Source organism: Arthrobacter sp. NA-172, assembly GCF_043952055.1.
In the GTDB taxonomy this organism is placed as follows: Bacteria; Actinomycetota; Actinomycetes; order Actinomycetales; family Micrococcaceae; genus Arthrobacter.
On record NZ_JBINOT010000001.1, the window covers coordinates 2,233,558 to 2,291,228 of the forward strand.

General features: G+C 63.0%; 47 protein-coding genes and 11 pseudogenes (2 of these 58 only partly in view). 33 read left to right on the top strand and 25 right to left on the bottom strand.

The features are described 5' to 3' along the window. The 4 genes from ACF0H6_RS11045 to ACF0H6_RS11060 all read left to right on the top strand — a co-directional run. A protein-coding gene (locus tag ACF0H6_RS11045; RefSeq protein ID WP_395249934.1) for a permease crosses the window boundary here: on the top strand, positions 1 to 762 show its 3' portion. The gene continues 291 nt to the left of window position 1, outside the view; the window shows 762 of its 1,053 coding nt (coding positions 292–1,053); the start codon falls outside the window, past its left edge; its stop codon occupies positions 760 to 762. A 7-nt stretch (positions 763 to 769) separates the two neighbouring features. Then, positions 770 to 1,504 (top strand): TIGR03943 family putative permease subunit, encoded by a 735-nt coding sequence (locus ACF0H6_RS11050; protein WP_395249637.1) that lies wholly within the window; start codon positions 770 to 772, stop codon positions 1,502 to 1,504. After that, positions 1,494 to 2,750, top strand: a complete 1,257-nt coding sequence (locus ACF0H6_RS11055) for a hypothetical protein (RefSeq protein WP_395249638.1) — start codon at positions 1,494 to 1,496, stop codon at positions 2,748 to 2,750. The genes ACF0H6_RS11050 and ACF0H6_RS11055 overlap by 11 nt, the downstream gene beginning before the upstream one ends. Positions 2,751 to 2,874: 124 nt before the next feature. Next, on the top strand, positions 2,875 to 4,029 hold the full coding sequence (locus ACF0H6_RS11060) for a hypothetical protein (protein ID WP_395249639.1): 1,155 nt from the start codon (positions 2,875 to 2,877) through the stop codon (positions 4,027 to 4,029). Positions 4,030 to 4,193: 164 nt separating this feature from the next. Here ACF0H6_RS11060 and ACF0H6_RS11065 read toward each other — a convergent pair. Next, positions 4,194 to 5,238 (bottom strand): annotated as a pseudogene (locus ACF0H6_RS11065) (LacI family DNA-binding transcriptional regulator). A gap of 297 nt (positions 5,239 to 5,535) precedes the next feature. On the opposite strand from ACF0H6_RS11065, the gene ACF0H6_RS11070 reads away from it, so the two are divergent. The 7 genes and pseudogenes from ACF0H6_RS11070 (at position 5,536) to ACF0H6_RS11100 (ending at position 12,783) form a co-directional block, all read left to right on the top strand. Then, the gene (locus ACF0H6_RS11070) at positions 5,536 to 6,798 is read left to right on the top strand and encodes an ABC transporter substrate-binding protein (protein WP_395249640.1); all 1,263 of its coding nucleotides are present in this window, start codon (positions 5,536 to 5,538) and stop codon (positions 6,796 to 6,798) included. A 59-nt stretch (positions 6,799 to 6,857) separates the two neighbouring features. After that, positions 6,858 to 7,759: pseudogene (locus ACF0H6_RS11075) on the top strand (carbohydrate ABC transporter permease). Next, positions 7,759 to 8,683, top strand: a pseudogene (locus ACF0H6_RS11080) (carbohydrate ABC transporter permease). The pseudogenes ACF0H6_RS11075 and ACF0H6_RS11080 overlap by 1 nt, the downstream one beginning before the upstream one ends. A gap of 34 nt (positions 8,684 to 8,717) precedes the next feature. After that, positions 8,718 to 9,912: pseudogene (locus ACF0H6_RS11085) on the top strand (Gfo/Idh/MocA family protein). Positions 9,913 to 9,924: 12 nt separating this feature from the next. Further along, a complete protein-coding gene (locus tag ACF0H6_RS11090; RefSeq protein ID WP_395249641.1) occupies positions 9,925 to 10,929 on the top strand; it encodes a sugar phosphate isomerase/epimerase family protein in 1,005 nt (334 codons plus the stop codon). 47 nt (positions 10,930 to 10,976) lie between these two features. After that, positions 10,977 to 11,675, top strand: coding sequence for a ThuA domain-containing protein (locus ACF0H6_RS11095; protein ID WP_395249642.1), 699 nt, complete (start codon positions 10,977 to 10,979; stop codon positions 11,673 to 11,675). Further along, positions 11,660 to 12,783 (top strand): annotated as a pseudogene (locus tag ACF0H6_RS11100) (Gfo/Idh/MocA family protein). Before ACF0H6_RS11095 ends, ACF0H6_RS11100 begins: the two are co-directional and overlap by 16 nt. Here ACF0H6_RS11100 and ACF0H6_RS11105 read toward each other — a convergent pair. Both ACF0H6_RS11105 and ACF0H6_RS11110 read right to left on the bottom strand, forming a co-directional pair. After that, entirely contained in the window at positions 12,765 to 13,979 is a 1,215-nt protein-coding gene (locus ACF0H6_RS11105; protein ID WP_395249643.1) for an ROK family protein, read from the bottom strand. The pseudogene ACF0H6_RS11100 and the gene ACF0H6_RS11105 overlap by 19 nt on opposite strands. 156 nt (positions 13,980 to 14,135) lie before the next feature. Then, on the bottom strand, positions 14,136 to 14,465 hold the full coding sequence (locus tag ACF0H6_RS11110) for a hypothetical protein (RefSeq protein ID WP_395249644.1): 330 nt from the start codon (positions 14,463 to 14,465) through the stop codon (positions 14,136 to 14,138). An 88-nt stretch (positions 14,466 to 14,553) separates the two neighbouring features. Between ACF0H6_RS11110 and ACF0H6_RS11115 the strand changes: the two genes are divergently transcribed. Next, positions 14,554 to 14,814: a type II toxin-antitoxin system Phd/YefM family antitoxin gene (locus ACF0H6_RS11115; RefSeq protein WP_395249645.1), complete on the top strand. Its 261-nt coding sequence runs from the start codon at positions 14,554 to 14,556 to the stop codon at positions 14,812 to 14,814. Next, complete coding sequence (locus ACF0H6_RS11120; protein ID WP_395249646.1) at positions 14,811 to 15,080, top strand: type II toxin-antitoxin system RelE/ParE family toxin; 270 nt, start codon at positions 14,811 to 14,813, stop codon at positions 15,078 to 15,080. The genes ACF0H6_RS11115 and ACF0H6_RS11120 overlap by 4 nt, the downstream gene beginning before the upstream one ends. Positions 15,081 to 15,128: 48 nt before the next feature. Here ACF0H6_RS11120 and ACF0H6_RS11125 read toward each other — a convergent pair whose 3' ends face one another. The 4 genes and pseudogenes from ACF0H6_RS11125 to xylA form a co-directional block, all read right to left on the bottom strand. Continuing rightward, positions 15,129 to 15,752, bottom strand: a complete 624-nt coding sequence (locus tag ACF0H6_RS11125; RefSeq protein ID WP_395249935.1) for a Gfo/Idh/MocA family protein — start codon at positions 15,750 to 15,752, stop codon at positions 15,129 to 15,131. Positions 15,753 to 15,809: 57 nt separating this feature from the next. Then, a pseudogene (locus ACF0H6_RS11130) lies at positions 15,810 to 15,956 on the bottom strand (Gfo/Idh/MocA family protein); the annotation flags it as partial. Between the two features lie 233 nt (positions 15,957 to 16,189). Continuing rightward, positions 16,190 to 17,693, bottom strand: a pseudogene (xylB, locus tag ACF0H6_RS11135) (xylulokinase). A 19-nt stretch (positions 17,694 to 17,712) separates the two neighbouring features. Further along, positions 17,713 to 18,904 (bottom strand): annotated as a pseudogene (gene xylA, locus ACF0H6_RS11140) (xylose isomerase). A 202-nt stretch (positions 18,905 to 19,106) separates the two neighbouring features. Here xylA and ACF0H6_RS11145 point away from each other — a divergent pair. Genes ACF0H6_RS11145 through ACF0H6_RS11160 form a run of 4 tightly spaced genes read left to right on the top strand, consistent with a single transcriptional unit; the run spans position 19,107 to position 22,564 of the window. Further along, positions 19,107 to 20,381 (top strand): FAD-binding protein, encoded by a 1,275-nt coding sequence (locus tag ACF0H6_RS11145; protein WP_395249647.1) that lies wholly within the window; start codon positions 19,107 to 19,109, stop codon positions 20,379 to 20,381. A 26-nt stretch (positions 20,382 to 20,407) separates the two neighbouring features. Continuing rightward, positions 20,408 to 21,619 carry an ROK family protein gene (locus ACF0H6_RS11150; protein WP_395249648.1) on the top strand — a complete coding sequence of 404 codons (1,212 nt, stop codon included), beginning with the start codon at positions 20,408 to 20,410 and terminating at the stop codon, positions 21,617 to 21,619. Between the two features lie 25 nt (positions 21,620 to 21,644). Further along, positions 21,645 to 21,872, top strand: coding sequence for a hypothetical protein (locus ACF0H6_RS11155; RefSeq protein ID WP_395249649.1), 228 nt, complete (start codon positions 21,645 to 21,647; stop codon positions 21,870 to 21,872). Beyond that, positions 21,827 to 22,564: an aldose epimerase gene (locus ACF0H6_RS11160; RefSeq protein ID WP_395249650.1), complete on the top strand. Its 738-nt coding sequence runs from the start codon at positions 21,827 to 21,829 to the stop codon at positions 22,562 to 22,564. Before ACF0H6_RS11155 ends, ACF0H6_RS11160 begins: the two co-directional genes overlap by 46 nt. Positions 22,565 to 22,655: 91 nt before the next feature. Here ACF0H6_RS11160 and ACF0H6_RS11165 read toward each other — a convergent pair whose 3' ends face one another. The 3 genes from ACF0H6_RS11165 to ACF0H6_RS11175 all read right to left on the bottom strand — a co-directional run bounded on the left by ACF0H6_RS11165 (position 22,656) and on the right by ACF0H6_RS11175 (position 25,302). Continuing rightward, entirely contained in the window at positions 22,656 to 23,843 is a 1,188-nt protein-coding gene (locus ACF0H6_RS11165) for a 4-hydroxybenzoate 3-monooxygenase (RefSeq protein ID WP_395249651.1), read from the bottom strand. Between the two features lie 112 nt (positions 23,844 to 23,955). Continuing rightward, entirely contained in the window at positions 23,956 to 24,708 is a 753-nt protein-coding gene (locus ACF0H6_RS11170) for an IclR family transcriptional regulator (RefSeq protein WP_395249652.1), read from the bottom strand. Positions 24,709 to 24,762: 54 nt separating this feature from the next. Further along, positions 24,763 to 25,302, bottom strand: coding sequence for a hypothetical protein (locus ACF0H6_RS11175; RefSeq protein ID WP_395249653.1), 540 nt, complete (start codon positions 25,300 to 25,302; stop codon positions 24,763 to 24,765). A 120-nt stretch (positions 25,303 to 25,422) separates the two neighbouring features. Between ACF0H6_RS11175 and ACF0H6_RS11180 the strand changes: the two genes are divergently transcribed. Then, positions 25,423 to 26,748: a transposase family protein gene (locus ACF0H6_RS11180; RefSeq protein WP_395249654.1), complete on the top strand. Its 1,326-nt coding sequence runs from the start codon at positions 25,423 to 25,425 to the stop codon at positions 26,746 to 26,748. Between the two features lie 91 nt (positions 26,749 to 26,839). On the opposite strand, the pseudogene ACF0H6_RS11185 reads toward ACF0H6_RS11180, so the two are convergent. The 3 genes and pseudogenes from ACF0H6_RS11185 to ACF0H6_RS11195 form a co-directional block, all read right to left on the bottom strand. Continuing rightward, positions 26,840 to 27,586, bottom strand: a pseudogene (locus ACF0H6_RS11185) (GAF and ANTAR domain-containing protein); the annotation flags it as partial. Positions 27,587 to 27,694: 108 nt separating this feature from the next. Then, on the bottom strand, positions 27,695 to 28,756 hold the full coding sequence (locus ACF0H6_RS11190; RefSeq protein ID WP_395249655.1) for an FUSC family protein: 1,062 nt from the start codon (positions 28,754 to 28,756) through the stop codon (positions 27,695 to 27,697). Positions 28,757 to 28,952: 196 nt separating this feature from the next. Next, positions 28,953 to 30,455, bottom strand: a complete 1,503-nt coding sequence (locus tag ACF0H6_RS11195) for a PucR family transcriptional regulator (protein WP_395249656.1) — start codon at positions 30,453 to 30,455, stop codon at positions 28,953 to 28,955. A gap of 175 nt (positions 30,456 to 30,630) precedes the next feature. On the opposite strand from ACF0H6_RS11195, the gene speB reads away from it, so the two are divergent. The 8 genes from speB to ACF0H6_RS11235 all read left to right on the top strand — a co-directional run bounded on the left by speB (position 30,631) and on the right by ACF0H6_RS11235 (position 37,799). Next, a complete protein-coding gene (speB, locus tag ACF0H6_RS11200; RefSeq protein WP_395249657.1) occupies positions 30,631 to 31,635 on the top strand; it encodes an agmatinase in 1,005 nt (334 codons plus the stop codon). Continuing rightward, positions 31,632 to 32,408 (top strand): cytosine permease, encoded by a 777-nt coding sequence (locus tag ACF0H6_RS11205; RefSeq protein WP_395249658.1) that lies wholly within the window; start codon positions 31,632 to 31,634, stop codon positions 32,406 to 32,408. The genes speB and ACF0H6_RS11205 overlap by 4 nt, the downstream gene beginning before the upstream one ends. Next, positions 32,330 to 33,088 carry a cytosine permease gene (locus tag ACF0H6_RS11210; RefSeq protein WP_395249936.1) on the top strand — a complete coding sequence of 253 codons (759 nt, stop codon included), beginning with the start codon at positions 32,330 to 32,332 and terminating at the stop codon, positions 33,086 to 33,088. Before ACF0H6_RS11205 ends, ACF0H6_RS11210 begins: the two co-directional genes overlap by 79 nt. 12 nt (positions 33,089 to 33,100) lie before the next feature. Further along, positions 33,101 to 34,621, top strand: a complete 1,521-nt coding sequence (locus ACF0H6_RS11215) for an aldehyde dehydrogenase family protein (protein WP_395249659.1) — start codon at positions 33,101 to 33,103, stop codon at positions 34,619 to 34,621. A gap of 28 nt (positions 34,622 to 34,649) precedes the next feature. Beyond that, positions 34,650 to 35,945, top strand: a complete 1,296-nt coding sequence (locus ACF0H6_RS11220) for a D-arabinono-1,4-lactone oxidase (RefSeq protein ID WP_395249660.1) — start codon at positions 34,650 to 34,652, stop codon at positions 35,943 to 35,945. A gap of 99 nt (positions 35,946 to 36,044) precedes the next feature. Further along, positions 36,045 to 36,476, top strand: a complete 432-nt coding sequence (gene mscL, locus ACF0H6_RS11225) for a large conductance mechanosensitive channel protein MscL (RefSeq protein ID WP_395249661.1) — start codon at positions 36,045 to 36,047, stop codon at positions 36,474 to 36,476. 116 nt (positions 36,477 to 36,592) lie between these two features. Beyond that, a complete protein-coding gene (locus ACF0H6_RS11230) occupies positions 36,593 to 37,456 on the top strand; it encodes an amino acid-binding protein (protein WP_395249662.1) in 864 nt (287 codons plus the stop codon). Between the two features lie 34 nt (positions 37,457 to 37,490). Then, positions 37,491 to 37,799 (top strand): hypothetical protein, encoded by a 309-nt coding sequence (locus ACF0H6_RS11235; protein ID WP_395249663.1) that lies wholly within the window; start codon positions 37,491 to 37,493, stop codon positions 37,797 to 37,799. A 346-nt stretch (positions 37,800 to 38,145) separates the two neighbouring features. Here ACF0H6_RS11235 and ACF0H6_RS11240 read toward each other — a convergent pair whose 3' ends face one another. Together ACF0H6_RS11240 and ACF0H6_RS11245 are read right to left on the bottom strand one after the other, a co-directional pair. Beyond that, entirely contained in the window at positions 38,146 to 38,349 is a 204-nt protein-coding gene (locus ACF0H6_RS11240; protein WP_395249664.1) for a cold-shock protein, read from the bottom strand. 327 nt (positions 38,350 to 38,676) lie between these two features. Continuing rightward, positions 38,677 to 39,735 (bottom strand): iron ABC transporter substrate-binding protein, encoded by a 1,059-nt coding sequence (locus tag ACF0H6_RS11245; RefSeq protein ID WP_395249665.1) that lies wholly within the window; start codon positions 39,733 to 39,735, stop codon positions 38,677 to 38,679. Positions 39,736 to 40,102: 367 nt separating this feature from the next. Between ACF0H6_RS11245 and ACF0H6_RS11250 the strand changes: the two genes are divergently transcribed. Both ACF0H6_RS11250 and ACF0H6_RS11255 read left to right on the top strand, forming a co-directional pair. Then, positions 40,103 to 40,768 carry a hypothetical protein gene (locus ACF0H6_RS11250; RefSeq protein WP_395249666.1) on the top strand — a complete coding sequence of 222 codons (666 nt, stop codon included), beginning with the start codon at positions 40,103 to 40,105 and terminating at the stop codon, positions 40,766 to 40,768. A gap of 174 nt (positions 40,769 to 40,942) precedes the next feature. After that, entirely contained in the window at positions 40,943 to 41,377 is a 435-nt protein-coding gene (locus tag ACF0H6_RS11255; RefSeq protein WP_395249667.1) for an SRPBCC family protein, read from the top strand. Positions 41,378 to 41,380: 3 nt separating this feature from the next. Here the strand turns inward: ACF0H6_RS11255 and ACF0H6_RS11260 are convergent. The 10 genes and pseudogenes from ACF0H6_RS11260 to ACF0H6_RS11305 form a co-directional block, all read right to left on the bottom strand. Next, a pseudogene (locus tag ACF0H6_RS11260) lies at positions 41,381 to 42,755 on the bottom strand (NAD(P)(+) transhydrogenase (Re/Si-specific) subunit beta). Beyond that, complete coding sequence (locus ACF0H6_RS11265; protein WP_395249668.1) at positions 42,752 to 43,108, bottom strand: NAD(P) transhydrogenase subunit alpha; 357 nt, start codon at positions 43,106 to 43,108, stop codon at positions 42,752 to 42,754. Before ACF0H6_RS11265 ends, ACF0H6_RS11260 begins: the two are co-directional and overlap by 4 nt. Next, positions 43,108 to 44,325 carry a Re/Si-specific NAD(P)(+) transhydrogenase subunit alpha gene (locus ACF0H6_RS11270; protein ID WP_395249669.1) on the bottom strand — a complete coding sequence of 406 codons (1,218 nt, stop codon included), beginning with the start codon at positions 44,323 to 44,325 and terminating at the stop codon, positions 43,108 to 43,110. The genes ACF0H6_RS11265 and ACF0H6_RS11270 overlap by 1 nt, the downstream gene beginning before the upstream one ends. Positions 44,326 to 44,540: 215 nt before the next feature. After that, positions 44,541 to 46,487, bottom strand: a complete 1,947-nt coding sequence (locus ACF0H6_RS11275) for an alpha-amylase family glycosyl hydrolase (RefSeq protein ID WP_395249670.1) — start codon at positions 46,485 to 46,487, stop codon at positions 44,541 to 44,543. An 84-nt stretch (positions 46,488 to 46,571) separates the two neighbouring features. Further along, positions 46,572 to 47,947: pseudogene (locus ACF0H6_RS11280) on the bottom strand (MFS transporter). 68 nt (positions 47,948 to 48,015) lie between these two features. Next, a complete protein-coding gene (locus ACF0H6_RS11285) occupies positions 48,016 to 49,497 on the bottom strand; it encodes an FGGY-family carbohydrate kinase (protein ID WP_395249671.1) in 1,482 nt (493 codons plus the stop codon). 3 nt (positions 49,498 to 49,500) lie between these two features. Further along, positions 49,501 to 50,334 carry a class I fructose-bisphosphate aldolase gene (locus ACF0H6_RS11290; RefSeq protein WP_395249672.1) on the bottom strand — a complete coding sequence of 278 codons (834 nt, stop codon included), beginning with the start codon at positions 50,332 to 50,334 and terminating at the stop codon, positions 49,501 to 49,503. An 82-nt stretch (positions 50,335 to 50,416) separates the two neighbouring features. Next, on the bottom strand, positions 50,417 to 51,460 hold the full coding sequence (locus tag ACF0H6_RS11295; protein WP_395249673.1) for an alcohol dehydrogenase catalytic domain-containing protein: 1,044 nt from the start codon (positions 51,458 to 51,460) through the stop codon (positions 50,417 to 50,419). A gap of 86 nt (positions 51,461 to 51,546) precedes the next feature. Next, positions 51,547 to 51,684 carry a hypothetical protein gene (locus ACF0H6_RS11300; RefSeq protein ID WP_395249674.1) on the bottom strand — a complete coding sequence of 46 codons (138 nt, stop codon included), beginning with the start codon at positions 51,682 to 51,684 and terminating at the stop codon, positions 51,547 to 51,549. Next, positions 51,681 to 52,367, bottom strand: a complete 687-nt coding sequence (locus ACF0H6_RS11305; RefSeq protein ID WP_395249675.1) for a DeoR/GlpR family DNA-binding transcription regulator — start codon at positions 52,365 to 52,367, stop codon at positions 51,681 to 51,683. The genes ACF0H6_RS11300 and ACF0H6_RS11305 overlap by 4 nt, the downstream gene beginning before the upstream one ends. A gap of 296 nt (positions 52,368 to 52,663) precedes the next feature. Here ACF0H6_RS11305 and ACF0H6_RS11310 point away from each other — a divergent pair, with 296 nt between their 5' ends. From ACF0H6_RS11310 to ACF0H6_RS11330, 5 genes are all read left to right on the top strand, one after another. Then, positions 52,664 to 53,818 (top strand): MFS transporter, encoded by a 1,155-nt coding sequence (locus tag ACF0H6_RS11310; RefSeq protein ID WP_395249676.1) that lies wholly within the window; start codon positions 52,664 to 52,666, stop codon positions 53,816 to 53,818. Further along, positions 53,790 to 54,053 (top strand): hypothetical protein, encoded by a 264-nt coding sequence (locus tag ACF0H6_RS11315; protein WP_395249677.1) that lies wholly within the window; start codon positions 53,790 to 53,792, stop codon positions 54,051 to 54,053. The genes ACF0H6_RS11310 and ACF0H6_RS11315 overlap by 29 nt, the downstream gene beginning before the upstream one ends. A 274-nt stretch (positions 54,054 to 54,327) precedes the next feature. Further along, complete coding sequence (locus ACF0H6_RS11320) at positions 54,328 to 55,779, top strand: ATP-binding cassette domain-containing protein (protein ID WP_395249678.1); 1,452 nt, start codon at positions 54,328 to 54,330, stop codon at positions 55,777 to 55,779. Between the two features lie 113 nt (positions 55,780 to 55,892). Further along, positions 55,893 to 56,909, top strand: a complete 1,017-nt coding sequence (locus ACF0H6_RS11325; protein ID WP_395249679.1) for an ABC transporter permease — start codon at positions 55,893 to 55,895, stop codon at positions 56,907 to 56,909. Positions 56,910 to 56,919: 10 nt separating this feature from the next. Further along, positions 56,920 to 57,671, top strand: partial view of a substrate-binding domain-containing protein gene (locus tag ACF0H6_RS11330; RefSeq protein WP_395249680.1) — the 5' portion only. It continues 262 nt past the right edge of the window; 752 of the gene's 1,014 nt are visible here — the first part of the coding sequence; it begins with the start codon at positions 56,920 to 56,922; its stop codon lies off the right edge, out of view.

A 57,671-nucleotide genomic window follows, 5' to 3' on the forward strand; every position in this document is an offset into this window, starting at 1 on the left:
CGTCGCCTGCCCCGGAGTCCGCTGTTGCGACGGCTGTTGCTCTCGCTCCTGGGCATGCTGCTGCCCGTGTGTGAATGCGGGAACGTTCCCCTGGCCCGTGGGCTGGTGGTTAAGGGGCTCACGGTTGCGGACTCGATGACCTTCCTTTTCGCAGCGCCCATCCTGAACCCCATAACCATCGTCACCACGGCGCAGGCATTTGGCTGGGACAGCAGCATCCTGGTCTCGCGCATCCTGGGCGGTTTTTTCATCGCAAATCTTGTCGGTTGGATCTACAGCCGGCACCCGCGCCCCCAGGATCTGCTGACCGCCCGGTTCCAGGAGACTTGTACATTGGCAGACCATCATGCCGGCGCTGCCGGGCGGGTCAGGCGAAGCGTGCAGATGTTCTCGCAGGAGACGCGCGCAATGATGCCTGCCTTGTTTATTGGCGCAGGCATGGCTGGGCTGATCCAGGTGGCGGTTTCACGCGAAGTGCTGGTGGCCCTAGGCAGCAACCCCGTGTGGTCTGTGTTGGCGTTGATGCTGTTGGCGTTCGTCGTGGCCATCTGCTCGAACGTTGACGCATTCTTCATCCTCTCGTTCGGCGCGACTTTCATGCCGGGAGGCATCGTGGCCTTCCTCGTTTTCGGGCCGATGATCGACGTAAAAATGCTCGCCCTGATGCGCACCACTTTCAGCGCCAAGACCCTTCTGCAGCTCAGCTTGCTGGTGGCGCTTTGCGCGGCGGTACTCGGATTGGCGGTCAATTATGTTCATTAGGCGGCTCGTGTGCCGTTGGCAGGGCGTGGTTCTCAGCCTTATCGGCCTCACTGCAACCATCTGGCTCGGCATGACGGGTCAGCTCGCCCTGTATATCCATCCGCGGTATTTCGTGTTCACGATGATCATGGCCGTGATCGCCGCTGTGCTCGCATTAGCGGCCTTCGCCTTGGCTCCCACCGCCCAGGAGGAGCACGATCACGACGACGGCCGAAGCCGATGGGGCTGGTTGTGGCCGATCGGAAGCATGTTGACCATCGCCGCCGCCGTCGTCGCCTTGCTGATCCTGCCGCCGTCGACCCTTACAACTGCAACTGTCGCCCAGCGGGACCTCAACGGCTCGGCGTCCGCCCTCACGCTTAAAGCGCCCGCCCTTCCCAGCAAAGGCGACTACTCTTCCTTCACGGTGAGGGACTGGGCATCATTGCTTCGGTCCGGCGCCGGGCAGGACTTTTTCGCAGACAAGACTGCCAAGATCACCGGGTTCATCACCCCGGACAAGACTGATCCCAATGTTTTCTTCATCGCCCGTTTTGTGGTGACATGCTGTGCTGTCGACGCCCAACCGATCGGCGTTCCCGTCTATCACCCTGGGTGGCAAAACGAGTACAAAACCGACAGCTGGGTCACGGTCACCAGTACCTTCCGCGCCAACCCGAACGCAGCCAGTCGCGAGACAATCGTGCTGATACCGGATTCCATCACTCCCACCACACAGCCGGCGCAGCCCTATGTCTACTAAGCGGGCCCCTTCGTCTGCAAAGCGGAACGCCGCCATTGCCGCAGCGGCTGCACTCTTGGCCAGGCGCCGTTTCATTCGGCGCCTCTACGGCACCATAACGATCCTCGCGTTGCTTGCCGGCGCGCTTACCGCCGCGAACCTTGCGAAGCTGCCGCACCCCAACTCGATTTCGGCCCTGCCCCGTTCGTCAGCCGCAGCGGACTTCGCGCTGTACACCTTGCAGCGCGACACCGGCAAAGACAACGCGGGGGTAAAGAAACCGGACACCATTCGCGGCACAAGCCTCTCCGCCGCCGATCAGGGCGTCGTCATTGTCAGCGCGCCCCGCATTCAGGAGTATGCCGTTCTCCCGTCCGCCCTCGCGGTTGTCACGCTCAATGACGACAACACCAGCTCGTTGGAACTGGTCCCCCTCAACGGCGGATCCCCGACGCTGGTTCCATTGCCGAGCCTGGGAACGGTAGCGAACCTCAATGTGGCCGGATCCAAACACCTGATCGGTTTCACCTTTACAGGATCGTCCGCCAACGATAAGAACTGGAAAACGCTGTTCGTGTACGACGTTGACACACCCTCCACGGCTCCGCGGGCAGTCCAGGGAATCAACGGCACGGTCTCCGCTGCGGACTGGCGCTTTGTCCCCGGCACGGCAACGGTGATAGCGCAAACCGAGGATCGCTCCATGTTCCTGATAGACACGCTGAGCGACGGTAAAGTGTCTCCCCTGGGCACGCATGCCGGGATCCTCGGCTTCGTTCCCGGCACGAATGAACTCGCGGTGAGCGATCCTGGGCTCAAAGTGGGCATAGACCCGCCACGGTATTTCACCATCAATCTCGCGACCGGTGCGCTGTCGTCGCTGGCCCTCCCCGGCATTATCGCGCCCGATTCGACCCAGGGCGCCACCACGTCCGCCGGCCAGCCTGTGATCCTCGACAGTTCCGGCAAATACGCCCAGGTCGTGAGAAGGTACGACGCCGGCAAGGAGGCTTCCGTCGTCACCCTCACCGCCAAGAACGGCACACACATGATCTTCCAGCCGGACCCGGCTTGGTCGCGACTCCTGGATGTCTGCGTCTCCCCGGCCAGCGACTACCTCTCGGTCGAAACAGCAGCCCCACAATACGCCGGGGACCAATACCCTGTCCGCCCAGAGCCGTCCCCTATGCGAACCGACCTCGTGGACCTGAAAACAGGAGCTGTCCTAAAAACTGTTCCTGGATTTCTTCCCAACTGGTGCGGCTGAAAGCTCCACACCCCAGCGCTCTTGACAAGATCCGAGGGGGCCATGAATGATACGAGCCTCACCAGCTTTGTCCCCCCTTTTGGACAATGGCTGAATCGGTGCACGGCATTGTCGAAGGAACCTCTTGGCTGTAATCGTTTGGGCGGCTTTCACAGTCGGGATGGTTGGGTTGCTCCTGACCTGGATGAGCGTGATCGGAACGCTGATCGTGCCGCGCCCGCTCCGCAGTTCCCTTTCGCGGGTGACCGGCCTGGCCACGATAAAGGTCTTTCTTGTCATCACAAAACACGTCACCTCGTACGAAGTGCGGGATCGGATCCTTGCCTGGCAGTCTCCGATGTCGCTATTCGTCCGTCTGCTTGTATGGGTGATCCTGTTCGATTTCTCGTTCAGCCTCCTGCTCCTTCCCTTCGTCGACGGTGACATCTGGCAAGCCGCCACCGAAGCGGGCTCTGCGATGTTCACCCTCGGCTACGCTGCACCGTCGAATGTCGGCAACACGATATTGGTCTACGTTGCCGCGTATACCGGCTTGATTGTCATCGCTTTGCAAATTGGTTACCTGCCAACGCTGTATGCGGCCTTCAACAGACGTGAAGCTGAGGTAACCCTTCTGGTATCGCGAGCAGGCTCACCCGCATGGGGACCGGAGCTTCTGGTGCGCACACGGTTTGGTATGGCCGCTCAAACGAGTACAAGCGAGCTAAGCGAGCTCTACCGCACGTGGGAGCGTTGGGCCGCTGACGTGGCCGAGTCGCACAGCACGTACCTCACCTTGGTATGGTTTCGTTCGCCCGCGCCGCTATCGAACTGGCTCAACTCGCTCCTTAGCGTGATGGACGCAGCTGCGTTGCAGCTTTCCTTGAGTCCGCGGTCTGCACCGAGCACCAGGGCACGGCTGGTACTTCGGATGGGTTTCACCTGCCTGAATCAAGTGGCGCGGGCCATTCGTATCCCGGTCGACGAAGATCCGGACCCCGATTCACCCATCGCCGTGACGTTCGAAGATTTCCAATCAGCAGTGGAACTCTTACGAGCCGTCGACTACCCGGTGGAGGTGACCGCGGAGCAAGCGTGGCCCCATTTCAGGGGCTGGCGCGTCAACTACGAAAGGGTCGCCTACGGTATCGCCTACGCGATTGACGCCCCGCCATCGATGTGGAGCGGCCCGCGACGTTTCGCGTCCGAGCCGATCTTGCCGCAACGGCCGAAGAACCGTACTGCCAAGGAAGTTAATCCGGACGACCCGCAAATGATGGGCCAGCGGAAGCCACGGTGAAGGTGCCCTTGGCGACTCGGCAAACACGTGCTTGGCGACCGCCATGGCGGACATCGCCTTCGGCCAGCCCGCGCGGTCACCGATCTGTGACTACCAACCAATCCGACACGCTGGACACTGCTTCTTCCAGCTGGCGGGCCGGCGTCGTAACCCAGCCGTCCAAACTAAGGTTGCGGGGCCGGTGGCGCCGTGGATTCGCGGACCACAAGGTGAGTAGCAAGCTCTACCCGCCGCGAGTTCCAGGGCGTCACCCCGCATTTGGCGCAGGACGAATCGCAGGGCCGCGCGACCCATCTCCTGGAGTGGCTGAGATACGGAGGTCAGGGGAGGGACCGATTCCTCCGCTTGGTAGGTTCCGTCGAATCCCACCACGCTGATGTCATCCGGGATGCGGATCTTTTGCCGACGCGCCTCGGCGAGCACGCCCAAGGCGATGCTGTCGCTTGCGGCGAAGATTGCCGTTGGGCGCTCTTCGAGTTGAAGCAGGGTTTTCATTCCGGCCACACCGTTCTCGGAGCGGAAGGGTCCTGACAGGATGTAGCGCTCCTCGACGGGCACTCCTTTCGCCATCAGCGCGGCCATGTAGCCGTGCAGTCGGGCCTGGTTGCACTCGGCAGCTTCCGGTCCACCGATGAAGGCGATCCTGCGGTGCCCTAGATCCAGCAGGTGGGCCGTGGCAGCCTTGCCCCCGGCCCAGTTGCTGGCGCCGACGCTGACCACGTCGCCAGGCGGCGGGTTGAGCGGGTCGATGACGACGATAGGTACCTGCCGCCGTCGAAATGGATCCAACTGGGCCGAACTGAACGCAGAAGTCACCACGATCAGACCGCTGCGGCCTTCGTCGACGATTCGCTGCGCTCGCTGCTCGAGACTCAACCTCGACGCCGATTGCTGGCCGGTGATGTTAAGCAGGACTTCGACGTCGGAGGCGGCCGCGTGCTCCAGCACGCCGTTGAGGACTTCCACTCCATACGCCGAATTCAAGGTGTCGAAGACAACCTCCACAACTGGCGGGCGGCTGGCGATGTTTTTTCGCTGAAGCGGCGATCTATATCCCGTCCGCTCCAGCGCGGTCAGGACTTTGGCACGCGTACCGGCAGCAACATCCTCGCGCCCATTGACGACTTTCGAGACTGTAGGCATCGAGACCCCTGCTTCCCGGGCAATGGCGGCCAATGTCACCTTGGCGGGACGTTCATTGCTGAGCATGGATCCTCAACTCTTTCGAAATATTTCGTTTACACAAGTCTGTGCGGCAAGGCGGGAAGAGTCAACTTTCATTTTGTAAAAGAGTTGAACTTTATGCGGAAATTGCCTTGACGGTGACCTACGCCACAGCTAAATTTGCCTAACGGGCCGAAAAGATTATCGAAACATTTCGAAACTCTAACTGGCGGTTGTTGTCGTTTTGAGCCCTGATAACGACAACAACTGCGAGTCAGTTGGGATAACCGAACCAATAGCCGGGCAATCAGCGTCGAGCCCGGAGGACGAATGGAATTGCAAATGGTAAAACTCACGTTGCGTTCAGCAGCGCTCGCCGTCACTGCTGCGGCCGTATCGATCTCCCTCGCAGCTTGCGGATCCAGCGGACCGGCAAGTTCGGCAGGCAACGCCGACTCGGCTACCATGTGGGGCCTTACGGGCGGTAACCAGCCCGTACTCCAGAAGTCCATCGATGCATGGAACAAAGCCCACCCGGACGAGGCCGTCAAGCTCGACTTCTTCGCGAACGACGCGTACAAGACCAAGGTGCGCACCGCCGTCGGCGCCGGGCAGGGCCCCACATTCATCTACGGCTGGGGCGGCGGAGTGCTGAAGTCCTACGTCGACGCCGGCCAGGTCGCCGACCTCTCACAATTCGTCAAGGACAACCCGGACGTCCAGAGCCGCTACCTACCGTCCGTGCTCAAGAACGGCGTCATCGACGGCAAGACCTACGCGTTGCCAAACAACAACGTGCAGCCGGTAGTCCTCTATGTCAACAGGGACGTCTTCGACAAGATCGGCGCCCAGGCCCCCAAGACATGGGATGAACTCATGGCGCTCGTGCCGAAGTTCAAGGCTGCAGGCATCGCTCCGTTCTCCCTGGGTGGCCAGTCCAAGTGGCCTGACTTGATGTGGCTCGAATACCTGGTGGAGCGCATCGGCGGACCCGAGGTCTTCGCGAACATCGCAGCCAACAAGCCCGGCGCCTGGTCCGACCCCGCCGTGGCCCAAGCACTGACCAAGATCCAGGAACTGGTGGACGCCGGCGGATTCGCCAACGGTTTCTCCTCCATCGCGGCGGACAGCAATGCGGACCAGGCCCTCCTTTACACCGGCAAGGCCGCCATGATCCTGCAGGGTGGTTGGATCTACCAGAGCATGAAGAAGGACGCCGCGGACTTCGTCAAGAACGGCAAGCTGGGATATGTCACTTTCCCCACCGTTTCCGGCGGCAAGGGCGATCCCGCCAACATCGTTGGCAACCCTTCCAACTTCTGGTCGATCTCTTCCAAGGCCACCGATAGCCAGAAGAAGGCAGCGCTCGACTACGTCAAGAGCGGAATGTTCACCGACGCCGACACGCAGACCTTGATCGACTCCGGCGCCGTTCCCGTGACCACGGGCATCGAAAGCAAGCTGGCCGCATCGCCGGACAAGGACTTCCTGAGCTACGTGTACGGGATGGCCAAGAACGCACCGAACTTCACGCTCTCCTGGGACCAGGCCCTCAGCCCTGCCAGGGAGACGCCATGTTGGCGAACCTGGACCAGATCTTCCTGAAGAAGATCAGCCCCGATCAGTTCGTCTCAACCATGAACGCAACGATCGGAAAGTAACCAGTGTCTACCACAACCGGTTCTTCCCGGCGGGTCCTTGAAAAGGGCCCGTCGGGGTGGCTGGCCGCACCAGCCCTCGTCTTTTTCCTCCTCTTCGCCATCATCCCGCTCTTCGGCGTACTCTTCCTCAGCTTCACCGAATGGGACGGGCTGGGCGAAATCAAACTCGACGGTTTGTCGAGCTGGAGCACGGTCCTCACTGATCCCGTCACCGGCAATGCGCTGTGGGTCACCGCGAAGATCATGTTCTTCTCCTTCATCGTCCAGGCTCCCATCAGCCTGCTCCTCGGAGTCTTCACGTCCGCATCCCAGAAATACCGCGCGGCCCTCGCCGTCCTTTACTTCGTGCCGCTGCTGCTTTCCTCTGCCGCCGTCGCCATTGCGTTCAAGGCGCTGCTTGACCCGAACTTCGGCCTGGGCCGGGCCTGGGGCTTCCGTTCCTCGCCCAGGACTGGCTCGGCAACTCGGACCTGGTGCTTTTCGTCGTCGTCTTCGTCATCGCGTGGCAGTTCGTCCCGTTTCACACGCTCATCTACCAAGGCGGCGTACGCCAGATCCCGGCGTCCCTATATGAAGCGGCCCAAATCGATGGCGCCGGGCGCGTCCAGCAGTTCTTCGCCATCACCTTGCCCCAGTTGAAGTACACCATCATCACGTCCTCCACCCTCATGGTGGTCGGCTCACTGGCCTACTTCGACCTCGTCTTCGTCCTCACAGGGGGAGGACCCGGCTACTCCACACGGCTGTTACCGCTGCACATGTACCTGACCGGCTTCAAGGCCAACGACATGGGAGCAGCCAGCGCATTGGGCGTCATCCTCGTGGTGATTGGCCTTGCACTCGCCCTGATCCTGCAAAGACTCGGTGGCAAGAACCGCAACGCAAGCCAATTGGAAGGTGCCTGATGGCTTCCACAACCCAGGTTCCTGCACCGCCGGCAAGGCGCACCGGGCTAAGCAACAAGCAAGGCCACAACCATGGCCAACAAACAAAAAGAGCCAAGGGGCCCGGGAGGTCCCGACGCAACTATCTGGGTGGCCTGGGCGGTTGGCTCTGGCTGGCGATCATCATCGTCCCCATCTACTACGTGGTGGTGACCAGCCTGAAGAACCAAGCCGGGTTCTTCACCTCGAACCCGATGATGCCGCCCACTGAGCCGACCCTCGACAACTACAAGCTGGTCCTGGACAACGACTTCGCCATGTACTTCTTCAACAGCCTGATCGTCACAGTAGGCAGCGTTGTACCGGCGCTTCCTGGTGTCCTTCATGGCCGCTTACGCGATTGTCCGTGGCAAGGGCCGATTCTTGACGTGGACGAACAACACGTTCCTCCTGGGCCTGGCGATTCCATTGCACGCCACGATCATCCCCATCTATTGGATGATCACCAAGGCGCATCTCTATGACACGTTGTTGGCGTTGATCCTCCCCTCCATCGCGTTCGCGATTCCCATTTCCGTGCTCATCCTGAGCAACTTCATGCGCGATGTTCCCAACGAGTTGTTCGAGTCCATGCGGCTCGACGGATGCTCGGACTGGGCGATGATGTGGCGACTCGCGCTGCCCATGACGCGGCCCGCGGTCGTGACCGTGGGCATTTACAACGCGCTCGGAGTCTGGAACGGCTTCTTGTTCCCGCTGATCCTGACCCAGAGCCCGTCAACCCGCGTGCTTCCGCTGTCCTTGTGGACCTTTCAGGGCGAATTCAGCGTGAACATCCCTGCCGTGCTGGCTTCAGTGGTCCTCGCCACCTTGCCGCTGCTGGTCATCTATGTGGTGGCCCGCCGCCAGCTGCTCAGCGGGCTGACCGCTGGATTCAGCAAATAGCCAACACTCTTTTGAAATTCACGAAAGGAACATAATGACTACCGCAAAGCCCTTGCGCGTCGGTATGGTCGGCTACGCGTTCATGGGTGCCGCCCACTCCCACGCCTGGCGGACAGCGCCGCGGTTCTTCGATCTCCCGCTGGACCCCCAGCTCACCGCGCTTTGCGGCCGGAACAACGACGGCGTCCGCGCCGCCGCGGGCAAGCTCGGCTGGGGATCGGTGGAGACTGATTGGCGTCGGCTCCTCGAACGGGACGACATCGACCTGATCGACATCTGCACCCCGGGCAACACACACGCCGAGATCGCGATCGCAGCCCTCGAAGCCGGCAAGCACGTGCTTTGCGAGAAACCCCTCGCCAATTCCGTGGCGGAGGCGGAGCGTATGACCGAAGCCGCCCAGGCCGCAGCTCAACGCGGCGTGTTCTCGATGTGCGGCTTCAGCTACCGCCGCACCCCCGCGTTGGCGCTGGCCAAGCGGATGGTCGAACAGGGCCGCCTGGGAACCATCCGGCACGTGCGTGCACAGTATCTGCAGGACTGGCTCAGCGACGAAAATGCCCCCATGACGTGGCGGCTGGACAAGTCCAAGTCCGGATCGGGCTCCTTGGGTGACATCGGAGCGCACAGCATCGACGCCGCGCAGTGGGTCACCGGGCAGCAGATCACGGGCGTTTCCGCGCTTCCTGGAAACTTTCGTCCACGAGCGACCGTTGGCCGGAGACCTCGTTGGGCTCGGCGGTCATGGCGACGTCGGGGCGGATGCGCCCCGCGGCGCGGTCACCGTGGATGACGCCGCTATTTTCAGCGCAAGGTTCGACGGCGGCACTACTTCAGCGGGCGCCCTCGGGGTGTTCGAAGCGACCCGCCTCGCGCTGGGACGGAAGAACGCCATGCGACTGGAAGTCAACGGCACCAAGGCATCCCTGGCGTTCGATTTCGAAGAGATGAACGTCCTGTCCTTCTACGACGCCGCAGAATCCCCTGACGCCGGATTCCGCCGGATCTTCGTCACCGAACCCGAACACCCGTACGCCGGCAACTGGTGGCCCACCGGGCACGGCCTCGGGTACGAACACGGCTTCACGCACCAAGTGGTAGACCTCGTGACCGCGATCGGGGCAGGCGAGCAGCCCTCGCCGTCGTTCGCCGATGCCTTGCAAGTGCAAAAGGTGCTGGAAGCCGTCGAAAGCAGCGCCGCTGAGTCCAGCCGCTGGCAGAAAGTCTAGGAGGGAACCCCGATGACAAGACCCATCACACTGTTCACCGGCCAATGGGCCGACCTGCCCTTCGAAGAGGTCGCCCGGCTCGCGGGCGAATGGGGCTTCGACGGGTTGGAAATCGCCTGCTGGGGCGATCACCTGGACCCCTACCGCGCTTCCGTGGACGACAGCTATGTCCAGGAACGCCTCGACATCCTTGAGAAGAACGGCCTCAAAGTCTTCGCCATCGCCAACCACCTCACCGGCCAAGCGGTCTGTGACGATCCCATCGATGAACGCCACCGGGACATCCTCTCCGATGAGGTCTGGGGCAATGGTGATCCTGAAGGAGTCCGCCAACGCGCTGCCGAGGCAATGAAGGACACGGCGCGGGCTGCGGCGAGGCTCGGCGTTCGCACGGTGACCGGGTTTACCGGCTCTTCCATCTGGAAGGCCGTGGCCATGTTCCCGCCCGCCTCGGAGTCGATGATCGAGCGCGGCTACCAGGATTTCGCGGACCGCTGGAACCCGATCCTCGACGTGTTCGACGAAGTGGGGGTCCGCTTCGCCCTGGAAGTCCATCCCTCCGAGATCGCCTACGACTACTGGACCGCGAAGCGTGCCCTGGAGTCCGTGGGGCATCGGGAAAGCTTCGGGCTGAACTTCGATCCATCGCATTTCATCTGGCAGGACCTTGATCCGGTGATGTTCCTCCAGGATTTCGCACCGAAGATCTTCCATGTGCACGTGAAGGAATCCATCCGCCAGCTCAATGGCCGCAATGGCCGGCTCGGATCACACCTGCCGTGGGCAGATCCGCGGCGGGGCTGGGACTTCGTCACCGCAGGGCACGGCGACGTGAAGTGGGAGCCGATCTTCCGCACCCTCAATGCCATCGGCTACGAGGGGCCCACGAGCGTCGAGTGGGAGGACGCGGGCATGGACCGGCTCGTGGGGGCGCCGCAATCCTTGGCCATGGTCCGGGAACTCGCCGCGATCGCGCCGCCCATCGCCGCTTTCGACGTCGCTTTCTCAAGCCGCTGATCATTTCGTTTTCGGCTGTCCGGCCGTATTTCTAAGCAAAGGAAACCATGACTGACAAGAAGACCGCCCTGGTGGTCCGTGGCGGCTGGGATGGCCACCAGCCATTCGAAGCCACGGAACTCTTTATCCCGTTCCTCAAGGACAACGGCTATGACGTCCGGGTGGAGGAATCCCCCAAAGTATATGCCGATTCGGCATATATGTCCGGGGTGGACTTGATCGTGCAGTGCATGACCATGTCCACCATCGAGAAGGATGAATTCGAGGGGCTCCGCGCAGCCGTCGAAAACGGCACAGGACTTGCCGGCTGGCACGGCGGCATCGCCGATTCCTACCGGAACAACTCGGACTACCTGCACATGATCGGCGGCCAATTCGCCTGCCACCCGGGCAGACATCCGGACAAACGGATCGGCGAGCAGTCCGACAACTACGTGCCATACACAGTGAACATGCTCCCGGCTGCCGCAAGCCACCCCATCACGCAGGGCATCAGCGACTTCGAGCTGGTCACCGAACAGTACTGGGTGCTCTCGGACGACTACATCGACGTCCTCGCCACAACCACGCAAAAGGTCAGGGACTGGGACCAGTGGAACCGGGAGGTCACCTCCCCCGCCATCTGGACCCGGCAATGGGCCGAAGGCAGGATCTTCGTCTGCACCCCGGGCCACCGCGTGGAAATCCTCCAGGACAGCAACGTCCGCACGATCATTGAAAGGGGCATGCTGTGGGCAAGCCGATAAGAGTTGGAATCATTGGTTGCGGCGCCATTATCGCCCAGTATCTCACCAACTTCCGGAGGCTGGAAGCGATTGACCTGGTAGCCGTCGCCGATCTCGATCCGGCGCGCGCCCAGGCGGTCGCGGATTCTTACGACGGCGTCCGTGCGGTGACCGTCGACGAGCTTCCTGGCGGCAGACGACGTCGAAGTCGTCCTCAACCTCACGATTCCCGCCGCGCATGCGCCGATCGCTTTGAAGGCGATCGCCGCCGGCAAAAGTGTTTATGGGGAGAAGCCGCTCGCTGCGACAACTGCCGAGGCGCGGCAAGTACTCCACGCGGCGCGGGAGGCCGGCGTCGTGGTCGGCTGCGCTCCGGATACGGTGCTCGGCACCGGAATCCAGACCGCACGCAAAGCCATCGACGACGGCCTGATCGGGGCGCCGATCTCGGCCACGGCGACCATGGTGACACCGGGACATGAGCGGTGGCACCCCAACCCGGACTTCTACTACCAGCCCGGCGGCGGACCGCTCGCTGGACATGGGCCCCTACTATGTGAGCGCCCTGGTCACGTTGCTGGGCCCGGTGGTCTCGGTCATTGGAGCCGCAAGCCACACACGGGACACGCGCACCATTGGTTCAGGACCGCGCGAGGGCGACGTGATTCCGGTGACCATCGATTCGCACGTGACCGGGATTCTGGTCCACGCCTCCGGCGCCCTGTCCACCCTTGTGATGAGCTTCGACGCGGTGAAGACCAAGTCGGCCAACATCGAGATCCACGGCGCGGCAGGATCACTGGTGGTCCCCGATCCGAACCACTTCGACGGCGACGTGGAGCTCTTCACGCTCGGCGCCGACTCCTGGCAGACCCTTCCGGTCTCGGCCGGCTATGTCGATTCGGGCCGGGGCTTCGGCATCGCCGACCTCGCGGCGACTCCGGCCGGCGCCGAGCCGCGAGCGGGCGGGCAACTGGCGTTCCACGCGCTGGAGGTCATGGAATCGGTGCTGGCGTCGGCCCATAGTGGCTCAGCGGTGTCGATCGAAAGCACGGTTGCACGGCCGGACCTCGTGGAGCTGACCGCGTTGGCGGCCCCGCTTGCGGAAGTTCAGGGAATCAGCTCGTAGGCCCGGCTCAAAATTCTCCGGACTGAGGTGGCTGCTGCACCCCTGAGGGTTCCCGTCTGCCCCAGTCCGGAGAACGCCACGTTTCCTTGCGGGATCAGTCCAGGTGCGTGGCGGTTCAAGCTCCGGCGCAGCGCGGGGGCGATCCACTCCTCCAGTACGGCGAAATGACCGCCGAGCACCACGGCGGAAATGTTCGCCACCCGCGCCGTGGAGGCCACCGCGATTCCGAGGTAGCGTCCGGCCTGTTCCACCGCTGAAACCGCGCGCTCATCGCCCTCGGCAACGCGGCTGAGCAGCTGGTCCATTTGCTGGGAGGTCGAATCCGGATCTATTCCCGCAGCGGAATATATAGCGTCCTGCCCCGCAAACGTCTCAAGGCAACCGTGGCCGCCGCATGCGCACAACGGACCGTCGGGATGCACCACCACGTGCCCGATCTCACCGGCGTGACCTTGCGGGCCAGCGAAGAGCCGGGACTCTATGACCAGCCCGCCACCGACACCCACTTCGCCGGAAATGTACAGGAAGTCCCGGAACCGTTCGCTTGTGCCGTGATCTGCGCCCTGGCCAAACCAAAGTTCTGCGAGCGCGGCGCTCTTGGCCTCGTTCGCGAGGGAGACTCCGAACGGGGCGTCTGGCAGGATCTTGGGCAACTCTTCGGAGAGCTCGACGTCGGCCCAGCCCAGGTTTGGTGCGGCCACCACCACATTGCGTTCCGTATCCACCAGCCCCGGCACCGTCAATTCCCCGCCAAGAAGTTCGACGCCTGCTGCGATTGCTTCGGTTGCCGCCCGCTGCGCCATGGCGACAAGGAGCGGCAGGATGTCTGCCGGCTTGCTTCCTCGGTTGTGCCGTTCAAGCGTTTCGTGGAAGGTCAGTTCCCCTGCGAAATCCAAGACTCCCACCGCGAGGTAGTCCACATTGATTTCCACGGCCAAGGCGCCGCGGGCCGGATTGAGGACAAGGCCGGTTCCGGGCCGTCCGCGTTCGCCATCGCGGGTGACATATGTTTCCCGCACCAGGCCGGATTCGAGCAAATCGGCGACGATGCTTGAAACGGAAGCCTTCGTCAGACCGCTTTCCGCTGCAAGCTGGGCGCGCGTGGCCCCACCATTCCTCTGAATCCCGGCGAGCACCAGTGCCAGATTCTGCCTGCGGACATCGCCCACCCTCCCGGGCGACGGCGTGGCGGACATGTTTCCTCCAGGATCCTGTTTGACTGCGTGACTTACATCATCATCATTCCGGGATCCGAGATTGCTGGGTATTTGGACCGTGCCGCGCCGTCCGGCACCACTCCTGCGCCGGAACCGGGCGGCCCCGGCGCAGGAGTGCTCACTTAACCGGAGCGGTTAGGTGGTGTTTGCCGGGGCCCAGCCCGCTGGGGACGCCCCCGGAAGCTCGACTGTCGCCGTCGTCCCCGTCTGTACATGCCTCTGCAGGAACTGCTCGGCTGGAGTGACTTCAAAGCCGATCTGACCACGCTGTGCGACCGGCAGTGTGATCGGTGTTCCGAAAACCTTGGGCGTAATAGTCGCGAGGGCTTCCCGCAGGTACGGGAAGAGGGTTATAACAGCGACTTCTTTGGCGAAGAGTTCGACAACGCGCTCCGGGGGAGATCCCCACGGAGATCGATCCCCCGCGGTGCTCCGGACGCACCTCGAGACCCAAGGGAACGGCACAGCATTGAACCAACGGCTTCTGGCGCGCGCGGAAACCGCACGTGTACACAATGGGAACTAAGTACGCTTCGTGTGTACCATGATTGGTATGGAAACCGTGACCAGTGAAGTAAGCACCCGGGAGCTCCGAAACCACCTGGCTGACGTGGTGGGGCGGGTGAGCTACGGCGGAGAGCGCATCGGCGTGACCCGCAACGGCCGCTTGGCCGCCGTCGTGATCAGCGTTGGCGATGCCGAGGCGCTGGAAGCGTACGAGACGGCTCAGGACATCGCCGCAGTCACCGCCTGGGTTGAGGCCGGTCGGCCCTCGCGCCCGGCCGGTGAGCTGAGGAAAGAGCTTGGCATTTGAGGCAGTGGAGCCTGCACACCTCTGCAGACTTCGACAAGACCGCCCGAAAGATCGACCGGGCCGTGCTGCGCCGCGTTTTCACGTACCTGGATGAGGTGTGCACCCTGCTTGACCCGAGGAGCCGGGGGAAGGCGCTAACGGCAAACATGACCGGGTTCTGGCGTTACCGGGTGGGCGATTACCGCGTGATCGTGGAGATTCAGGACGCTCAGCTCGTGATCGTCGCCGTTGCGATGGGGCATCGCTCAGTGGTCTACGGCGACTGACAGCCTTGGGCTCAGTTGTCACTTGCCGAGGTGCTGGCCCCGCCGTCCTTAGTCCCCCGGGTAGCTGATTCCCGCTTGACTGCGTGCTTGATCCAGCAGGGACATGGTGGTCAACGTATCTGCCAACGGCATCGTGGGGCTCTCGAGGAGGCCCTGCTGCAGGCAGCGGATCACTTCGCGCAACTGGTATGTGTACCCACGGCCGACCGGGGCGAAATTCTCCACCCGTTGCTCGGCGGAGCTCGAGGTGATGGTCAGCTCGCTTGGATTGAACAGCGGGGCGTTGCAGCGCAGCATCCCCTTCGCGCCGCATACGGTGGCCGTTTGTGATGTTGCCGCAGTCAACGAGGTCATGGCCTGGACCTGCGCCCCGGAGGAATAGGACAGGGTCAGTGCGGTCTCGGAATCCACTCCGCCATCGGTGAGATGCGCCGTGGCCGTCAACGAGTCCGGGCGTCCTAGGCAAATCAGCGCCCACGTCAGGGGATAAACACCCACGTCCATCAAGGCGCCTCCCCCGTCTTCCCGCCGCCACAACCGGGAATCGGGCCGATCGGGCGCCGGAAATCCGAGGTCAGCTTGCAGCCACCAAATCTCGCCGAGTTCGCCGGATGCGATGATTTCCGCCGCCCGCTGCACGCTGGGCAGGAACCGGGTCCACACTGCCTCCATCAGGAAAAGGCTTCTATCCTTCGCCAGCCGGACCAATTCGGCCGCTTCCCGGCCATTGATGGTCAGCGGTTTCTCGCACAACACGTGCTTCCCGGCTTCGAGGGCTGCCTTCGTCACCGCATAGTGGCTCGTGTGCGGCGTTGCCACGTAGACGACGTCTACCGCAGGATCCTGGAGCAGCCGCTGGTACCCCTGAAGCCCGTCGTCGTCGCCGTAGGCGCTCTGGAAACCGTGCTCGGCGGCAAACGCCTTCGCGTTTTCGCTGGTTCCGGGAACTCACGGACTGCAGGACGGCATCGTGCAGCAGGGCGAGGTCCTGGACGACGGTGGAGGCGATCTGTCCGGTGGAAATGACTCCCCACCGGACGGGATTGCCCGATGCGGGCGCCGGGTCCTGGTTCACGGAATCAAAAAGCGGCGTCTTGACGAGAAGCGGTTCAGTTGCCGGAGTCAACGCGGGCACTGACCTTCCTATAGTTCTGCCCAATCGAGGCATGGAAATCCGGCTCGGGCGTGGCGTCCAGGGCCACGGACCAGTCCGGGCGGTGCTTGGCGAGCGCCCACGCCGCCTGGACGGCCGCGCCACGGGCCACGTATTCACCAGGGCTCGGAACCACCACCGGAAGGTTGAACACCTGGGCTGCAATCCGTTGCACGGCAGGATTCTGCACGGCTCCGCCGATCAGCAACAACCGTTCGGCACAGACGCCCTGGGCGCGCAGGACATCGAGTCCTCCAGCTAGCCCGCACAGCATGCCTTCAATGGCCGCTCGGGCGATATTCGGCCGGGTGGTGGAGGCAATGCTGAGGCCGTGGAAACTAGCCTTCGCGCGGGGCAGGTTAGGAGTCCGCTCCCCTTCGAAATACGGCACCAGCACCACACCTCCCGATCCCGGCTCGGCCTCGAGGGCGAGCCGGGAAAGCCCGTCGTAGTCGACGTCGAGCACGGCCGCGACGGAGCTGAGCACGCGGGCGGCGTTCAACGTCACGGCGATCGGCAGGTACTCCCCGCCGGCGTCCGCGAAGCCCGCCACGGTCCCGCTTGCGTCGTTCCCCGGGGAGGAATCGACGGCGAAAACCGTACCGCTGGTACCCACCGAGACGACGACGTCGCCGGGCTTGGCCCCGAGGCCCAGTGCCGCCGCGGCATTGTCGCCCGCCCCGACACCGAGCACGATTCCGCCTTCGACGCCCTCACTTGCGCCAAGGCCCTCGAAACACGCCGGGTGCACGCGGCCTGCGGTTTCGCCCGGGCCCAGGCACGCGGGGAAGAAGAACGACGCCAGGCGCCGCCGTCGCTGCCCCGCCCGAGGCTTCCCGCGCGTCCTGGCCGAATGCCAGTTTGAACAAGTCCAGATCGTAGCGTCCAGTCAGCGGGCTCCAGTAGCCGGTGCCGCTCGCATCCGAGCGGTCAGTGATGAGTTCGTCCAGGTCCGGCCCCAATGGGCTGGAGCCAGCTGGACCGTAACCGCGCAGACGCCACGTGAGCCAGTCGTGGGGGAGCGCGACGGCGGCCACCCGGGCCATGCTTTGGGGTTCGTGGTCCCTGATCCAGCGGATTTTCGTGATGGTAAACGAGGCCACTGGCACCAGCCCCGTCCGCCGGGCGAAATCCTCTGCTCCTACTTCTGCGGTGAGGTCTTCCGCGGATCCGGCGGAGCGCGTGTCGTTCCACAGCAACGCCGGCCGCACCACATTGCCGTCGCGATCCAGCAGCACCATGCCGTGCTGCTGGCCCGCCACGGACAGTGCACTGACGTCGGCTAGGCCACCGGCGTCGTCGAACGCTTGGGACAGCGCCCGCCACCACTCGTCCGGATGGACTTCCGTTCCATCCGGGTGGCTCGCCCGGCCCGAGCGGATGAGCGCACCGCTTTGGGCGTCCAGGACCACCACTTTGCAGCTTTGAGTAGATGAATCAACCCCGGCAACAAGGTTCAAGGAAGCAGCGGCCACGGGATCAGCGCGCTCCGAGGAGGTGCTCGATGAAGAGCTGCTGGAGCTTCACGAATCCGAAGCCCTTGCCGCCAAAGTAGGCGTCGGCGTCGAAGTCCTCGTAGGCGGACTTGTCCGCACGCAGTGCCTCGTAGCCTTCGCCCGGGTTCAGGGTGGGCTCATTGATTTCAGAGACACGTGAGGCCTGGAGGGCTGCCCTGGACCTCGGGGTCGGCACGGAATGCCTTGGCGCGCTCCTTGAGCAGCAGGTAGGTCTGCATGTTCGCGGCCGCGGAATCCCACACGCCGTCGATGTCCTCGGTGCGGCTGGGCTTGTAGTCGAAGTGGCGCGGGCCCTGGTACGACGGACCGCCGTCGGGACCGCCGTTTTCGAGCAGGTCCACCAAGGAGAATGCGTTCTGCAGGTCGCCGTGGCCGAACACCAGGTCCTGGTCGAACTTGATGCTGCGCTGGCCGTTGAGGTCGATATGGAAGAGCTTGCCCTGGTACAGGGCCTGGGCAATGCCGTGCGTGAAATTCAGGCCGGCCATCTGCTCATGGCCGGTCTCGGGGTTGATGCCCACGAGCTCCGGGCGTTCCAGGGTTTCGATGAAGGCAAGGGCATGCCCCAGAGTGGGGAGCAGGATGTCGCCGCGGGGTTCGTTCGGCTTCGGTTCGATCGCGAAACGGATGTCGTAGCCTCTGTCCGTGACGTAGTCGCCCAGAAGATTCACAGCTTCGCGGTAGCGCTCAAGTGCCCCGCGGATGTCCTTGGCGGCGTCGTACTCGCTACCTTCACGGCCACCCCACATGACGAAAGTTTCGGCGCCCAGTTCGGCGGCGAGATCGATGTTGTCCAGCACTTTGCGCAAGGCGAAGCGGCGGACGCCACGATCGTTGCTCGTGAAACCGCCGTCCTTGAAGACCGGGTGGCTGAACAGGTTGGTGGTGACCATCGGGACGACCATCCCGGTCGCCTTCAACGCGCCCTGCAGCCGGTCGATTTCCCGCCGGCGATCGGCCGCCGAACAACCGAAAGGGAAGAGATCATTGTCGTGGAAAGTGATGCCATAGGCGCCAAGGTCGCTGAGCCGGTTGACCGCTTCCACGGTGTCCAGGGGAGGGCGGGTAGCGGAACCGAATTGGTCCTGGGCCTCCCACCCCACGGTCCAAAGGCCGAACGAGAAGTTGTCTTCACGGGTGGGCTGAATCGTCATTGAATGCTCCGGGGTGGTTGAGGTGAGTTTGTTTCGCTATCCAACTTATTATGAATCTCTGTGATGTCAACCACTTCGAGCCGACAAATTTTCTCATGCGGCCTATGAATATTTTGCAAAGATCTGGCGCTTCCGACATCCACTCGTTATGTTGTTGTGGACAGCAAATAAGGCGACAAGGCCCCGAACGAAGGATTCGACCGTGACTCATCAGCTGGTGGCGGAACGCAACTGGGCAGGAAACTACAGCTACCAGGCGCCGCGGATCGCCCATCCTGCCAGCGTGGGGGAACTCCAAAAGCTCGTGGCTGACGCGGTGAACATCCGGGCATTGGGCTCCCGGCATTCCTTCAACGCCATCGCGGACACAGCCGGCACCCTGGCGGTGCTGGACCGGCTTGAACCGGGCATCAGCGTGGATGCGGGCAATATGACCGTCACGGTGAGCGGTGGCACGCGCTACGGCACACTCGCAGCGGAACTTCAGCGCCAGGGCTTCGCCCTTCACAATCTGGCCTCGCTCCCCCACATTTCGGTAGCAGGAGCTGTCGCTACCGCCACGCACGGCTCCGGCGACGCCAACGGCAACCTCGCAACCGCCGTCGCGGGCCTCGAGCTGGTCACCGCGGACGGAAATATTCTCAGCGTCCGCCGCGGCGAAACGGACTTTGACGGCATGGTGGTGGGACTCGGCGCCCTGGGCATCGTCACCCAGCTGACCCTGGATATCGAGCCGACTTTCGACGTCGCCCAGAATGTCTTCGAAAACCTCAGCTGGGATCTGGTCCTGGAGAACTTCGATCACATAACAACCTCCGCCTACAGCGTCAGCCTCTTCACGGACTGGAGCGGGGAAACTGTGGGCCAGGCGTGGCTCAAGAGGCGCAGCAATGATCCCGCGCCGGGAACGTTCTTCGGCGGAACTGCGGCCACGGAGGCCCGGCATCCCCTTCCCGGAGTGTCCGGCAGCAATTGCACCCAGCAGCTGGGCATTCCCGGGCCATGGTCGGACAGGCTCGCCCACTTCAGGATGGAATTCACTCCGAGCCAGGGCGACGAGCTGCAAAGCGAGTACCTCATTCCCCGTGAACACGCCGTGGACGCACTTCGCACCATGCGCCGGCTGTCCGACGTCGTGACCCCCCTGCTGCTGGTTGGCGAAATCCGCACGGTAGCGGCGGACCAACTCTGGCTGAGCGGGAACTACGGGCGCGACGGCATCGGCCTGCACTTCACCTGGCGTCAGGACCAGCCGGCGGTCGAGGCCATCCTGCCGCTGCTCGAAGCGGAACTGGCCCCGTTCTTGGCCAGGCCGCACTGGGGCAAGGTGTTCGACGCCGGTGCTGCCGCCGCCGCGGCCCTTTATCCGCGCTTCGGCGACTTCATTGCCCTGGCTGATCCGCTTGGATCCGGCCGGAAAGTTCCGCAACGACTTTCTGGACCAGACCGTCTTCGGGAGCTGATATTGTCGCGATGATGCCCTCCCCCACCCGAGCTCCCGCCATGGCCAGCGAACCGGATCCGTCACGACGAAACAACCTGGCACTCCTGACCACCCTGATCCATCACAACGGCGTACTCAGCCGCGCCCAGCTGACCAAACGGACAGGACTGAACCGCTCAACTGTCGGGACGCTAATAGGGCAGCTCGTGGACTTGGAAGTTGTGTACGAGACGGCGCCCTCCGGTGAGGCCCAAGTGGGCAGGCCGAGCCCGGACGTCCATCCCAGGCCGTCCATCGCCGCCCTGGCCGTGAACCCGGAGGTCGACGCGATCACCATCGGCCTCGTCAGCCTCGGGGGGAAGGTCCAGAAAAAGATCCGTTTCGACACCGAGCGGATCCCCACGGCCAAAGAAGCCGTGAACATCGCTGCCGCCGTCATTGCCGGAATGCGGTCCGAGCTCGACACTTCATACCGGGTCACCGGTGTGGGCATTGCAGTACCCGGCCTGGTCAACCGCGACGACGGCGTGGTACGGCATGCCCCGCACCTGGGCTGGCGCAATGCGCCTGTGGCAGCAATGCTCAGCGAGGCCACCGGGTACCGATGCCACGCGGCCAACGACGCATCGCTGGGCGCGGAAGGTGAACTCCTTTTCGGTGCAGGTGCCGGTCAGAAAAACCTCATCTACCTCAATGGAGGCGCCAGCGGGATCGGCGGCGGAATCATCGCCGGCGGATCATTGCTTCGGGGCGCATCCGGCTACGCAGGCGAACTTGGACACACCTTTGTCCGCTCGTCCGGCAAAACCTGCCATTGCGGAGCCACGGGGTGCCTTGAAACCGAAGTCACCCAGTCGTCCCTTTTCGAACTCGCCGGACTGGATGGCGGCGACGCGAGCCAGCTCGAACAAGCTCTTCGCGAGAACAGGAGCAAATCCGTAACTGCGGAAGTGGCACGCCAGCTCGGGTACCTAGGCATAACACTCCGGAATGCAGTGAACACCTTCAACCCGGAAGCGATTGTCCTGGATGGCTTCCTCGGCACCCTGCATTCACTGTCCCCCGGCACACTGGACAACCTGCTCCGGTCCCAAGCAATGGTCGGCCCGGCCGGCCAGGTAAGGATCAATCGGGCTGCCCTCGGCTCGGATCTGATGATGATCGGCGCAGCCGAATTGGCCTTCACCCAGTTCCTCGCCGACCCTGCCGGCGCTTTCCCCGCTCCTTCTCCCGGTCAGGTCGACTATGTCCAATCCAGCGCCCACGCGTAGAACAGCCGCATTCGCACCATCGCCCATGGGCGAGCACTTCGAACTTATGGCCAGCATCGGCGGCCGCGTCCAGCGTGCCGTCGTCACGGAAATCGCCGCCAGCCTGCGGGAGCTCGCCGTCGACGGCGTAGACCTGGTCCAGGACTACCCCTTAACGCACAACCGCCCTGGTGCTCAGGGTGGGTGCTGGTCCCCTGGCCCAACCGGGTGGCGGGAGGCACATGGAACTACGACGGCGTTACCCAGCAGCTGAAAATCACCGAACCTGAGCTCGGCAATGCCTTGCACGGCCTGCTGACTCACTCTCCGTACCGGGTCAGTGCGCGGACCACGGACAGCATCACGCTCGACGCGGGGATCTCGCCGCAGCCGGGGTACCCCTTCGACCTGTCGACGTCGGTCCGCTATCAGCTCGTGAAGGACGGGCTGTGTGTCACCCACCGCCTGGAAAACACCGGCCCCCGATCCGCGCCCGTCGCGCTGGGCGCGCACCCTTTCCTCCGGCTGGGCAGCGTGCCTACGCAAGAACTCACGCTCTACATCAACGCCGATACCCACATCGAGGTGGACGAACGCCTGAACCCAAGCGGCATCACCACGGATGTCGGCGGAACCGATAACGATTTCCGCGCGGGCAGGCTGGTGGGCTCCGTCAACCTCGACGACGCCTGGGGCGACGTCCGCCGCGAGGACAACGGAGGCTCCGTGCATTACCTTGAGGCGCCCGACGGCAGCCAAGCGCAACTATTCATGGATGCCTCCTTCGGCTATGTCCAGGCCTTCACCACCACGGACTTCGCCACCGACGGCGGCACGGTGACCGCCGTCGCGGTTGAACCCATGACAGCCCCGGCTGACGCCTTCAACAGCGGCGAGGGGCTTCGCTGGCTGGAACCCGGCAAGGTCTGGGAAGCCAGCTGGGGGATTCGGTACTGGCAGCCGTAAGCTGCAACGCCGTCGGGATCTCCCTGCCTTGCGGACTATTCACCACCGCGCCCCACGCTGAACCGTCCGCAAGACGAGGAAAACGCGAGACTTACTTCCCCGCCGGCCAGCCCGTGTACGACTCAGCCAGGTAAGCCCGGGCGTTCCGGGAGGAGACCACGGAGTGGAGTTCGCCGAGTTGGCGTGCGCGGCTAAAGTCGTCTGCGGCTGGAGCAGTGTGCAGCATGGAGGTCATCCAGTAGGAGAAATGCTGGGCCTTCCAGACGCGTTCCAAGGCACGGTCGCTGTAAGTGTCGAGCAAGTCTGTGGTCCCCTTCGAGTAGAAGGATTCCAGGCCTTCGAAAAGTACCCTCACGTCGTGGAAAGCCAGGTTCAGCCCCTTGGCGCCGGTCGGCGGGACGGTGTGCGCAGCGTCGCCGGCCAGGAAGAGGTTTCCGTAGCGCATCGGTGTATGGACGAAGCTGCGGAAGGGCAGGACCATCTTTTCGAGAACCGGCCCCTCCTTGAGCTCGAAGCCGTTTCCGTTGACGCGCTTGCGGAATTCGGACCAGATGCGTTCATCGTCCCAATCGGCCACGTTTTCCTTCGGGTCGCACTGGAAGTACATGCGCTGCACATCCTCCGTGCGCTGGCTGATCAGGGCAAAGCCGTTCCCGGAGTTGGCATAGATCAGCTCATCCGAGCTACGAGGGGCCTGGGCGAGAATGCCGAACCAAGCGAAGGGGTATTCGTGGAAGTACCACTTACGGTTGGCCTCCGGGATCTGGAAACGGCAGTGGCTGCGCGAACCGTCGGCGCCCACCAGGAAGTCCGCCTGGATCTCGAACTCTTGGCCTTCGGCGTCGGTGAAACAGACTTTCGGCTTGCCCTCGAGATCGCGGATGGTGGTGTCCGTGACGCTGTAGCGGACGTCGCCGCCGTCGTCCTCGCGGCGTGCAGCGAGATCGAGGAACACCTCGGTCTGTGGGTAAAGCCAAACTGATTCGCCCACGAGTTCTTTGAAATCGATCCGGTGGCTTTCCCCGTTGAACCGCAGCTCGATGCCGTCGTGCCTGTCGCCGTCGCGGAGCACGCGATCGGAAACGCCGCTGTCCACGAGCAGGTTCACGGAGCCGTGTTCCAAGATGCCCGCACGGACCGTTTCGGCGATCTGCTGGTGGCTGCGCACCTCGATGACGGTGGACTCGACTCCCGACTTGGCCAGCAAGTGGGAGAGCATGAGGCCGGCTGGGCCTGCACCCATGATGGCGACTTGGGTGGTGATGGTCTTACGTGCCAAGGTGTTCCTCGCTTCATTGCGGAACCGCGACTCGAGCGGCGGCGGGATTTCCACAACAGTGTGACGCGCATCCCAAGGCTGGCGTTAGTGAGATTCCGTTCAACGGAACTCTCTAGGCCTTCCGTTGCTCCCCGAGCTGCCGCCCGATCCCGCGGGCCGCCGTCTGTAACGCCGGCACCAGCGCCTGAAGGCGCATCTCAGCAAGCGGGACCACGACGCCGAGCGCGGCCACAGTTCGCCGCTTGCCGTCCATGACCGGCACCGCGATCCCCCAGGTGTCCGGATCCACGACGCCGGCGAGCTGGGCATAACCCTGCTGGGCGGTTTCCGCCAAAAGGTGACGGACGACGTCGGCCGTCACCTTTTCGGCTGGGTCGCTGAATTGCTCGAGGTACTCAGCTTGCTGCCCCCGCGGCTGGTTCGCCATCAACGCGAGCCCCGCCGAGGAAATGTGGATGGGCATGCGGCCCGCCACACGGGCGCGGTTGGCCACAGATCCCCGACGGGACAGCCGCTCCACGAACAACGCCTCCCAGCCGTCCAGCACCGCGAGGTTCACGTTCTGGTTCAGGACGAGTTGGATGTCTTCCATGAACGGCACGGCCGCTTGGCGCAGGGCCAGGGTGGGTGAATTCCTGTTGACGAGTTCCCACAGCCGCATGCCCAGCCGGACGTTGCCACCCACGCCGAGTTCCAGGAGCCCGTGATCAGCGAGCTGGCGGACCAAGCGGTGGGCGCTCGCGAGGGGCAGCCCGGCAGTCTCCGCGAGCTCAGAAAGCTGAAGGGACGTGGAGCCCTCGGGGAAGGCTTCAATGATCCGTACCACACGGTCCACCACGGAATCACCGGATGCCGAGTTGGCCACGAAACGCTCCTTTTGCAATCGGTTCGGCGAGTGCCGCCAAGCCTAAATGACGGGCTAAGCGGGTGCGATTTCCCGCCGCGAAATCTCCATGCCAATCGCATCGTAGCGCGCCAGCAATTCCGGGCCGGCAGATTTAGTGGGGTGATCCAGGAGGCCGAAGGCGAAGTCGCTTGCCGCGAGTAGCTCGTCATCGGAGTACCGGTCCAGCGGCCGGGATCCCCCTGCATCGATCGACGCGGCGAATTCACCGTTGATCTCGACGGACTTCGGCCCTGCCTCGCCCTCCGCGGGGAGGGCGGAACGCCGTGCCATGAATTCGAGCGAAACTCCTGACCTGGTGGAGAGGCCGACCTCCGTGGTGCCGCCGTCGATCGAGTTGAGATCGTTACGGAGGCCCACCAACGCCTGCGATTCCACGAGGGTGGCGTGGGAACAGTCCACTCTGATGTGGGAGGTGATGCCCATTCGCCGGATCCGGCGAATAGTGTGCACGAGTGCGGGCCGGGAATCTTGGTTGAGGCTCCCCCGTATGTCGATCTCGACTGCGTCCGTGGAAACATCGAATTTAACGAGGGCGTGCAATTTGCGGTCCATAGGAACTCCAAAGGAAGGTGTCTATGGCCGACGGCTCAACCTCAATCAGGCTATCGGCTGACGCCCGGTTGTACAACCCACCGAGTTGACTCGTAAAAAACCTCCGCGAAGGGGCATACGTTGCCTCATAAGTATTTCTCCGGCTGGTTCGGGGTTGCCGGGCGGGCGGTGGCGGGTTACGCAGGGTGGATGGGACTGACGATGGCCGAACGCAAGGCCGTGACGAAGCAGCTGGCGAGGACCTACCGGGCCGGTGATCGGCTCCGGAAGGGCAGGATCCTGGACGAGCTGGTCGAGCTGACGGGCTGGCACCGGGACTATGCGCGGGCGGTGCTGCGGCATGCCCTTGATCCGCCCAGGCCGCGTCCGGTGCGGGCGGGCCGGGCTCCGGTGTACGGGGCGGATCTGCAGCCAGGTCTGGTGCAGTGCTGGGCGGTGCTGCGGGCGCCGGCCGGACGGCTGCTGGCGGCGGAGATGCCTGAACTTGTTCCGATGCTGCGGGACGAGGGAGCGCTGCAGGTCACGGATCCGCAGGCGGCCCTGCTGGCGCGGATGAGCGCGGCAACGATCGACAGGCGGCTGGCCGGGGAACGGGCCAAGCTGCTGCCCAGGGGGCGCTCCCACACCAAGCCCGGGTCCTTGCTGAAATCCCAGATCCCGATCCGGACCTGGGCGCAGTGGGATGATGCCGTGCCCGGGTTCGTGGAGATCGACCTGGTCGGCCATGAAGGGTCCAACAACTCCGGGCAGTTCTGCTTCACGCTGACCGTCACCGACATCGCCACGGGCTGGACGGTGAACCGGTCCGTGCCCAACCGGGCGCAGAAGCACGTCTTCGCTGCCCTGCAGCACGTCCTGTCGGTGTTTCCCTTTCCCGTGATCGGCATCGATTCGGACAACGGCAGCGAGTTCATCAACAACCATCTGTTCGATTTCTGCCTGGAACACCACATCACCTTCACCCGCTCCCGGTCCGGCAACAAGAACGACGGGGCCCACGTGGAGCAGAAGAACTGGGCCAGGGTCCGTGAACTCGTCGGCTACCTCCGCTACGACACCGCCGCGGAACCGGAGCTGCTGAACCAGGTCTGGGAACTGGACCGGATCTTCACCAACTACCTGCTGCCCCAGCAGAAGCTCATCGCCAAAATCCGCGTCGGATCCAAGGTCACCAAGAAGCACGACGCTCCGGCAACCCCGCACAGACGCACGAAAGCCGACCCCAGGGTCTCACCTATGGCCGTGCTCCGCATGAACACCGAATACAAGAAGATCAGACCTGCTGCCCTGTCCCGGCAGATCCTGTCCCTCACGGGCCGGCTCGAAACCCTCGCCACGGCCAAGCAGCCCGCACCCGTGAAACCCCCCGTCAACGAGGACTGGAACCGCCGACCCAACCGGAGATATTCAACTGAGGCGACGAATGCCCCTTCCCGGAGGTATTGACATGAGGTAACAGGCCCACCTGTACAACCCACCGCGCTGACCCAGGGTTCGAATTCACCCTGCCTGGCTCCGGTCCGGACTGGGGCCAGGATACCTGGGCCGGTTCCTCGAAGTGGGTCAAGGTACCTATTCCGCCGACCGAATCCACCAAGGCTTTGGCAATGTCCCGCAATTTCAGGTTGCGATTGCTCGAGGCACCGGTAAGGATCCGGACGGCCGCCTCCTGGCTGCAGCGATTCTGCGCCATGACAACTCCCACCGCAATGTCAATGATCGTGCGGGACTCCATCGCCGCCCGGAGGTTCTTGGCGCTGTCGGCGTGAAGGGCAAATTTGACGGCAAGACGCAAGGCCTGTGAAACCTCGCGGGTATAGCCGCGGGCCCGCGCTGCGGCCTTTTCGTCGAACTTGTGCGGGATCTCGGAGTACAGGTTGAGCGCCGCCTTCGCCTCGCCCTCAAGGTCGAACGGCAATGACAGCACCGACCTCAGGCCGTACGATGCAACGGCTTTGGCATAGTCAGGGCCCCAACGGTCCTCCTCCAGCAGATCCGGAACGTGGACTTCCCGTTCCTCCTCGGCTGCCGTCAGGCACGGTCCCTGGGCCAACGAATATTGGATTTCGTCCACCTCGCGCGCCACATCACTGCTCCACCCAATCGTGGCCGCCTTCCGCTCGCGTAGCAGCGTGATGCCGCAGAGCGCGTCGTCGCCATCGCCCGCCATCTGATGGGCGGAAAACCGGGCCAATTCGTTGAGGAATTCCTCGAAATCGGCGCTCTCCAAGATCAGGTTCTGGATCTGGTCGATGGTGGTCGGGGCGGAAGCGGGCGGGAGCATGGTGCGTTCTCCTGATGAATATGCTGACGGGGGCATGTAGGAATATTAAAATCACCATTGCCATTTGGGAAACTCCTGGACGACACCGACTTTCGAGACCGCGCCCCCTCAGCCCCCCGCCCGCGCCCGCAGCCGCTTCCAAAGCCCCGGAGCAACCACGACTGCCACGCCGACAGCGGCCCCGATCACCGTTTCCACGATGCGGTCCCGCAGGAGGATGCCCGGGTCAACCCGGGCTGAAAGCAGCGTGGCGATGAGGGCCAGCGGCGTCACGAAGATCTGCGCCACAAGGTATTGTCGGGCGATAAACATCTCCGCCCCGAACTGGCATCCCGCGATCACCAGGACCATGGCCCACGGCGCAGGGTTAAGCCACAGGATGCCGGCGAGCAGCACGAGCCCGATCACTGTTCCGGCGATTCTTTGGATGCCACGACGGACGCGGTGACGTGTGGAGTGGCCCACGAGGGGGACCACAGCCGCCACCATGGCCCAGTAAGTGTGCCCGAAGCCGAGCCGCTCACTGGCCAATGTCGCCAGCGCCCCGGCAAGGCCAGCCGCCACGACGTAGCCGCCGCCTTCCAACCATGCCGCCCGCCGCTCAGGCGCTGTGCGACGGATGGGCGGCGGCCGCTTCCACGGGGTCCGATGACTCTTGACCACGCGGGCTGAGATGCCGATCAGCAGGCACAAGCCCGTGGTCAACACGGCGACCAACATCGCTTCCCCTAAAGGAGGCTGCGCCGGGATGGAGGCGATGGCCGCGAAGGCGAAAATCTGGAAGAGCGAACCGGCAGGACGCAGCCGCCACAGCGCGGCCACGACGGAACACACACCGGCTACCAGCGTGGTGGCCGCGGTCAGGAACCAAGAGTATTCAGCCGGCCCGATCTCCCACACCTGCGCGGCCCGTGCCGTCAGAGTGGCCAGCAGGATGACCACCAGCATGAGCCCGCCGGCACGCAACTGGCTGCGGAAGCGAAGGCTGTGCGGTTCATTCCGGCCGTAGATGCCGGTGAAAGCTCCGAAAGACGCGAAAGCAGCCAAATCCAGCCGCCCGAGCAGTGTGAGGGTGATGAGCGGAACGAACACGCCTATGGCGCACCGGATAGCGGGATGGTGGTCCTTGTTGCCCGGACCTATGGTGAACATTTCCGCTACAGCCTTCACGGGCGCGGCTCGCCTTTCGTCGCAGGATCAAACGTACGACGGCGGCGCTGGCGTCCGCTCGAATCTTACGCTCCGTTCGAGGCCCCACTTAGAGATTGTGCACAGATCGTGCCCGTTATCACGCCCGCTAAAGGGCAATAGGTGTACACAAACTCCAAGGGATCCAGGCTCGGCGAGGGAGGGCGGTGTCAACCCGCTACTTGTGCATGGCTTCATGAATCTGAAGTGCGAACCAGAGCTGGGCCAGCGTAGACGTTTGAGTCATGTCCAGGCCGGTCAGTTCACTGATCTTGCGAATGCGGTAGATGATGGTTTGGCGGTGCGCGAAAAGGGCCGCAGCGGTCTTTTGCCACGATCTCTGCGTGTCCAGATAGGTCCGTAGGGTCACCACCAGATCTCCCTCCTGGCTCTGTTCGTACTCGAAAATGGGACCCAGAAGCCGCTGAACCAACGCCGCCCCTTCTTCGAAGCTCGTGAGGCCCAGCCAGGAGGGCCCTTCCGCGTAGTGGGCCACGTTCATCGAATTCCCTCTGGCCGAGCCGAGCGCCCACAGGGATTCCTGCAACGCACGCTGGATGCCAGCTGCGGAGGTCGGCCGGCTGATACCGATCCTGGCACCGGGTCCTGCGCAATGGATCAAAATGTCGTCCGACACAATCGCGGAAACTGCCACATGAAGCGTCTTGAGACGCCACAGGCAAGCTACCGGAAAACCATGACGCCACATCTGGACGTGGAAGTCCGCCAGCCCGCCGCTGCTGCCGTCGTCGTCGGCCGAAATGGAGGCGATCCGGAAATCCTGGGCCGGGACATCAAAATCTGCGAGCCTGCTTTCCATTTCCGCCGTCCCCAAGCGGCCATCAATCACTTGCTGCAGGAATTCGCCAGCCACGCGGTGCTGCCCCTCCAAGGACAGGACCGTCCGCGAAAGTTGCAGCCCCAACACCGTTGCGGCGTGAAGAAGAACGACGGCGTCCGGGTGCGGTTCTCCGTTTGGCAGCACCACCAGAAGCGCATTGGCGTGTGTGGGAATGTCCATCGTCAGCACGTGCCCGCCCCGGATCCGGTGCCACTGGAAATTCTTCGCTGAGACGGACGCCTGACCTGATAGCGGGGACCATTCCTCCACCAGGAAAGACGGAATCGGCTGGCCATCCGGATGCCAGGGATGGAGGCAACGCCGGTCCAGCAGGAAAAGGTCCGATTCGAGCTCCGTGGCCAACCTCCGGACTAGGCTCTGCCAATGGTCTTCAGATGCTCCGGCAGTGCGGAGCAGGTCGTAGATCCGGGCAGTCTGGCGCAGACGCCGCGACTCTTCGAGCAACGAAGACTCGGCAACCGAACGGGCAATGGCGATAAACGGAAGCGGGTACGGGATGTTGACCAAAGGCAGCGGGAGCCGGTCGCAGGCATCCAAGAACTCCGGCGACAACTCCGGCGCGTGCATCTTCTCTCCGATGGCCAACGCGCTGGCGCCCGCATCCACCAGCGCCTCGGCGAGCGCAACCTGCCCGGCAGCGTCAGGGGGTATGGACAGACCGTTGGTCATCATGAATTCGCCGCCAGTAACCCATTCCCACAGCCTCGGCAGGTCCGAGGTGTGGGCCCACGTGATGCGATTCCCGCTGCCTTCGGACCCAGCCAGGAGCGTGAGTCCCAGTTGGGGTTCGGCCACAAGCTCGGCCACGGTGATCGCCATAGAGCTGCTCCCACATCGTTGGGGCGGCCGCTTCCACGACCATCTAGACAAATGTATAGGCGCCTCGACCATTTGTAGCCAATCTACCGCTATACGTCGTGATGCGCGTCACCAAGAATTGGATTACTTACTTCCCGCTCAATGGCGAGCACTCCCGCAAGCGAAGGATCCCGGCATGACAACGCACCAGCCCATCGGCCCCGTCGACGCAACAAGAGTCCCCCGTTATGCCGGCCTCGGCACCTTCGCCCGGCTTCCCCAAATCGACCGCGTTCCGGACTACGACATTGCCATTGTCGGTGTACCGTTCGACGGCGGAACCTCCTTCCGTCCCGGCGCCCGTTTCGGTCCTGCCGCAGTCCGCGAAGCCTCCCGGCTCCTGCGCCCCGGTTACCACCCCGAGCTCGATGTTGAACCCGTTTACGAAGTCCAGGTTGTGGACGCCGGCGACATCGCCTGCACGCCTTACGACATCTCGCGGGCTGTCCGTGAAATCGAAGAGCAGGCCCTGCCCCTGATCAGCGAGGACAAGAAGCTCATCTCGATCGGCGGAGACCACACCATCGCCCTCCCTATGCTGCGGGCATTGAACAAGGTCCACGGCCCAGTCGCGTTGCTGCACTTCGACGCCCATCTGGACACGTGGGACACCTACTTCGACCAGCCTGTCACGCACGGGACCATCTTCCGGCGCGCCTTCGAGGAAGGCCTCCTGGTGGAAGATAAGTCCATGCACGTCGGCATCCGCGGGCCGGTCTACGACCGCAACGACTTCCTGCGCGACCACGAGTTCGGATTCCAGATCATCCGCTGCTCGGACCTGGACGTCATCGGCGTCCCTGCGGCCATTGAACAAGTCAAGCAGCGGCTCGGCGACACGCCTGTCTACGTCTCCATCGACATCGACGTCCTGGACCCGGCGTATGCCCCGGGCACCGGCACTCCCGAGATGGGCGGCCTTCACTCCCGCGAGCTTCTGGCGTTGCTCCGCGGCCTGAACGGCATCAACATTGTGGGCGCCGACGTCGTCGAGGTCGCCCCCGCGTATGACCACGCGGACATCACCACCGTCGCTGCGGCAACCCTGGTCTTTGATCTCCTTGCCCTGATGGTGAACCGCGGCAAGGCTTCCTCCAACGCGGTCCGCGAACTGCAAGCAGCCAGCGGGAGCGCACTGTGAGCGCTCGAACCCCCCACACTGCCGCGGCCGAGGTGCCCCGGCTCGAGGATAAGACCATCCAGCCGATCCCCTTGGACGAACGCCACGGGAAGGCCCGGGACCTCTTCACGATCTGGTTCGGTTCCAACATCATGATCATGACCATCGTGACCGGCGGGCTCGCCACCACGGTGTTCGGCCTCAGCTTTGTGCCCGCGATCGTGGGAATCATCATTGGGAACGTCATCGGCGGCATCTTCATGGCGCTGCATTCCGCCCAGGGCCCGCAACTGGGCGTAGCGCAGATGATCCAGACCCGCGGCCAGTTCGGTTCGTATGGCGCGCTGCTGATTGTCGCCATCGTGGTGATCATGTACGTCGGGTTCTTCGCGGCGAACTTGGTCTTTGGCGGCGAAGCAATGGCCGCAGTCAGCCCGGAGATCAGCATTGACGGCGGCATCATTATTATTGGTGTCGTCAGCGTCATCGCCACGATCTTCGGCTACCGGCTCATTCACGCCTATGCCCGCATCTTGAGCATCGTTGCCGGCCTGGCGCTGCTGCTGGCCTTCATCTGGATCCTCTTCGTCCATGGACTCCCAGCCAGCTTCCTGCTCCAGGAAACTTCAACTGGGTTGGCTTCATGGGCACCGTTTCGGTCTCCGCTCTTTGGCAGCTCGCCTACGCACCATACGTCTCGGACTACTCCCGCTACATGCCCCAAGGCACTGGCTCGGGCCCGGCGTTCTGGGCATCCTACTCAGGATGCGTCCTGGGAACCCTGTTCCCGATGATTCTGGGCGCCTTGGTGGGAACGCTCGCAGTGAGCTTGGGCACCGGGGCCGGGGATGTCGAAATCGTCGGCAGCATGGGAGCACTGCTCCAGCCCTGGACCCTCGCAGTCATTGGAATCTTCTGCCTGGGCGTCGCGGCGTCGAACGCCATGAACCTCTACTGCGGCGTCCTGTGCACCCTCACCATAGGGCAGACCTTCAAGCCTGCCTGGCTACCCAGGGCCAAGTCCCGGACTGTTGCGGCGATCGTTCTCTTCACGCTCGCCCTGCTGATCGCGCTGTTCGCTCGCGACAACTTCATCCTCTTCTACACGAACTTCCTCTCCTTCCTGATGTACGTGTTGGTCCCATGGACGGCCATCAACCTGGTGGACTACTACCTCCTCCGGCACGGCGACTACAGGGTGGAAGACTTCTTCAAACGCGACGGCGGAGTCTACGGCCGGTTCAACTGGATCGCCATCGGTTCCTACGTTGCCGGCGCCCTTATCCAGGTTCCCTTCTCGTCAACCGCGCTCTTCACGGGCCCCGTGGCCGCAGCGATGGGCGGCGTGGACATCTCCTGGATGGTCGGACTGGTTGTGGTTGCTCCGCTCTACTACTTCGCAGCACGCGTATTCCGGAAGCAGCAAGCCCCAGCCGCCATCCCGGCCCCAGCACTCGTCACCGACCTCATCTGAAAGCGATACACCATGACAACCACCAGCACCGAGCAGTTCGCCGTCCGACGCTCCCCCGGGGATCACAGCCCAGCCAGTACCCTGCCGCTGCCTCCTCATTTGCCTCCGGCGGGTCACTTCATTGGAGGATCCTTCGTCCCCGGCTCCTCCAACCAGCTCATCGACGTCGTGGACCCCACCACGGAACAAGTCATTGCTTCCGTGGTGGGCGGCACCGCGGCAGATGTCGACGTTGCCGTTGAGTCAGCCGTGGCGGCGCAAAAGTCCTGGGGCGCCACCACGCCGAAGGAGCGGTCCGAGGTGCTGAACCTGATCGCCAACATCATTGAAGCCAACCGTGAAGTCTTCGAGATCATCGAGTCCGCCAACACCGGCAAGCCGCGGACCGTTGCAGAGGACGATGTCTCCAGCACCATTGATACCTTCCGCTTCATGGCCGGAGCTTCCCGCACACTGACGTCCATGGCCGGCGGCGACTACGCAACCGGACACACTTCGGTCATCCTCCGGGAGCCCGTGGGCGTCGTCGGCGTCATCACCCCCTGGAACTACCCGCTGCTGATGGCCGCCTGGAAGATTGCGCCGATCCTGGCCGCCGGAAACAGCATTGTCCTCAAGCCTTCCGAGCAGACCCCGTTGTCCACCCTGAAGCTGGCCGAACTCCTGGCCGGGCACATACCGGATGGAATCCTCAACGTCGTCACAGGACAGGGACGAACCGTCGGACAACGGCTCTCGGAACACCCGGATATTGCCCTCATCGCCTTGACAGGGAGCGTGGTCAGCGGTCAAGCCGTTGCCGAGACTGCTGCCAAATCGGTCAAGCGCGTGCACCTGGAACTCGGCGGCAAGGCCCCGGTTGTGGTCTTTGCCGACGCCGATCTCCGCGCCGCGGCCGCCGGGGTACGCAACGCCGGCTTCTGGAATGCCGGCCAGGACTGTGGCGCTGCCTGCCGCGTGCTCGTCCACGAATCCGTGGCGGAGGAATTCACCGAGCACCTGGTCCGCGAAGTCAGCACGCTCGTGATCGGAGCTCCAGATGCAGGCGACGACGTGGAAATCGGACCCATGATTTCGCGCCCCCACTTTGAACGCGTGAAGGAATCACTTGCCGATGCCAAGGCCGCTGGCCTGAAGGTGGCGATCGGCGGCTCGGCCCTTGAAGGCCCCGGCTACTTCATCGAGCCGACCGTGATCAGCGACGTACCGGCCGGAGCACCCATCGCTACGCACGAAATCTTTGGTCCCGTGGTCACTGTGGAGACGTTCAGTTCCACTGAAGAGGCCATCGATCGGGCAAACGAGAGCCCCTACGGCCTTTCCGCCTCCGTATGGACCAGGGATTCGAGCCTCTCGCTGGGCGTTCCGAAGAAGCTCGACTTCGGTACCGTTTGGGTCAACTCACACTTGGTGTTGGCTTGCGAAGTACCGTGGGGCGGGTTCAAGGGTTCAGGCTATGGCCGCGACCTCTCGCTGTACGCCTTGGACGATTACTCCCGCACCAAGCACGTCATGATCAACCACGGCGCATGAACGTTCAGTCAACCATCGGAGCTCGGCAATGACCACCACCAACTTCCCCCGCAATGCATCCTCGGCACGTGCAGCGACCCCGTCCGCGCCCTTCGGGACAGACGTCACGTGGACAAACTGGGGCGGTAACCAGAGCGCCACGCCAGCCTTCACCGTCAGGCCCCGGACTGAACAAGAAGCGCTCGACGCCGTTCGTTTCGCCATCCGCGAAGGCCTGCCTGTGCGGGCGGTCGGCTCAGGACACTCCTCCTCGCCGCTGGTCCAGACGGGCGGGGTCCTGATGGACATGTCCGGACTCTCGGCGATCACCGGAACCGACCGGGCCCGGCGTCGTGCAAGGGCTCTGGCCGGCACCACCATCAATGCCTTTGGCGATCCGTTGTGGGAGGAGGGCCTTGCCCTTGGCAACCAAGGAGACATCGACAAACAGCAAATTGCGGGGGCACTTTCAACCAGCACACACGGCTCCGGAAAAGACCTGGGCAGCTTTTCGTCAAACCTTCGTTGGGTGAGGCTGATCAACGGCTACGGCGAAATCGTCGAAATCGGCGAGGACCAGCTCCGCGAGCTCCGAGCCGCCCAGGTTGCGCTAGGCACCCTCGGCATTTTCCTGGAAGTCGAGCTTGCCGTAGAGGACCGCTACTACCTGCGGGAAGAGATCACGTACCCCACGTGGGCGGACACCCGCGCAACCTGGCAGTCCGACATCGACTCGAACAGGCACTACTCGTTCCTCTGGTGCCCGGACGAGGGCTCATGCGAACTCCTGGACCTGCCCGGTTCGCCAGGCCAGAGCATGTCAAACCGCAGCTACACCAAGCGGTACAACATCGCCCAGATCCAGGACGAGCGCGAAATTTCAAGCACTGAAGGTGCCCGGCTCGATCGCTCCTACCGCATCTATCCGGGCGGATTCACCACGCAGTTCCACGAACTTGAGTATTTCGTTCGCAGCGAGGACGGCCTAGCCGCCGTCGAGGCCGTCCAGGACCTTATCCGCACCAAATATCCAGAGCAGAAATACCCCGTGGAGGTCCGCTGGGTGAAGGCCGATGAGGGCTACATGTCTCAGTTTCAGGGACGGGACAGCACCGTCATCACCCTCACCACTGAACCCGGGACGGACTACTGGCAGTTCTTCCGGGACGCCGATGCGTTGCTGCAGGAGTTCGAGCCGCGCGCCCACTGGGGCAAGATCCATTTCATGACCCGGAGCCGCTTGGAACGCCTCTATCCGGAGCTGGACACCTTCATCCAGGTGCGGCGCGAGTTCGATCCCCGTGGAATGTTCCTCAATGACCACACGCGCGCCTTGTTTGGCTGATCGCCTGAAGTTACGCAGGTTGACGGCCGGTTGAAACCATGGAGTGGTACTTTGTTCTCTGCTTTAGCCAGACACTCGTACCCAATCCGAGGACACTCCATGCTTAAAGGTTTCAAGGACTTCGTCCTTCGCGGCAACATCATCGAGCTTTCCATCGCCGTCGTCATCGGCACCGCGTTCACGGCCCTGGTTGCCGCGTTTACCACCAATATTGTCAACCCGATCATCGCCGCTGCCGGCGGAGTCAACGCCCAAGGCCTTGGCTTCTCCATTTGGCCAGACAACCCGAAAACCTTCGTCAACTTCGGCGCCGTCATCACCGCCTTTGTGACCTTCGTGATCACCGCGGCCGTGGTCTACTTCATCTTCGTTGCACCGATGAACAGGATCAACGAGCTGACCAAGCGCCGCGCGTCCATCGAAGAGCCCGAGGACGAGCCCCTGCCGGCTGACACCGCCCTTCTGGCAGAGATCCGCGACCTCCTGACCGAGCTCGCCGCTGCCAACAAAAGCAACGAGAACATCCACTAAGTCCGGGCGGGCTGGTTCTGTGCGATCACGTTGCGCCGAACCAGCCCACCCCAGTGATATCCAAATCGTGATGCAGACGCAATCCGCCTGAAACAGGCTTGGGGCACGATGGTGCCATGAAGCCGAACGCGAGGACTTCCGCCACCGCAGAGCTCTCCTGCGAAGTGTGCGGCCAGATGCCCGAGGCTCCGAAGGCCCGGCTAACACTGGCCCAAATCGCCGTGATGCTACCGGTCGAACTTCTTGTGCACGCCGCCGTCGTTGAAACGCAGCTCCCTTACCTCGCCAAAGTACTCCTGTTGACCGTGACCGCCACGGTGCTGGTGATTTGGGTGGCCGAGCCTTCGGCAGCCAGGATGCTCCGACGCTGGATCCACGCCCCAGCACTCCGCCACCGGAGAAAGCTTCACGCGGCGCCAGCACTTTGGCGGGCGAGAACCGTGCTCCGGGACCAGCCAGGCTCCCTTCAACGGATCACTCAGTCGCTGGCCCGGACAGATATCAACATCCTGAGCATCCACGTCCACCCGATGGATGGCGCCGCGCTCGATGAATTCGTGTTGTCCGCACCCGGGGATCTCGGCGAACGGGATCTACTCAAAGCGCTTGACGACGGCGGCGGCCGGGATTGCCACGTGTGGCCCACCACCGCACTCGCCATGGCGGACGGGCAGACCCGGGCCCTCAGCCTGGCTGCCCGGATCGCCGACAACCCTGACGAATTGCCCCTCGCGGTCGCGGAACTTCTCTCAGCCAAAATCGTCACCCCGGAACCCGAAGGTCCGGCTGCCGAGGCAAGCTCCGCCGTCGGGCCTTCCACAACGCTCCTGAAGATTCCCACGGCCTGGCACGGACCGCTCCTGTTTTCCCGACCGGGCGAACCGTTCACGCCAGCGGAATCAGCCCGCGCCCATCGGCTGGCCGAGCTGGCGGAAATCCTGGCGCACACCCGCAGCGCCGCCGCAAAGGACCGGAGCTAGGATCCGGAACCCTCAACTGGAAGGTGGTGGCGGAATGAACGCCATGGACGTATCGCACTTGGATGGCACCGGAGTGCACGTGGTACCGGGGCACGGGATAATTCATCCTGTTCCGCCTCATCCTGTGATGCCTCATCCTGTATTGCACAGCGCCGAAGCAGTGGCTACGAGCCGGGACCCCCACCACTGGGGCCGCGCAATGGCGGTCGCCATCACCAAACTCGCGGACAACCTGGCAAGCGAGGAAGGGCACGAGGCCTTGATGGGCCACGAGCTGCGGCTTCGCATCACCGAGGAACCCGGGGGCGCGCGCATCACCCTCTGGTGCGCTTCAGGGGAGTAGCGACGCCGGGGGACGTAAGCATCACGACTCGCTAAATTCGCCATGACGCGGGAAATCCGTGGCGCGGCGGTTATTCCCAGTGCGACAACCCGTCAGCGCGTCGCAGGCCATTTTGCGCGTCGCCAGAGCATTTGCGCGTCGCCAGACACGGACGCACTCATTTACGTGTGCACAAATCTCTAGGCAGCCGACGTCACGGCGGAAGTAGAGTCCAGCACGGGAGTTCCTGTGCTGGACTCCGTCGCGGTGACGTTGTGGCACTACCTCAAGCTCGTCGGAGCCCCGCTGCTTGCGCCTCAATGGGGCAGGCTACTGACAGGACTGCCCCAGGAAAAGTGCACTACCTTTACAGGGGTTTGATGTTCTCCGCCTGGGGGCCTTTAGGGCCCTGAACGACGTCGAACTGGACCCGCTGATTCTCTTCCAGCGAGCGGTACCCGCTCGAGGCAATCGCAGAATAGTGGGCGAAAACATCGGCCGAGCCGTCGTCGGGGGCAATGAAACCGAAGCCCTTTTCGGAGTTAAACCACTTGACGATCCCTGTTGCCATGACTGCTTTTCCTTCTCTGAATCTGTGCGGCGATCGGCCACAAAACCGACGCCACCGGACGAATCCGTCCGCTGCCTCAAACCTACGGGGCGGGGTTCTGGGGCGCAAGGATCTGCGGGGCGTGAGATTCTGGCTTGGATACCTGCCCGGATATTGAGACGGATGTTCGCCGCTACCAGGAACGCTTGAGCGCTGTAGCGCGGCCCGGAGTTCGGGTACCGCGCCCTTCGTAGCAAGCATCCGGGCTGTAGCAAGCATCCGGGCCGAGAGGGCATGCGCAGGGGCCGGCCTGCAGCGGCAGACCGGCCCCCGAAAGCGTCGAAGAGCCTAGAGGAGCCCGACCGTGGTCATCAGCTCGGTGACCTTCTCGCTGTTGAGTTTGGCAGGGTCGACGGAGGGTGCCTGAAGATCCTTGAGGGGCACCAGCTTGGAGTTGGCCGGTACGTCGGAGCCAACGGTGTATTCAAAGGAGTCACCGGTCTGGAGGACCTGCTGCCCCATTTTGCCCGTGATGAACTTCAGGAACTGCTGGGCCTGGGCTTGCTTCTTGCTCGCGGCAAGGACAGCGCCGCCGGACACGCTGACGAACGCACCCGGGTCCTGGTTCTTAAAGTAGTGGAGGTCAACGTTCTTGCTGTTTTCTCCGGTCTGGGCTTGGTCCACGAAGGAGTAGTAGTGGTAAAGCACGCCTGCAGCGACCTCACCGGAGTTCACAGCTGCGAGCACCGGGGTGTCGTCCTTGTAGGACTTGAAGTTGCTTTTCGCAGCCTCCAGCCAATTCTTGGTTGCGTCTTCTCCCTTGAGCGCCAGCATGGCGCTAACGATTGCCTGGAAGTCCGCTCCGCCAGTGGAAGCGCCAATGCGGCCCTTCCATGCCGGGTCCGCGAGGTCCATCAGGGACTTGGGCAGCTGGTCTGCGGTGAGCTTGTTCTTGTTGTAGGCCAGCACCGTGGAACGCGCCGCGATGCCGGTCCAGTCGCCGGTGGAGGGCCGGTATTGGGCTGGCACTTGGTTGAGGGTTGCCTGGTCGACGGGGGCGAGCAAACCGGCACCGGCGATGCGGACCATGGCCGGTGAGTTTTCCGTGAGGAAGACATCCGCGGGAGAGTTTTTGCCCTCTTCGCTCAGCTGGTTGCTCATTTCCAGGCCGTCACCATTGCGGAGCGTGACCTTGATTCCCGTTTCCTTGGTGAAGGCGGCTACCCATGCGCCGGTGAGGTTTTCGTGCTGTGCGTTGTAGACGACGATCCCGTCGCCGGGCGCCGCCGCTCCGGCCGCAGAACTGCCGGATGCGGTCCCAGTGGGCGCGCCGCTACAGGCCGAAAGCGCCAGCAACGTGGCCGTGGCGGCGGCAAGTGCCGCGGCGGGTTTGATGCCGAATTTCATGGGATGGCCTTTCGAGGGTCCCGGCGGGGGGAATCGAAACCCTTGAGTGTCTGGGGTTGAGGCTGAGGGGTGCGAATGAGTCAGCGGGCCAAGCCTGAGGCAGGCAAGGCAAGCCTAACTATAATAACAACATGCCATTGTTGCGTAATTCCAGCCAGGCCGGGATCAAGTATTACGGAGGCCCGTCCCTGCGGAGTAGTCGTGGCCGCAAGCGGATCAACCCGTTAAGAGGGCGCTAAATCTCTGCCAGCCGGCGTTAGGAAATCATCAAGACCGGCTGCGCCCGCACTGTTTGGTGATCTGATGAAAAGAGGAAGCAACGGGTATCCGGGCTTCGGGCTGACCCTCCGCAGGAGCTGAATTCACCATGAAGAATATTGCCCTCGACCATGGAATGGCATCCGATTCCGAGCCCCTGGGCGTGCGTCAGAAAGACTACGTGGTGGTCGACGATCTTGGTGATTTCACGTACTACCCGTCCGAAACCACCATGCTCGAAGACCTGGAGTATGTTGACGAAGCGGCCAGCATCATCGACCGTGCAGGTAACGACTACCGGTTGACGTTGCGAGGAGACCGGAACCTGCGGCTGGGCACTCCGTTGGGCCGGGTGGAATTTACTTGGCTCCGCCAGGCATGGGTGAACTACCGGCGCCGGGACCCGCGGACGCATCGATTGCTCCGTCTCTATCCGAGAACATTGGAAGTCCTTCTGGCTGGAATATTTGAAATCCTCACCCTGGAACTCGCCAGCAATGCCGGCAATTCGCCATTGCTCTCCCCCTCGCTGACGCCATGGGTATTGGACGTGGGGGGAGAAGAAACACATCCAGCGACGCTCAGGGATGTCGACGGCCTCCTCGCCGGGCTGGAGCACCTTGAATTGGCGAGGGTGTGTGACCCCTTCGGCCACAACTACCGGCCAATCCGACACGCAACACACATCTTCCGGGCCTTTGGGGCCTGGCCGATCTATTACGTTGAGCTTGATCCCCACCGCAGGCAGGTCGAAAGCTCTGACGGTAAACCGTGAGTTTCCCCATGTGGGTTACTGCCGGTAAGCCGTGGCGGTACGCTGCAAATTAACGAATGCCTCGGCGTCTGAGAACCGGGAACGGCGGTTGCGAACCTTTTGGTCGCAGCCGCCGCGCTCTGTTTGAACCGACGACTTGAGCCCACTGCCCCACCCCCCCCCAGAGGAACAACCATGGTGAACGTCCAGACCGAAATACTCATCCAGCAGCCCCGTGAGATCGTGGCGGCCTATGCCTCCGATCCAGACAACGCTCCCGTCTGGTACGTGAACATCCGGTCTGCCCAGTGGCAAACGCCCCGGCCCCTCGCCGTCGGATCCCGGGTTGCCTTCACCGCACGGTTCTTGGGCCGCAATCTGGACTACGTGTACGAATTCACGGAACTGGTTCCCGGCGAGAGCCTCACCATGCGCACCAGCCAAGGTCCTTTCCCGATGCGGACCACGTACACCTGGTCCGAGGAGAATGGCGCCACCCGCATGACCCTGCGCAACACAGGTGAACCCTCCGGTTTCTCCGCCATCGCCGGCGTGGTCATGGCGCCAATGATGCGAATGGCTATGCGCAAGGATTTGGAGAATCTCAAGAAGATCCTCGAGGCACGTTAGGAACTACAACGCCTTGACAGCGGTCAGCACCTTGGCCAGGGATTCCTTGGCATCGCCGAACAAAAGCGTGGTCTGCGGCTCGTACATGAGATCGTTCTCGATCCCCGCGAATCCTGGCCGCATGGACCGCTTGAGGAAGACTACCTGCCGCGCATCGCCCACTTCGAGGATGGGCATGCCGTAGATCGGCGAACCCGGGGTGGTCTTCGCAGCCGGATTGACGACGTCGTTCGCGCCAACCACCAGCGCGACGTCTGCCGTCCGGAATTCCGAATTGATCTCGCCCATTTCCTTGAGCGACTCGTAGGGCACATTGGCTTCGGCAAGCAGGACGTTCATGTGTCCCGGCATGCGGCCGGCCACCGGATGGATCGCGAAATCGACGTCGATCCCGCGCGCCTCGAGTGCGAGCGCCAACTCCGCGGCCGTGTGCTGGCCCTGCGCTACCGCGAGCCCGTAACCAGGGACGATGATGACCCGCTGCGCGTAGCCAAGCAGCACAGCGACGTCCTCCGGGCTGGACGAACGCACGGGGCGATCGCTCACCGCCGTCGATCCCGCCGTCGAGCCTCCCTTGAACGCGCCGAAAAGAATTCCCGCAACTTTGCGCCCCATGGCCGCGGCCATCGCGCGGGTGAGAATGGTGCCCGAAGCGCCCACCAGCGTGCCGGCCACCACCAACAGCACATTGCCGAGCACCAGGCCCGAGGCTGCAACAGCCAGGCCAGTGAACGCGTTCAGCAGCGAAATGACGATCGGTACGTCGGCACCGCCTACCGGCAAAACGAGCAGCACCCCGGCCGCCAGTCCCAGCAGCAAGATCACCAAAGCGAACGCAAGGGAACCGCTGAAAACGACGGCGACGGCGGCGGCCACCGCCGCGAGCAGGACCGCTCCCATGAGGGTCGGCAAGCCAGGAAAGACCACGGGGCGGGTGGTCATGAGCTCCTGCAGTTTGGAGAACGTGATGGCGGAACCCGCGAACGATACCGCCCCCACCAGCAGCGTGAAGACAATCGCCACCCGCACCCAGACGTCCCCGGTGTGGGCTAGCTCCAGGAGGGCAACAAGGGCTGCGGCACCACCACCCACGCCGTTGAACAGCGCCACGAGTTGGGGCATCTGGGTCATCTTGACTTGGCGCGCCACTGGCGCTGCCACTCCCGAACCGACCACCATCGCGCCCAGGATCAGGGGAACGTTGTCCATCCTGACCGAGAGGAACACCGTGGCGACGGCGAGCGCCGCACCGAAGGCGCCCACCAGGCTTTCCGCGCCGGGCGGTCCGGGGAGAGTTCAGTCCCTTGAGCGCGAGGATGAAGCACACGGCAGCCGCGAGGTAGAGGAGCGAGGTCCACACGGGATCGATGACGGTCATCGCATGCCCTCCTTGGCTTCGGGCGCTCTGGCTTCAGGTGTTTTGGCGTTGGTTGACTTGGCCGTAGGCACTTCACGCTTGCGGCCGCGGAACATCTCGAGCATGCGGTCCGTCACCACAAAGCCGCCCACCAAGTTCGCTGTGGCGAGGACGACGGCGAGCAAGGCCACCGCGAGGACCCAAGGGTCGGAGGCCTGCCCGGCAACGATGATGGCGCCCACCAGAATGATTCCGTGGATGGCGTTTGCGCCCGACATCAAGGGCGTGTGCAGCGTACTCGATACTTTGGAAACCACTTCGAAGCCCACGAAAACCGCCAACACGGTGATGGTGAGCAGGGCGATACCGTCCATCAGGAACCCCCTTCGTTCGCGGAACCCACGGACCCCACGGACCCCGCCGACCCCACGGACTCAGCATTCTCGACAGCGAGCGCCGCGAGGGCTTCCGCCGTCGGGCCGTGCCGCACTTCGCCGTCGTGCGTCAGGCATGCACCCGCCACCACTTCGTCGCTGAAGTCCGGAACAACGGCTCCATCGCAGGTCATCAGCGCCAGCAAGTTCGCGACATTCTTCGCGTAAAGTCGCGAGGCATCCGCGGGCATGGCTGAGGCGACATCCTTCATCCCCACCAGGGTGACGGTGCCTTGACCATCCGCCGTCGGGATCTGGAGGTCCAGGCCCGGCACCGAGCCCTCCACGTTTCCGCCGGACTCTGCGGCGAGGTCGACCACTACCGAGCCGGGGCGCATGTGCTGAACCATCTCGCGGCTCACAAGGAGCGGGGCTCGCCGCCCGGGGACGGCCGCCGTCGTGATGAGCACGTCTGCTTGGGCGACGTGCGGGGCGAGGAGTTGGCGTTGCAGGGCGCCGCGGTCGGCGCTGAGTTCGCGGGCATAGCCGCCGGACGCCTCCGCCGTCTCCACATCGAGCCTGATGAAGGTACCGCCCATGGAGGCGACCTCGTCCGCGGACGCCGGCCGGATGTCGTTGGCGGAGACGCGCGCGCCAAGCCTTTTGGCGGTGCCGATGGCCTGAAGGCCTGCGACGCCGGCGCCCAGCACCAGCACCCGGGCCGGGGGAATGGTTCCGGCGGCGGTCATGTAGAGCGGGAAGAAACGCGGGAGGCGCATCGCTGCCTCGAGCACGCAGCGGTAACCTGCCACGAGCGCCTGCGAAGTGAGCGCGTCCATGGATTGTGCGCGGGAGATTCGCGGCACCAGCTCGAGCGCGAAGGAAGTCACGCCTGCTTCAGCGAGCGCGCGGACCGTGGGTAGCTCCGACGACGGCGAGGCGAGGCCCACGGTGACGGCGCCCCGGCGCAGCGCTGCCGCCGTCGTGGGTTCCAGGGGGCGCACGTGCGCAAAGACGTCCAGGCCGCCGAGATCCAGGGTGGGGACGATGAGTGCGCCTGCCGTCCGGTAGTCGTCATCGCTGTGGCCGGCGGCCGTTCCGGAACCGCTTTGGACGAAGACCTCCAGCCCGAGTCCCGTCAGCTGCTTCACGGTCTCGGGCGTCGCAGCCACCCTGCGTTCGCCGTCACGGCGTTCCCGCGCTATGCCAAGTTTCACCCGCCACTCCCCTTCCGGACGAGTGCAGCGGGTACCTCTCGTGGGCGGCTCCTTGGCGGGGCCGCCCTCGCGGAGCGGCATTGCTGCACGTGGTTGGCTTGAGTCTATTGCCCTCATGCCCGGTGTGGGGGTCGGGGTCAAAATTCATGCCAAATGTATGGATATCCATGCTTTGCACAGCGTTGGCATAGTCATCAACAGTGTTGGCATAGTCATCAATCGTCGGACCTGTGGTCCGCGGGACGTACCTTGAGCCAGACGTACTCCTGCGGACCCAGTACGACGCCTTCATCGAGGCGGACCGCGGCCTTCGAATCGACATCCGTTGCGTTGGGGTCGAAGCCGGACAGAGTCTCCGCCGAAACCTCTTGGGGTTGATCGCTGAAGTTGGCCAGCGCCAAAACCAGTGTCCCGTTGTCGGCGGGGCGCTGGTAGCCCAAGACGCCGGAGTTGTTCGTGGAAAACCCAATGAGGCGGGTCCCGGCCAGCTCCGGGGTTGCCGCACGGAGGGCCGTCAGCCTCCTGATCCCGGCGAAGACAGCACCCTCCGACGTCGACGGATCGTCGCGTCGGGCGTACTGCTCGGCAGGGTAGTGCGGCCGGTGCACCCAGCGGCTGTCGGCGTCGTGCCCTTCCTCCAGGGCGTACTGGTAATCGTTGAGCTGCCCCACCTCGTCGCCCAAGTAGAGCAGGGGGATGCCGCCCGTGCTGAATGTCACCGAGTGCGCCAGAAGGATGCGACGAACCGCCTCCGGCGAGCCGTCCTCCAGTCCGCAGAGGGAGGCCGTCGTGCCGGAGATGCGGCAGTCACCAGTGCGAGGGTTGTCCTGGAAAGGGACGCCGCGGGCGAAGCTGCCCGGGAATCGGTTGACGTAAAAGGAATTCAGGAACCTCCGGTGATCGAAGCCGTTCAACCCCAGTTCCGCGGCGTCCTCGTCGGCGAAAGTCCAGCCGATATCGTCGTGGCTCCTCACGTAGTTCACCCACGATGTGCCAGCCGGAATGTTGTGCCGTCGTTCAAGGGCTTGGGACAGGAGCGAGACGTCGCGCGTCGCCATCGCTTCCCAAATCAGGGCCATCTGCAGTGGATTGTAGGAGAGCTGGCATTCGGACGGATCGATATAGAGAGCCACCTCATCGGGATGCACGATTGCCTCGGACTTGAACAGCAGTGACGGCGCCGCGATCCGGCAGACGGCGTTGAACGCCTTCAGCAGGAGGTGCGCCTCCGGCAGGCTCTCGCACTGGGTTCCGAGCTGCTTCCAGATAAAGGCGACTGCGTCCATCCTGAGGAAGTCGACGCCTTGGTTGGCCAGGAAGAGCATTTCTCCGGCCATGGCACGGAAGACTTCCGGGTTGGAATAGTTCAGGTCCCACTGGAACGTGTGGAAAGTGGCCCACACCCACCGTCCGTCCGGCAATTGCACAAAGGAACCCGGGTGGTCGTCGGGGAAGATTTCCCGCACGGTCTGCTCATAGGCGTCCGGCATGGAGCGGTCCGGGAAGATCCAGTAGTAGTCGCTGTACTTGGGGTCGCCCTCGGCGGCACGCCGAGCCCATTCATGCTCGTTGGAGGTGTGGTTGAAAATGAAATCGACCACCAGGGCGATGCCATTGGCGCGCAACTCCGCGGCCAACTCGCGCAATTGATCAATGGTGCCCAGCTTGGGGTTGACGTCCCGGTAGCTGGACACGGCGTAGCCGCCGTCGGAATGCGGCTCGGGCGCAAGGAACAGCGGCATCAGGTGCAGATACGTCAGGCCCAGCTCCTTGAAGTAGGGGATGCGGGCCCGGACTCCTGCAAGGTTGTTGGCGTAGCGGTCCACGTAGCAGACACCACCAAGCATCCCGTTGGACAAGAACCAGTCGCCGCCGCCTTCCCTCGTGGCATCGAGTTCCTTCAGGTCTTGCGGCCGTTCGCTCCAGGACCGCGCGGACTCCAGCACCAAGGCGGTGAGTTGGTCCAGACAGTCTGGGCGCGAACCGTACAAGGTGTGGAACAGCAGGCAGAGATTCGCGAAGTGCTCGTCGAAACCCCGTTCGAAGGCAGCCCAGCCGCCGTCTTCCTGCTCGATGCCGAATTCCGCTTTAAGTGCGGAAACCACGTGCTTGCGGGACGCCTGGGCTACATCTGAGGGATCCTGATTTGCGAGTTCGTGCATGGAACAAACCATAAGCGCTGCTTCGACCCGCCGAGCCTTTGCTTGCGTACGTTTCTGATGGCGGCAGGCCCGGACGGAACCGGCTCAGCCGTCTGCCCGTTTCCCTCCGGGATTCCGGATGCCAACTGCCGAGACTATGCCCCCAATGATCAGGAGGACGCCGGTCAGGATCACCACCCGGTGAAACGCGTTGACATCAAGCCTTTCGCCAACCACCACCCCCACAAAGGCGATGCCGACCAGCCCAGCGACGCGGCTGACGGCGTTGTTTACGGCCGAACCGATGCCGGACTGCTGTTCGGAGATGGAGCCGAGAATGGCGGCAGTCAGCGGCGCGACTGTGGCCGAGAGACCGACGGCGAACAGGACGATGCCCGGAAACAGCTGCGTCCAGTAGCCGACGTGTGTCTCGGCTGAGAGCATGAGCAAGTATCCGATGCCGCCAAGGATGGGGCCGAACGCCATGAACCACCGCGGGCCAAATCGCCCCGCGAGCGATCCGAACCAGGACGAAAGTCCGATATTCAACACGCTGACAGGTAAGAGAGCAGGGCAGCTAGCGTGGCCGGGAACCCGGCGACCTGTTGCAGGAAAAGGACAACGATGAACCCGCCGATCGACAGTGCAGCGTAAATAAACGAGGTCGCGATATTCCCCATCGCAAAGTTCCGGACACTAAACAACGACGGCGGCATGAGCGGCTGCTTCGCCGTTTTCTGCCGCCAGATGAATCCGGCGAAGCACAGGACTCCAAGGATGAACGGCAAGAGAATGAGCGGGCTTGCCCAACCGAAGTTGCCTTGTTCGATCAGGGCATACACCGGGCCGCCCAGCCCGAGGACACAGAGCACGGCGCCCGCATAATCAATCCGGATGCCTTCCTCCCGCACATCCTTGGCCCGCAGGATGGCAAGCAGGTACATCGTGGCGCCGATGGGCAGGACGTTGATCCCGAAAACCCAGCGCCAGCTGAGCGAATCCACTAACACTCCGCCCAGCAACGGACCGGCGATGAACGCAACCGTGGTGCCCGCCGTCCACTGTCCGATTGCCTTCGCCCGCGCCGGCCCATCGAAGACGGAAGTAATGAGGGCCAGGGAACTGGGCACAAGGAGCGCGCCCGCGGCGCCTTGAAGGCCACGCGCAAGGATGAGCACCGCGGGGTCCGGCGCAAACGCACACAGCAGCGACGTCACGCCGAATCCGATGAGGCCAACACGCAGAATGACGATTCGGCCAAGAACATCCGAAAGGGAACCGGCGAGCAGGATCAGCGAACCCAGGGTGATCAGATACGCGTCCACCACCCATTGCTGCGTGGCCAGGCCTCCACCCAGCTCACGGGAAATGGCCGGCAGCGCCACATTGACCACGGTGCTGTCCAGAAACGAGACAAAGGACGCCAGGATCGCGATCCAAAGAACGAGTTTTTGTGCGTTGCCTACAGTCTGCAGATCCACCCTCCCAGTGAACACTAAATTCCCCGAGCCGACTAACTATCACGGGCTGGTTCCCGGACGGGGTCTGCCTACATGCCAGTTGTGGTCTCACGGTCCTGAGAAGCATCCTGCAGGTAGCGGGACCTGACTTTGATGAACTGAGGCCATCTGCGAGCGATCACCTTGCGATATTCGTCGCGGGGAACGATTTTATCGGTGACCCGCACAGCCGGCATTGCTTGTGTGCCGTGGACTTCGGCTGCCATCATCGCTGCACCAACGGCCGGAAGATGTGATTCATCGCTGAGTCTGACCTCGATCCCAAAAGCGTCGGCAACAAATTGAGAAAAGGTTTGCTGGCCGCCCAGGTCCCCGGCCAGGAGCAGCCCTTTATCTGTGGCATCGTTAAAGCTTCCCGCAACCAGCCGGTCGGCGAAGAGCACTCCTTCGACGATTGACCAGGCCGCTGCCGCTCTACCGGTGTCCGCGGTCATCCCTGTCAGGGCAGATACAGGTGATTCCATCCAGAAGGGGCCACGCTCGGCTCGTACGTGCGGAACGAAGAACGGCGCGTCAGCGAGGGCCTCGGGCGAGGCAGAACGGGCAACTTCCACCATGTCGGGCACGGCACTTGAACCCGCCCCATATCCGAGAAGACGGGCACCTGTGGCCAGGGCCAGGCCGCCGTTTATGACGCCATGGCGCAGCCACGAGCCCCTGCGGATGGAAGCCCGCTGCAGGTGGAGGTTGTCGCTGGCAGGGAGAGATCCTTGGTCGGTGACTACATGCGTCGTACCGAGGGTGAACAGCCGGTCATGAGTGGATTCCAACTTCACAGCGAAGGCGGCACAAGCTGTGTCTCCGGCGCCGACGGTTACCGGGGTGCCGCTGGGCAGCCGCAGTGTGCTGGCTGCATCCGCCGTAAGCACACCCAGGGGCGAAAGGGAGGGTCTGATCGGAGGAAGTATTCCGATCGGAATTCGCAGGCGGACTGCCAACGATTCCATCCACTTCCAGTCATTGACGGAATTGAAGAGACCAAAGTACGACGCCTGTGTGGGATCTATCACCGCTTCGCCCGTGAGACGGTGGCCGATATAGGTACCGACAGCCCCAAGCATTGCCAGTTCCTGAACCGCAGCCGGTTCTTTCTGCTGCATGAGCGTGTAGGCCGCTGACATGAAAGTAGCAGGGGTAATCCGGTTGCCCACGCACCGCATTTCCTCACGACTGAGCTGATTCCTGACGGCCCGGACCACCTCGATCAGCTCCGGTGTTTCAAACCTGAACCCGGCGCTGACGTGTTTTCCCGACGTGTCCAACGGCACCGCGACGGGCGAATGGACGGAGAGCCCGATGGCCTTGAGCGGAAAGTTCTGGCCCAGGTTCAATGCCTGGCAGGCATCTTCCACGCTGGCCCACCATGAAGTGGGATCGACCCGCCCTGCCCCGACGGGCAGAGCGGAGAGGTGGGGCGAACGCACGCGGCGTAGGACCTTGCCATGGCCGTCCAGCACGACGGCCTTGGTGGCCGTCGTGCCGACGTCAATACCCAGAAAATGCTCGGTCATGGGTTAGACAAGGTGCTTGGCCGCGGTGCTGACGGAGGAGCCGTCGTGGACGATGGCGCGCAGGGCGGCGATCATCTTGGTGGGGTTTTCGGCACCCCAGACGTTGCGGCCGAACGTCAGGCCTGCGGCCCCAGCCTCCATGACACCGGCGGCGAGTTCGAGCACTTCCGTGTCTGTCTTGGCCTTGGCACCGCCGGCCACCATGACCAGTGCCGGCGTTCCAGCGACGACTTCGCTGAAGCTTTCAGCTGTGCCGGTGTACCAGGTTTTGACGACGTCGACGCCGAGTTCCGCTGCGGCACGCGCAGCATATAGTACGGACGCGGTGCTGCCTTTGCGGTCGCCCCAAAGTTCTCCGCTGGGGTAGGCGTGACATACGGTGGGCATTCCGACAGCGGCGGCGCGTTCGACCACGCCGGCAAGCATTTCGAGCATTTGTGGCTGCACTGCGGAGCCAGCACTGATTCCGACGGCGACCGCGTCGGCACCGAGCCGCACGGCGTCATCGACGCTGCCGATCACCGCATCGATGGTGGGGTGGAAATCCAGCGAAAAGGACGAGGCTTTCATGATCCAGGGGAGGGGCTGGGGGTCGTTTGCCAGCACGGTGGCGCCGATGCCGCGCGTCATCGTGACCGCGTTGGGGTTGCCGGCCTTGACGGCTTTGAACGTTTCTTCGATGCTGGCCAACTGGGGTGACACTCCGCGGGGGACAGCCTGGTCGAGGGCGACTATGAGGGCTTTGCCTGTTGTGCCAAAGAGCCGGCGGAGGCGGATGGCGCGACCCAGGGCACTGGTAACGCCGAGGGGATTGAAGGGTGGGTTTTCGATCGACATGATGTGAGTCTCCTGGAGAGGGTGGACTAGTGCAGGGGTGTTGGAGCTGAAGAGAAAGGCGCGGGGCTGGCCGCGCCTTCGCTCATTTTCCGGCGGTGACGCTTACGCGTAGGTTCTGCCCTGCTTTGGCTGCTTCGATGGCGCCGACCGTGTCGTCGATGCTCATCCGGGCGGTGACGAGATCATCGACGTTAAGGGTGCCGCTGCTGACGAGGGAGGCGACGTATTCGAAGTCTGACAGGTGGCAGGAGGAGCTGCCGATCAGGGAGTATTCGTTGTAGTGCACGTCATTGGCGGAGACCCGCAACGTGTCCTCTCCTGTGGGGAATCCGGCGAAAAGGTTTACCTTCGCGCCCGGGGCGAGGGCATCGAGATAGGGTTCGAAGGCGTCTGCCCTTCCTACGGCCACGACCATGGCGTCGACGCCGGCTCCTTCTGTGAATTCCCGGATTGATGACACGGTCTCCGGGGATGGGGCCAGGGTCAGTTGCGCTCCGGAAGCGGCGGCTATTTCCAGCCGCTCGGGCGACGGGTCAACTGCAATGATCTGCGGGATCCCCAAGGCCACGCCCAGGCGGATGTGCATCAGGCCCAGAGGTCCGCAGCCGACGACGAGGAGGGCGTGGGCTTGGGGGGCGTCAATGAGTTTCAACCCGTTGTAGGCGCAGGATAGGGGCTCGATCAGGGCTGCGCTGTCCGGAGTGATGCCGTTAACCTCGACCAGGTTGCCTGCCTGTACGGCTGCGGCAGGCACCCGTACATACTCTGCAAACCCGCCGGGCAACTGGTATCCGAAGGCGACCCGGTTCCTGCAGATGTTGGCTTTACCACGGATGCACGCCACGCACTTCATGCATGGGACAAGAGGATATACGGCCACCTGGTCGCCCATGGCCAGTCCGTGCGCGAGCACGCCATTGGTTGCCACAATCGTTCCGGCGAACTCGTGACCCATAACCGTGGGGTAGCTGACGTTCTTTTTTTTCTTTCCCTCGTAGATCCGAATGTCTGTTCCGCATACGAGAGCGGATTCCACCCGGAGGAGACAATCACCGGGCTCGAGGAAGGGGATGTCCACGTTCAGGATCTGCATATTCAGGGGACCGGAGAGTACTGCCTGTTTCATGATTTTCTGCTTTCCGTGAAGGGTTTTAGGGCGCACCCGAGGAAGTGAGGTGCCCAGGAGCAAGGGAGCGGAGACGATGCGGCGTTCTAGCCTGCCAGAGTGACCCGGCTGTCAGGCGACTCCACATCGGCGATGGTTAGGCTGATCGTGCCGGTCTCGCGGAAGGCGAGCAGGTCCTTGTCATCGGCGCCATCGTCGGTCACGAGATCGACAGGTGTGGTCAACAGCGTCCAATACGTCCCCCAGTTTGTGTTGAGCTTGGAAGAGTCCGCAGGATCACGGTGCGCCGCGCCTGGGCCGACATGAGCCGCTTCAGGTTGTTCTGTTCCAGCGTCCGCGAAGAAATGCCCCGCGCAGCGTCAACGCAGTCTGTACCGAGGAAGGCGACATCGGCGTAGACACTCCTTACGACGGTCTCCGCGATGGACCCGGTCATGGCCTGGTTCGTCCGCCGGAGCATTCCCCCCAAAGCGATGGCTTGAACGTCGGTGTCCGACTCGGCGAACACATTCAATGCGTTGAGCCCGTTGGTAAGCACCGTCAAACCTGGTATCTGAGCCAGATAATAACTGAGCCTACCCGTCGTGGTTCCGGCGTCCAGAAACACCGTTGATCCAGGTTCCACGAGGGATGCAGCGGCCCGGGCTATGGCGTCTTTGGCGGCAGCGTGGCTGACCTCTCGTTCACGGAGGCTCTGTTCGGCACGCACGTTCCCCAATACCGCCCCGCCGTACGTCCTGGTGATAAGACCATCGCGGTCAAGACGGTCAAGGTCCCTTCGGACCGTGGCGACTGAGACCCCGAAACCAAGACTCAGCTCCTCGACGTGGATGGCGCCATCACCGTCGCGGAGCTTCTCTATGATCAGCTGGCGGCGCTGCGCAGCGCTGTAGTTCTTCTGCGGCACGTGACCTCCATGATTTGAGCTGCTGACCCACTCATGATTGCACCGCGCATTTGCGAGAGTCAACCCAAAGATCCAAGAAAATGAGCGATCCAATCAAAAATTCCTCGTGGTGGCCGAAATAAATGCTCGTTGTTGACAAGAAATACGATCGGTGCAATCTTTTAACGACAATCCCCGTGACTTGCCTCACGCCTTGGGGCATTTGGAAATGAATTCCCGCCCTTGGAGGTCGGTGATCAGGCCCATCGTGAGCGAAACGCGCACATCACGAGTCGTCAATACTCGAAAGGCACAGCATGACAGAGCAGTCAACGGCCGCAATATCGGGCGGCCCCCGTTCTTCCGATCAAGGCCGCCGTGAAACCGAATCCGGCCCCGAAGGGAAGTCCTCCGCCCGGAAGACCCGGGTGAGATGGCTGATGGCATTCCTGTGCTTCGCAGGGCTGGCCATCAACTATATTGATAGGGCCAACCTGTCCGTAGCGCTGCCTTTCGTCACCAAAGATTTCCATCTGGACCCGATTCAGGCCGGACTGCTCCTAGGCGCGTTCTCGTGGACATACACCGCGTTCCAGGTACCCGGTGGATGGTTCATTGACCGCTTCGGCGCCAAGATCATGTTTCCCATCGCCGTGGGGCTCTGGTCCCTCTTCACCATCGTCACAGCTTTCTGCACCGGTTTCGCGAGCTTCTTCATCGCACGGCTGGGCCTAGGAATCGGCGAGAGCGGGGCTTATCCCGCCAGCGCCAAAGTCGTCTCCACGTGGTTCCCCGCCAGTGAACGAGGCAAGGCCACAGCGTTTTACGACAGCGGAGCCCGAATCGGTTCAGCGCTGGCCGTACCGATCTCCGCCTTTATCATTGCCGGCTACGGATGGCAGGCAGCCTTCATTATCACCGGACTACTGGGGCTGTTTTGGGTCGTGGGCTGGTTCGTGACCTACCGCGATCCAGAGAAGCACCGCAAGGTGAACTCCGCCGAACTGGACCACATCCGAAACGCCGAGGCCGTGGACGATGGAGCCGCCGTCGTGAAGGAGATTCCAGGTTTCCGCTGGTGGCATCTGTTCCGATACCGGGCCGTCTGGGCGATGATGATCGGATTCTTCTGCATCAACTTCGTCATCACCTTCTTCCTCACCTGGTTCCCTAGCTACCTCATTCCAGGAACGAGGCTTCGATCTTCTCAAAGTTGGGATGTTCGGAGCTATACCCGGGCTGTGCTCCATCCTCGGCGGCTTTGCCAGCGGCATCTACGCCGACCGCCTGATCAAGCGCGGCGCAACCGTCACACGAGCCCGGAAAACCTGTCTGGTGGTCGGCATGCTCGGCAGCTCAGTCATCGCATTGGCCGTCGTCGTTCCCAACGCCGCCCTTGCACTGGCACTGCTGAGTCTTTCCTACGCATTCCTTGTCTTCGCCATGGTCGCCCTGTGGTGCCTGCCGGCTGATTTCGCCCCGTCTGCCCGCCAGGTTGCCTCCCTGGGAGGAATACAAAACGGATTCGGCAACATCGCAAGCATCCTCAGCCCGATTTTCCTCGGAATCCTTCAAAGCATTACCGGGTCGTTTGCGCTGCCGCTCATCATCGCTGGAATGGTGGCGGTAGCGGGTGCCGCCTGCTTCGCATTCCTCCTTCCCAAAGTCCAGCCCCTGGAAATCAAGGCGCAAGCAATCCTCCTCTAGGAGGAATATCGGTGCCCGTCCGGGGCCTCCCGGGCGGGCACCATGAGCGGGAAGATGCGCGATGGAAACGACCACCGGACGACACAAACCTTGTGGACACGATACGGGCAATTCCATCTGATACCCGCAAAACCCTGCTCGACACCGGGCGTCACAGGCGGTTGATGAAACGTTTGGCCATTTTTCCGGGGCTCCGTATTCCTGCGTCCAGGGAGTTGTCGTCCCTTACTTTCAGGCGTGTATCTCGGGTAGAGGCAAAAGAAAGCAGGAGCAAATGACTACAGACTTACTCGTGAAGGCACGAGCTGTCACCAAATCGTTCGGCGTCACGAAAGCGCTGATCAGTGCGGATCTCACACTGCGTCGCGGTGAGGTGCACGCGCTTCTCGGAGGCAACGGCGCCGGCAAGTCCACTCTGATCTCAATTTTGACCAAGGCGACTCCTGCCGATGGCGGGACTCTTGAATTCGCCACCGAAAAGGTCGCGGTCGTACATCAGGAGCTCGCCATCCTGCCGGAACTTACCGTCTCAGAGAATATCAACCTCGGGAGGCAGGGGGGACCCGTGTTCCCGTGGAAGCAGTCGGCCGCGGAAACGGAGCGCGTGTTGGCGCTCCTCGGCCTCACCCACTCCGATATCCGGCCGGGGACGATAGCCGGAACCCTCCAGTTGCACCAGTTGCAGATGGTGGAAATCGCCCGCGCACTCAGCAGTGGAGCAGACCTCATCCTGCTGGACGAACCCACCGCAAGCCTCACCGTCGACGAGACCGACAAGCTCTTCACCGTGCTCAGGACCCTCCGTGAACAGGGGATCGGCCTCGTGCTGGTGTCTCACCGTATGCACGAGATCAGGCAGATCGCGGACGTCGCGACTGTGCTGCGGGACGGCCGCACGGTCGTCGACCGGCGGCCCCTCGCAGAGATCGACGATGCGGAGATAGTCCGGGAGATGTTCGGCGCGACACTGCTCTCCGACGCTGAAGCTGAACGCCCATTAGCGCCACAGAGCCAGTCCAACGGCGAAGCATCGATCTCGATCCACCATCGGGCGTCCGGAATAACGGTTGACCTAAAAGCCGGCACCGTCGTCGGGCTCGCTGGCACGCCGCAAGGCCCGGCCTCCCTGTTCAATGCGCTGCTGGGAGCCTCTAAACAACAAGAGTGGGAGGTGACCGTCGGTGCAAAGGTGTGGAACCCATCCTCCCCGCGCCGTGCCATCCGACAGGGAGTCGGCTATATTTCGGGCGACCGAGCCGACAAAGGAGTTTTCCCGGACCTCTCCATCAGAGACAACGCGGTCCTCGCCCGGCAGGTAGTGAAGAAGACAATGCTTCGTCGCCCCTCTGAGGAGGATGCAGTTCGGAAACAGGCTGACATTCTCGGTTTCGGCCACGTCGATGTCGAGGCTCTCCCGCAGTCGCTCTCAGGTGGAACCCTGCAAAAGGTCCTCATCGCGAGGTGGCTCGGCCTTCCGCTCACGATCTTGCTCCTCGAGGAACCAACGCGGGGCGTGGACGTAAAGACGAAGTCGGATCTTTATGCACTGATCCGAACGATGGCCGAGTCCGGCGTCATCGTCCTGTGGTGGTCGACGGAGAATCGCGAACTGCTCGCCATCTCCCAGCAGATCCTCGCCTTCACCGTGAACGGCGAACCACACCGGTTGCTCGAGACCCCGGAGACAGACGAGACGCAGCTCCTGCGTCAGACGGGAACGACATGACCGATTTCAGAAACCCGAAGACAACCGCTCACGCAGAACGAACGGAACGGACCATGGCCTCCACAACTCAACAGACAGCCGAACCGACTCTCCGACGTCAACGTGGAGGAAAGGTGGGAACGTGGCGCCGGGCCGCCGGTCTCGGTCCGACCGAACTGGTTGTCGCAGTTGCCCTCGTCGTGCTCGTTCTGGCCACGAGCGTGTTTCGCCCCGTTGTACTCACGCCCGGAAACCTGACCAACGTGATCCAGGCTGCCTTGCCGCTGATCATCCTCGCGATGGGACAGCTGGCCGTCATCGCGACCGCGGGCATCGATTTGTCGGTAGGATCGGTTTTCTCCCTGTCCGGCATGGTGGCCGCGGTGGTTATGCACAACGGTGCCAGCGCCGCCGTCGGCGTCGCCGCGGGTCTAGCGACCGGCCTGGTCACCGGTCTCGTAAATGGCCTCCTCGTTGCGATAGTGAAAGTCGCGTCATTCATCGTGACACTGGTCACGTTATCGGTCGCCGCAAGTCTCGCCTTCGTGATTACCGGCGGCAATTCGGTGCCGGTAACGAATGCCGATTTCACCCAGATTTACTACGGTGACGTATTGGGCATCCCGAACTACTACTTCTTTGCCTTCCTTCTCGTCATCGTTGTGCAGCTGTTCTTGGCATTCCTGGTCCCCGGACGATGGGTCTACGCGATAGGAAGCAATCAGAAGGCGGCCGGCCTCGTGGGAATCCCCGTCAAAGGCACCATCATTTCGGTCTACATCTTTTCAGGGCTGTGCGCCTCCTTTGCGAGCATCCTGACGCTGTCCTACCTCTCCAACTCCGAAGTCTCTTCGGGCACCGGGTTCGAGCTGCAGGCGATCGCCGCGGTCGTTATCGGCGGTGCGAGCCTCTTCGGGGGGCGGGGAACCGCGATTGGCGCCCTGCTGGGCGCCCTCATCATCACGACGATTCAGAATGTCGTGAACCTCAGCGGCATCAGTAGCTTCTGGGAGGGAACCGTAACTGGTGCCGTCATCCTCATCGCCGTTCTCGCCGACCGTGTCATCAACGTATCTGGCGGTCGTTTTACGCGGCTGTTCAAACGAACGCGTACCGAGCCGGCCCGCATTCTTCCGTTAATCAATAAGTAGGAGAAACCAAATGAGAACCACTATTCGACGGGGACTGGCGGCTGTGGCTACGGCTGGCGTCATGACTATCGCACTCGCCGCCTGCAGCTCCGGGGCCGGAACCACGGACACGGGCAGTTCCGGCCCCAAGACCATAGCTTTCGTCTCAGCCTCAATGGGCGTCAACTACTGGCAGTGGGTCAGTGAGGGCGTGAAGAATCGAGCCGGAGAGCTGGGCATGAAGTTTGTTAGTTACGACTCCAACAACGACCAAGCCAAGCAGCTGACGAACGTCAAGACTGCCATCTCCGCAGGAGCGAGCGCGATCGTGCTGGCGCCTGTCAGCTCAGCAAGCGCCGCTCCGGTTCTAGCCCTGGCGAAGGAGAAGAACATCCCGGTGTCGTTCGCGGCCATTGGCCCAACGCAGGACCAGAAGAACTACGTTTCAGCCGTCACCGCCGACAACGAAGCGACCGGCGTGGCCCAGGGAAAGTTCATCTGCGATGCCGCAAAGAAGCGAGGGAGCAACAAGGTCGGTATGCTGTCGATTCCCCAAGACCGCGAAAACGCTCAGAAGTACCTCGCGGGAGCTGAGCAGTCCTTCGCATCCGACGGATGTGACCTCGTGCAGGTCATCCAGTCCAAGATCCTGACGCTGGGCGAGGCGGTAGGACTCGCGAATGACCTGCTAACGGCGCACCCTGACATCACCGGTATTTACGCAATGTACGACGAAGCTGGTACCGCGTCGGCCCAGGTACTCTCCGAGCGGGGCCTCACCGA

Excerpts from the sequence above, each read along its gene's own strand:
- ACF0H6_RS11095 (WP_395249642.1), top strand. The coding sequence starts at position 10,977 with ATGACTGACAAGAAGACCGCCCTGGTGGTCCGTGGCGGCTGGGATGGC.
- ACF0H6_RS11070 (WP_395249640.1), top strand. The coding sequence starts at position 5,536 with ATGGTAAAACTCACGTTGCGTTCAGCAGCGCTCGCCGTCACTGCTGCG.
- ACF0H6_RS11155 (WP_395249649.1), top strand. The coding sequence starts at position 21,645 with ATGGGCGAGCACTTCGAACTTATGGCCAGCATCGGCGGCCGCGTCCAG.
- ACF0H6_RS11275 (WP_395249670.1), bottom strand. The coding sequence starts at position 46,487 with ATGCACGAACTCGCAAATCAGGATCCCTCAGATGTAGCCCAGGCGTCC.
- ACF0H6_RS11150 (WP_395249648.1), top strand. The coding sequence starts at position 20,408 with ATGGCCAGCGAACCGGATCCGTCACGACGAAACAACCTGGCACTCCTG.
- ACF0H6_RS11210 (WP_395249936.1), top strand. The coding sequence starts at position 32,330 with ATGCCCCAAGGCACTGGCTCGGGCCCGGCGTTCTGGGCATCCTACTCA.
- speB (WP_395249657.1), top strand. The coding sequence starts at position 30,631 with ATGACAACGCACCAGCCCATCGGCCCCGTCGACGCAACAAGAGTCCCC.
- ACF0H6_RS11230 (WP_395249662.1), top strand. The coding sequence starts at position 36,593 with ATGAAGCCGAACGCGAGGACTTCCGCCACCGCAGAGCTCTCCTGCGAA.
- ACF0H6_RS11310 (WP_395249676.1), top strand. The coding sequence starts at position 52,664 with ATGACAGAGCAGTCAACGGCCGCAATATCGGGCGGCCCCCGTTCTTCC.
- ACF0H6_RS11215 (WP_395249659.1), top strand. The coding sequence starts at position 33,101 with ATGACAACCACCAGCACCGAGCAGTTCGCCGTCCGACGCTCCCCCGGG.
- ACF0H6_RS11315 (WP_395249677.1), top strand. The coding sequence starts at position 53,790 with ATGGTCGCCCTGTGGTGCCTGCCGGCTGATTTCGCCCCGTCTGCCCGC.
- ACF0H6_RS11295 (WP_395249673.1), bottom strand. The coding sequence starts at position 51,460 with ATGAAACAGGCAGTACTCTCCGGTCCCCTGAATATGCAGATCCTGAAC.
- ACF0H6_RS11195 (WP_395249656.1), bottom strand. The coding sequence starts at position 30,455 with ATGGCGATCACCGTGGCCGAGCTTGTGGCCGAACCCCAACTGGGACTC.
- ACF0H6_RS11090 (WP_395249641.1), top strand. The coding sequence starts at position 9,925 with ATGACAAGACCCATCACACTGTTCACCGGCCAATGGGCCGACCTGCCC.
- ACF0H6_RS11105 (WP_395249643.1), bottom strand. The coding sequence starts at position 13,979 with ATGTCCGCCACGCCGTCGCCCGGGAGGGTGGGCGATGTCCGCAGGCAG.
- ACF0H6_RS11125 (WP_395249935.1), bottom strand. The coding sequence starts at position 15,752 with ATGGAGGCAGTGTGGACCCGGTTCCTGCCCAGCGTGCAGCGGGCGGCG.
- mscL (WP_395249661.1), top strand. The coding sequence starts at position 36,045 with ATGCTTAAAGGTTTCAAGGACTTCGTCCTTCGCGGCAACATCATCGAG.
- ACF0H6_RS11220 (WP_395249660.1), top strand. The coding sequence starts at position 34,650 with ATGACCACCACCAACTTCCCCCGCAATGCATCCTCGGCACGTGCAGCG.
- ACF0H6_RS11240 (WP_395249664.1), bottom strand. The coding sequence starts at position 38,349 with ATGGCAACAGGGATCGTCAAGTGGTTTAACTCCGAAAAGGGCTTCGGT.
- ACF0H6_RS11290 (WP_395249672.1), bottom strand. The coding sequence starts at position 50,334 with ATGTCGATCGAAAACCCACCCTTCAATCCCCTCGGCGTTACCAGTGCC.
- ACF0H6_RS11115 (WP_395249645.1), top strand. The coding sequence starts at position 14,554 with ATGGAAACCGTGACCAGTGAAGTAAGCACCCGGGAGCTCCGAAACCAC.
- ACF0H6_RS11235 (WP_395249663.1), top strand. The coding sequence starts at position 37,491 with ATGAACGCCATGGACGTATCGCACTTGGATGGCACCGGAGTGCACGTG.
- ACF0H6_RS11055 (WP_395249638.1), top strand. The coding sequence starts at position 1,494 with ATGTCTACTAAGCGGGCCCCTTCGTCTGCAAAGCGGAACGCCGCCATT.
- ACF0H6_RS11175 (WP_395249653.1), bottom strand. The coding sequence starts at position 25,302 with ATGGACCGCAAATTGCACGCCCTCGTTAAATTCGATGTTTCCACGGAC.
- ACF0H6_RS11255 (WP_395249667.1), top strand. The coding sequence starts at position 40,943 with ATGGTGAACGTCCAGACCGAAATACTCATCCAGCAGCCCCGTGAGATC.
- ACF0H6_RS11320 (WP_395249678.1), top strand. The coding sequence starts at position 54,328 with ATGACTACAGACTTACTCGTGAAGGCACGAGCTGTCACCAAATCGTTC.
- ACF0H6_RS11245 (WP_395249665.1), bottom strand. The coding sequence starts at position 39,735 with ATGAAATTCGGCATCAAACCCGCCGCGGCACTTGCCGCCGCCACGGCC.
- ACF0H6_RS11250 (WP_395249666.1), top strand. The coding sequence starts at position 40,103 with ATGAAGAATATTGCCCTCGACCATGGAATGGCATCCGATTCCGAGCCC.
- ACF0H6_RS11265 (WP_395249668.1), bottom strand. The coding sequence starts at position 43,108 with ATGGACGGTATCGCCCTGCTCACCATCACCGTGTTGGCGGTTTTCGTG.
- ACF0H6_RS11285 (WP_395249671.1), bottom strand. The coding sequence starts at position 49,497 with ATGACCGAGCATTTTCTGGGTATTGACGTCGGCACGACGGCCACCAAG.